At 52.1% G+C, this 57355-nt stretch carries 52 protein-coding genes (2 of these 52 only partly in view); 26 read left to right on the forward strand and 26 right to left on the reverse strand.

What is annotated here, in order from left to right; translation table 11 throughout:
- Positions 1-960, forward strand: partial view of a DNA-binding protein gene (locus ACFFLD_RS00890; protein WP_386040585.1) — the 3' portion only. 81 nt of this gene lie to the left of the window's left edge; 960 of the gene's 1041 nt are visible here — the last part of the coding sequence; the start codon falls outside the window, past its left edge; the stop codon is at positions 958-960.
- A gap of 118 nt (positions 961-1078) precedes the next feature.
- Here ACFFLD_RS00890 and nfuA read toward each other — a convergent pair whose 3' ends face one another.
- Positions 1079-1702: a Fe-S biogenesis protein NfuA gene (nfuA, locus tag ACFFLD_RS00895; protein WP_386040588.1), complete on the reverse strand. Its 624-nt coding sequence runs from the start codon at positions 1700-1702 to the stop codon at positions 1079-1081.
- 368 nt (positions 1703-2070) lie between these two features.
- Here nfuA and metH point away from each other — a divergent pair, with 368 nt between their 5' ends.
- The 4 genes from metH to ACFFLD_RS00915 all read left to right on the forward strand — a co-directional run bounded on the left by metH (position 2071) and on the right by ACFFLD_RS00915 (position 9437).
- Positions 2071-5766: a methionine synthase gene (gene metH, locus ACFFLD_RS00900; RefSeq protein WP_386040590.1), complete on the forward strand. Its 3696-nt coding sequence runs from the start codon at positions 2071-2073 to the stop codon at positions 5764-5766.
- A gap of 3 nt (positions 5767-5769) precedes the next feature.
- Positions 5770-7095 (forward strand): MATE family efflux transporter, encoded by a 1326-nt coding sequence (locus tag ACFFLD_RS00905; RefSeq protein ID WP_386040593.1) that lies wholly within the window; start codon positions 5770-5772, stop codon positions 7093-7095.
- Positions 7096-7246: 151 nt separating this feature from the next.
- Complete coding sequence (locus ACFFLD_RS00910) at positions 7247-8905, forward strand: nitrite/sulfite reductase (RefSeq protein ID WP_386040595.1); 1659 nt, start codon at positions 7247-7249, stop codon at positions 8903-8905.
- Positions 8892-9437 carry a DUF934 domain-containing protein gene (locus tag ACFFLD_RS00915; RefSeq protein ID WP_386040597.1) on the forward strand — a complete coding sequence of 182 codons (546 nt, stop codon included), beginning with the start codon at positions 8892-8894 and terminating at the stop codon, positions 9435-9437. The genes ACFFLD_RS00910 and ACFFLD_RS00915 overlap by 14 nt, the downstream gene beginning before the upstream one ends.
- Before the next feature lie 112 nt (positions 9438-9549).
- On the opposite strand, the gene smrA is transcribed toward ACFFLD_RS00915, so the two are convergent.
- Complete coding sequence (gene smrA, locus ACFFLD_RS00920) at positions 9550-10140, reverse strand: DNA endonuclease SmrA (RefSeq protein WP_386040599.1); 591 nt, start codon at positions 10138-10140, stop codon at positions 9550-9552.
- A 152-nt stretch (positions 10141-10292) separates the two neighbouring features.
- Between smrA and ACFFLD_RS00925 the strand changes: the two genes are divergently transcribed.
- The 3 genes from ACFFLD_RS00925 (at position 10293) to ACFFLD_RS00935 (ending at position 11822) form a co-directional block, all read left to right on the forward strand.
- Positions 10293-10733 carry a gamma-glutamylcyclotransferase family protein gene (locus ACFFLD_RS00925; RefSeq protein ID WP_386040601.1) on the forward strand — a complete coding sequence of 147 codons (441 nt, stop codon included), beginning with the start codon at positions 10293-10295 and terminating at the stop codon, positions 10731-10733.
- 79 nt (positions 10734-10812) lie between these two features.
- Positions 10813-11436, forward strand: coding sequence for an NAD(P)H:quinone oxidoreductase (gene wrbA / locus ACFFLD_RS00930; RefSeq protein WP_386040603.1), 624 nt, complete (start codon positions 10813-10815; stop codon positions 11434-11436).
- A complete protein-coding gene (locus tag ACFFLD_RS00935) occupies positions 11433-11822 on the forward strand; it encodes a DUF2069 domain-containing protein (RefSeq protein WP_386040605.1) in 390 nt (129 codons plus the stop codon). Before wrbA ends, ACFFLD_RS00935 begins: the two co-directional genes overlap by 4 nt.
- On the opposite strand, the gene ACFFLD_RS00940 is transcribed toward ACFFLD_RS00935, so the two are convergent.
- Positions 11816-12520, reverse strand: a complete 705-nt coding sequence (locus ACFFLD_RS00940) for a cytochrome b/b6 domain-containing protein (RefSeq protein ID WP_386040608.1) — start codon at positions 12518-12520, stop codon at positions 11816-11818. The two genes, ACFFLD_RS00935 and ACFFLD_RS00940, sit on opposite strands and share 7 nt — an antisense overlap.
- Positions 12521-12763: 243 nt before the next feature.
- On the opposite strand from ACFFLD_RS00940, the gene pdxH reads away from it, so the two are divergent.
- Positions 12764-13408: a pyridoxamine 5'-phosphate oxidase gene (gene pdxH, locus ACFFLD_RS00945; protein WP_386040610.1), complete on the forward strand. Its 645-nt coding sequence runs from the start codon at positions 12764-12766 to the stop codon at positions 13406-13408.
- 38 nt (positions 13409-13446) lie between these two features.
- Here the strand turns inward: pdxH and ACFFLD_RS00950 are convergent, their stop codons facing one another.
- Positions 13447-16194, reverse strand: coding sequence for a bifunctional acetate--CoA ligase family protein/GNAT family N-acetyltransferase (locus ACFFLD_RS00950; RefSeq protein ID WP_386040612.1), 2748 nt, complete (start codon positions 16192-16194; stop codon positions 13447-13449).
- Positions 16195-16298: 104 nt separating this feature from the next.
- On the opposite strand from ACFFLD_RS00950, the gene ACFFLD_RS00955 reads away from it, so the two are divergent.
- Together ACFFLD_RS00955 and ACFFLD_RS00960 are read left to right on the forward strand one after the other, a co-directional pair.
- Positions 16299-17240, forward strand: a complete 942-nt coding sequence (locus ACFFLD_RS00955) for a histone deacetylase family protein (RefSeq protein ID WP_386040614.1) — start codon at positions 16299-16301, stop codon at positions 17238-17240.
- 100 nt (positions 17241-17340) lie between these two features.
- Positions 17341-17973, forward strand: a complete 633-nt coding sequence (locus tag ACFFLD_RS00960) for a helix-turn-helix domain-containing protein (protein WP_386040616.1) — start codon at positions 17341-17343, stop codon at positions 17971-17973.
- 42 nt (positions 17974-18015) lie between these two features.
- Here the strand turns inward: ACFFLD_RS00960 and ACFFLD_RS00965 are convergent, their stop codons facing one another.
- From ACFFLD_RS00965 to ACFFLD_RS00985, 5 genes are all read right to left on the reverse strand, one after another.
- Positions 18016-18366: a TusE/DsrC/DsvC family sulfur relay protein gene (locus ACFFLD_RS00965; RefSeq protein ID WP_386040618.1), complete on the reverse strand. Its 351-nt coding sequence runs from the start codon at positions 18364-18366 to the stop codon at positions 18016-18018.
- 4 nt (positions 18367-18370) lie between these two features.
- On the reverse strand, positions 18371-18661 hold the full coding sequence (tusB, locus tag ACFFLD_RS00970) for a sulfurtransferase complex subunit TusB (protein WP_386040620.1): 291 nt from the start codon (positions 18659-18661) through the stop codon (positions 18371-18373).
- A gap of 10 nt (positions 18662-18671) precedes the next feature.
- Positions 18672-19037 carry a sulfurtransferase complex subunit TusC gene (gene tusC / locus ACFFLD_RS00975; RefSeq protein ID WP_386040622.1) on the reverse strand — a complete coding sequence of 122 codons (366 nt, stop codon included), beginning with the start codon at positions 19035-19037 and terminating at the stop codon, positions 18672-18674.
- 12 nt (positions 19038-19049) lie between these two features.
- On the reverse strand, positions 19050-19439 hold the full coding sequence (tusD, locus tag ACFFLD_RS00980) for a sulfurtransferase complex subunit TusD (RefSeq protein WP_386040624.1): 390 nt from the start codon (positions 19437-19439) through the stop codon (positions 19050-19052).
- An 84-nt stretch (positions 19440-19523) separates the two neighbouring features.
- The gene (locus tag ACFFLD_RS00985; RefSeq protein WP_386040626.1) at positions 19524-20204 is read right to left on the reverse strand and encodes a Bax inhibitor-1/YccA family protein; all 681 of its coding nucleotides are present in this window, start codon (positions 20202-20204) and stop codon (positions 19524-19526) included.
- A gap of 158 nt (positions 20205-20362) precedes the next feature.
- Here ACFFLD_RS00985 and ACFFLD_RS00990 point away from each other — a divergent pair, with 158 nt between their 5' ends.
- The gene (locus tag ACFFLD_RS00990; RefSeq protein WP_386040628.1) at positions 20363-21121 is read left to right on the forward strand and encodes a dienelactone hydrolase family protein; all 759 of its coding nucleotides are present in this window, start codon (positions 20363-20365) and stop codon (positions 21119-21121) included.
- A gap of 104 nt (positions 21122-21225) precedes the next feature.
- Here ACFFLD_RS00990 and ACFFLD_RS00995 read toward each other — a convergent pair whose 3' ends face one another.
- Positions 21226-21393 (reverse strand): hypothetical protein, encoded by a 168-nt coding sequence (locus ACFFLD_RS00995; RefSeq protein ID WP_386040630.1) that lies wholly within the window; start codon positions 21391-21393, stop codon positions 21226-21228.
- Between the two features lie 232 nt (positions 21394-21625).
- Between ACFFLD_RS00995 and ACFFLD_RS01000 the strand changes: the two genes are divergently transcribed.
- The gene (locus tag ACFFLD_RS01000; protein ID WP_386040632.1) at positions 21626-21814 is read left to right on the forward strand and encodes a hypothetical protein; all 189 of its coding nucleotides are present in this window, start codon (positions 21626-21628) and stop codon (positions 21812-21814) included.
- 80 nt (positions 21815-21894) lie between these two features.
- Here the strand turns inward: ACFFLD_RS01000 and ACFFLD_RS01005 are convergent, their stop codons facing one another.
- Entirely contained in the window at positions 21895-22083 is a 189-nt protein-coding gene (locus tag ACFFLD_RS01005; RefSeq protein WP_386040634.1) for a hypothetical protein, read from the reverse strand.
- 435 nt (positions 22084-22518) lie between these two features.
- Between ACFFLD_RS01005 and ACFFLD_RS01010 the strand changes: the two genes are divergently transcribed.
- Positions 22519-22662 carry a hypothetical protein gene (locus ACFFLD_RS01010; protein ID WP_386040636.1) on the forward strand — a complete coding sequence of 48 codons (144 nt, stop codon included), beginning with the start codon at positions 22519-22521 and terminating at the stop codon, positions 22660-22662.
- 152 nt (positions 22663-22814) lie between these two features.
- The gene (locus tag ACFFLD_RS01015; protein WP_386040638.1) at positions 22815-23876 is read left to right on the forward strand and encodes an ion channel; all 1062 of its coding nucleotides are present in this window, start codon (positions 22815-22817) and stop codon (positions 23874-23876) included.
- A 257-nt stretch (positions 23877-24133) separates the two neighbouring features.
- On the opposite strand, the gene ACFFLD_RS01020 is transcribed toward ACFFLD_RS01015, so the two are convergent.
- From ACFFLD_RS01020 to ACFFLD_RS01030, 3 genes are all read right to left on the reverse strand, one after another.
- A complete protein-coding gene (locus tag ACFFLD_RS01020; protein ID WP_386040640.1) occupies positions 24134-24745 on the reverse strand; it encodes a flavodoxin family protein in 612 nt (203 codons plus the stop codon).
- A gap of 126 nt (positions 24746-24871) precedes the next feature.
- Positions 24872-25708: an MBL fold metallo-hydrolase gene (locus ACFFLD_RS01025; protein WP_386040641.1), complete on the reverse strand. Its 837-nt coding sequence runs from the start codon at positions 25706-25708 to the stop codon at positions 24872-24874.
- Positions 25709-25852: 144 nt separating this feature from the next.
- A complete protein-coding gene (locus ACFFLD_RS01030) occupies positions 25853-26035 on the reverse strand; it encodes a hypothetical protein (RefSeq protein ID WP_386040643.1) in 183 nt (60 codons plus the stop codon).
- A 699-nt stretch (positions 26036-26734) separates the two neighbouring features.
- On the opposite strand from ACFFLD_RS01030, the gene ACFFLD_RS01035 reads away from it, so the two are divergent.
- Positions 26735-27478 (forward strand): Crp/Fnr family transcriptional regulator, encoded by a 744-nt coding sequence (locus tag ACFFLD_RS01035; protein WP_386040645.1) that lies wholly within the window; start codon positions 26735-26737, stop codon positions 27476-27478.
- 88 nt (positions 27479-27566) lie between these two features.
- Here the strand turns inward: ACFFLD_RS01035 and ACFFLD_RS01040 are convergent, their stop codons facing one another.
- The 4 genes from ACFFLD_RS01040 to ACFFLD_RS01055 all read right to left on the reverse strand — a co-directional run bounded on the left by ACFFLD_RS01040 (position 27567) and on the right by ACFFLD_RS01055 (position 30701).
- Complete coding sequence (locus ACFFLD_RS01040; protein WP_386040647.1) at positions 27567-27764, reverse strand: hypothetical protein; 198 nt, start codon at positions 27762-27764, stop codon at positions 27567-27569.
- 55 nt (positions 27765-27819) lie between these two features.
- Entirely contained in the window at positions 27820-28782 is a 963-nt protein-coding gene (locus tag ACFFLD_RS01045; protein WP_386040649.1) for a DMT family transporter, read from the reverse strand.
- Positions 28779-29366 (reverse strand): TetR/AcrR family transcriptional regulator, encoded by a 588-nt coding sequence (locus ACFFLD_RS01050; protein WP_386040651.1) that lies wholly within the window; start codon positions 29364-29366, stop codon positions 28779-28781. The genes ACFFLD_RS01045 and ACFFLD_RS01050 overlap by 4 nt, the downstream gene beginning before the upstream one ends.
- Positions 29367-29585: 219 nt before the next feature.
- Positions 29586-30701 carry a phospholipase D-like domain-containing protein gene (locus ACFFLD_RS01055; RefSeq protein WP_386040653.1) on the reverse strand — a complete coding sequence of 372 codons (1116 nt, stop codon included), beginning with the start codon at positions 30699-30701 and terminating at the stop codon, positions 29586-29588.
- A 472-nt stretch (positions 30702-31173) separates the two neighbouring features.
- Here ACFFLD_RS01055 and ACFFLD_RS01060 point away from each other — a divergent pair, with 472 nt between their 5' ends.
- From ACFFLD_RS01060 to cydC, 5 genes are all read left to right on the forward strand, one after another.
- Positions 31174-31443: a general stress protein gene (locus ACFFLD_RS01060; RefSeq protein WP_446753348.1), complete on the forward strand. Its 270-nt coding sequence runs from the start codon at positions 31174-31176 to the stop codon at positions 31441-31443.
- A gap of 309 nt (positions 31444-31752) precedes the next feature.
- Positions 31753-33162 carry a cytochrome ubiquinol oxidase subunit I gene (locus tag ACFFLD_RS01065; protein ID WP_386040655.1) on the forward strand — a complete coding sequence of 470 codons (1410 nt, stop codon included), beginning with the start codon at positions 31753-31755 and terminating at the stop codon, positions 33160-33162.
- 51 nt (positions 33163-33213) lie between these two features.
- Positions 33214-34212, forward strand: coding sequence for a cytochrome d ubiquinol oxidase subunit II (locus tag ACFFLD_RS01070; protein ID WP_386040657.1), 999 nt, complete (start codon positions 33214-33216; stop codon positions 34210-34212).
- Positions 34209-36104 carry a thiol reductant ABC exporter subunit CydD gene (gene cydD / locus ACFFLD_RS01075; protein WP_386040659.1) on the forward strand — a complete coding sequence of 632 codons (1896 nt, stop codon included), beginning with the start codon at positions 34209-34211 and terminating at the stop codon, positions 36102-36104. The genes ACFFLD_RS01070 and cydD overlap by 4 nt, the downstream gene beginning before the upstream one ends.
- Complete coding sequence (gene cydC, locus ACFFLD_RS01080; protein ID WP_386040661.1) at positions 36097-37866, forward strand: thiol reductant ABC exporter subunit CydC; 1770 nt, start codon at positions 36097-36099, stop codon at positions 37864-37866. The genes cydD and cydC overlap by 8 nt, the downstream gene beginning before the upstream one ends.
- A 119-nt stretch (positions 37867-37985) precedes the next feature.
- Here the strand turns inward: cydC and ACFFLD_RS01085 are convergent, their stop codons facing one another.
- Complete coding sequence (locus ACFFLD_RS01085) at positions 37986-38471, reverse strand: DUF1641 domain-containing protein (protein ID WP_386040663.1); 486 nt, start codon at positions 38469-38471, stop codon at positions 37986-37988.
- A complete protein-coding gene (gene fdhF / locus ACFFLD_RS01090) occupies positions 38471-41446 on the reverse strand; it encodes a formate dehydrogenase subunit alpha (protein ID WP_386040665.1) in 2976 nt (991 codons plus the stop codon). Before fdhF ends, ACFFLD_RS01085 begins: the two co-directional genes overlap by 1 nt.
- Before the next feature lie 680 nt (positions 41447-42126).
- Here fdhF and ACFFLD_RS01095 point away from each other — a divergent pair.
- The 3 genes from ACFFLD_RS01095 to ACFFLD_RS01105 all read left to right on the forward strand — a co-directional run bounded on the left by ACFFLD_RS01095 (position 42127) and on the right by ACFFLD_RS01105 (position 45294).
- Positions 42127-43002, forward strand: coding sequence for a mechanosensitive ion channel family protein (locus ACFFLD_RS01095; protein WP_386040667.1), 876 nt, complete (start codon positions 42127-42129; stop codon positions 43000-43002).
- A 106-nt stretch (positions 43003-43108) separates the two neighbouring features.
- Entirely contained in the window at positions 43109-44050 is a 942-nt protein-coding gene (locus ACFFLD_RS01100) for a cobyrinic acid a,c-diamide synthase (protein WP_386040669.1), read from the forward strand.
- A gap of 32 nt (positions 44051-44082) precedes the next feature.
- Positions 44083-45294, forward strand: coding sequence for a toxic anion resistance protein (locus ACFFLD_RS01105; RefSeq protein WP_386040671.1), 1212 nt, complete (start codon positions 44083-44085; stop codon positions 45292-45294).
- Between the two features lie 49 nt (positions 45295-45343).
- Here ACFFLD_RS01105 and ACFFLD_RS01110 read toward each other — a convergent pair whose 3' ends face one another.
- Positions 45344-46966, reverse strand: coding sequence for a BCCT family transporter (locus ACFFLD_RS01110; protein ID WP_386040877.1), 1623 nt, complete (start codon positions 46964-46966; stop codon positions 45344-45346).
- A gap of 373 nt (positions 46967-47339) precedes the next feature.
- Positions 47340-48470, reverse strand: a complete 1131-nt coding sequence (locus ACFFLD_RS01115; protein WP_386040673.1) for an endonuclease/exonuclease/phosphatase family protein — start codon at positions 48468-48470, stop codon at positions 47340-47342.
- Between the two features lie 117 nt (positions 48471-48587).
- Here ACFFLD_RS01115 and ACFFLD_RS01120 point away from each other — a divergent pair, with 117 nt between their 5' ends.
- Positions 48588-49292 (forward strand): hypothetical protein, encoded by a 705-nt coding sequence (locus tag ACFFLD_RS01120; RefSeq protein WP_386040675.1) that lies wholly within the window; start codon positions 48588-48590, stop codon positions 49290-49292.
- A gap of 131 nt (positions 49293-49423) precedes the next feature.
- Complete coding sequence (locus ACFFLD_RS01125; RefSeq protein WP_386040677.1) at positions 49424-49942, forward strand: peroxiredoxin-like family protein; 519 nt, start codon at positions 49424-49426, stop codon at positions 49940-49942.
- Between the two features lie 303 nt (positions 49943-50245).
- Here ACFFLD_RS01125 and ACFFLD_RS01130 read toward each other — a convergent pair whose 3' ends face one another.
- The 4 genes from ACFFLD_RS01130 to ACFFLD_RS01145 form a co-directional block, all read right to left on the reverse strand.
- Positions 50246-51148 (reverse strand): PRC-barrel domain-containing protein, encoded by a 903-nt coding sequence (locus ACFFLD_RS01130; protein WP_386040679.1) that lies wholly within the window; start codon positions 51146-51148, stop codon positions 50246-50248.
- 202 nt (positions 51149-51350) lie between these two features.
- Positions 51351-52538 carry a hypothetical protein gene (locus ACFFLD_RS01135; RefSeq protein ID WP_386040681.1) on the reverse strand — a complete coding sequence of 396 codons (1188 nt, stop codon included), beginning with the start codon at positions 52536-52538 and terminating at the stop codon, positions 51351-51353.
- 637 nt (positions 52539-53175) lie between these two features.
- Positions 53176-54135 (reverse strand): hypothetical protein, encoded by a 960-nt coding sequence (locus tag ACFFLD_RS01140; protein ID WP_386040683.1) that lies wholly within the window; start codon positions 54133-54135, stop codon positions 53176-53178.
- A 764-nt stretch (positions 54136-54899) separates the two neighbouring features.
- Positions 54900-57355: the 3' portion of a type I restriction endonuclease subunit R gene (locus ACFFLD_RS01145; RefSeq protein WP_386040685.1), read on the reverse strand. It continues 742 nt past the right edge of the window; the window shows 2456 of its 3198 coding nt (coding positions 743-3198); its start codon lies off the right edge, out of view; the stop codon is at positions 54900-54902.

The raw sequence follows: 57355 nt of genomic DNA on the forward strand, positions 1-57355 counted from the left end.
CAGCGCATTCGTGATGTCCTGGGCACGGGTAGCTTCACGACCATTAGCGACCACTTCCGCGTATGGCGAAGCGAACGTGAACAAAATCGTGACGTGCCGCCTCCTAAAGGCGTTCCTGACGTGGTGGTGACGATGGCCAGTGAGTTATGGCGTGAAGCTCAAGAGGTCGCCAATCAGGCATTGGTGCACTATCGCGAGGAGGCTAACCGGCAGGTAGAGGACGCCCAACGATTAGCCGACGATGCTGAACAGCACGCCCTGGATTCCCAGCAGCGTGAAAAAGCGTTGACGGAGCACCTTCGTCATACTGAGGCGCGGCTGGAGACACTTAATCGAGAACTTGCCACCCTGGAGGCCAATCAAGCTCAGCTCATTGAGCAAGCAGAGCGTGCCGAACAGCAGACCCTGGATGCGAAAAAAGCAGGCGCAGCCATAGAGCAGCGTTACCACGCGCTTCAAGAGAGCTCTCAACACGAGCGTCAGGAGTTACAGACTAGTTTCGAGCAACGCTTGAAACAGGAGGAAGCGCGCAATGAAGCTTCCGAGGGTAAGCTGATGGCGCTACTGGATACGCTTCGCCAGGAACGTGCGCAGGAAGAGAAAAGCTACCAAAAAAGGCTTCAGCAAGGAGAGCAGCGCATTGAAGCTTTAAATCGGGAATTAACGACCAAGCAGCAGACCCTGCACCAGTTGCAGCTGGACGCCAACGAGCGGGAGCAACAGTTGAGTGAGTCGCAGCAGCGATGCAGTGCCTTGGAGAAACAGCAGCACGCGTTACATCAGCAGCTAAATGAAGCGCAGTCAGCGTTAAGCCAACAGGCTAGCCAGCACGCCGAGCAAGAAGCCCAGCTGCAACAAGCATGGCAAGAGAAGTTATGGAGCAGAATGGAAGCACTACAACAACAGCTGACCGAACTGCCCGCCTCGCTAGCGGAGAAAGACACCACGCCTAAACGCTAGCGGCTAATTAGCGAGCGGTAGCAAAGCATTTGCACGCATACGGCATGTTCGAAAGCCCATAACGAAAAGTGCCGCTACCTATTACAGGTAGCGGCACGATATCTCAGGCCTGATTAACCTAGCGGTAATAGGCGTTGGTAGTGTCACTATGGTCGGTGACATCACGAATCCCCGCCAGCTCAGGAATACGCTCCATTAAAGTTTTTTCAACGCCATCTTTAAGCGTTAAATCAACCGCAGCACAGCCCTGACACCCGCCACCAAAGGCAAGCACGGCATACTGCTGTTCAGTGAGCTCCACCAGCTTGATTTCACCCCCGTGGGCTGCCAGGCCAGGATTAATCTCGCTGTACAGAACATAATTGATACGATCTTCAAGCGGGCTATCGGCGTTGACCTTTGGCATCTTGGCGTTAGGCGCCTTGATCGTCAGCTGTCCACCCATACGGTCAGCATTAAAGTCGACCACCGCTTCTTCTAAAAAGGCCAAGCTGTTTTTATCGAGAAAAACATTAATTTTTTCGAGTTCCAGCGTGACATCGGTAGGCTCTTCTTCGCCTGGACGACAGTAAGCTAGGCAGGTTTCCGCGTAGGGCGTGCCTGGCTGAGTAATAAAGATGCGTACCGCAATACCTTCAACGTTTTGCTTTTCAAGCAATTCAGCGAGGTAAGTCTGCGCGCTCTCGGTAATATCGATACCTTGGGTATCAACATCGGTGTTTTTTTCGCTAGTCGTGGTCATGAGGGCTGTCTTCCTCCCGTGGTAGTGGCTTGGCCACTTCACATGTCATTTGTGCCTATGGTAAGCAAAACGGCGCGCTGACACAATCCCGAGTATTTTAGTAGGCTATTTGTTCGCACACCTCATTCAAGCTAGGTCATCCAGCTCTTCAAGCTATGGCTTCAAGCTATGGCTTCAAGCAGGCATACAGGGTTAATTAGTCTTGCTCATGCAGTGTATTAGCAATGCTCATCCCTTCTGGCATCGCACTTAGGGGCGTTTTGCTACGCCTTTTGTTATCATTACGCGCCTAATAACCCTGTATACAGCTTTACCGACGACAACAATATTCCCTTTGATGACTGTGACGCTGGAGAACTCCCCCTGCCATGGCTGATAGTGCTTTGACCGCAACCCTCACACAACGCCTTGCTGAACGTATCCTGATTCTGGACGGCGGCATGGGCACCATGCTGCAGAACGCTCAGTTGAGCGAGGAGGATTTTCGGGGCGAACGCTTCAGTGAATGGCCTTCGGATCTTAAAGGCAATAACGATCTGCTCGCGCTCACCTGCCCCGATGTCGTCACGCGGATTCATCGCGCTTACCTTGAAGCCGGCGCAGACATCATTGAGACCAACACCTTTAACAGCACTCAACTGTCACAGTCTGATTACGGCATGGAAGCGCTGGTGGTGGAGCTCAATCGCGAGTCAGCGCGGCTTGCCAGAGAAGTGTGCGATGCCGTCGCCGCGGAAACGGGCGTGCCTCGCTATGTCGCGGGTGTATTAGGGCCAACGTCGCGCACCGCGTCGCTATCACCCGATGTCAACGACCCGGCCAAGCGTAACGTCACCTTTGATGAACTACGCGAAAACTATTATGAAGCGGCCGAGGCGCTCATCGCAGGCGGCGCCGATCTCATCATGATCGAAACTATCTTCGATACGCTTAACGCCAAGGCGGCCATATACGCGTTGGAAGAGCTGTTCGATGACCGCGGCGAGCGTCTGCCGGTAATGATCTCCGGTACCATTACGGATGCCTCGGGGCGAACCTTATCTGGCCAAACCACCGAAGCCTTCTGGAACTCGGTACGCCATGCTCAACCGCTCTCTGTCGGCCTAAACTGCGCCCTGGGCGCCGAAGAGCTGCGCCCCTATCTTGAAGAACTCTCGAGCAAAGCGGACACGTTTGTATCAGCACACCCCAATGCAGGGCTGCCTAACGAGTTTGGCGAGTACGATCAGACCCCTGAAGAGATGTCCGAGATTGTCAGCGAATTTGCGGCAAGCGGCCTGGTCAATATTATTGGCGGCTGCTGTGGCTCAACGCCTGAGCATATTCGTGCCATCGCCGATTCAGTACGCGAGATGACGCCACGAGCGATTCCTGAGCGCAGCCGAGCCTGCCGCCTATCGGGACTCGAGCCTTTCAACATTCAGGCAGACTCACTGTTCGTCAATGTGGGCGAGCGCACCAACGTTACTGGCTCAGCGCGCTTTAAAAGATTGATTGTTGAAGAAGATTTCACGACGGCGCTTGAAGTGGCGCTTGAGCAGGTTGAGAACGGCGCTCAAGTCATCGATATCAACATGGACGAGGGCATGCTGGAGTCCAAGGAAGCCATGGAGCGCTTTCTTAACTTAATCGCCGGTGAGCCCGATATTGCTCGTGTTCCGATCATGATTGACTCCTCCAAATGGGAAATCATCGAAGCGGGTTTAAAGTGTGTGCAGGGCAAAGCCGTCGTCAACTCCATCTCACTGAAAGAAGGTGAAGCCGCCTTCCGCGAACAGGCGACCAAGTGCCGCCGTTATGGCGCGGCGATCGTCGTGATGGCGTTTGATGAAGAGGGCCAGGCCGACACCTTTGCACGCAAAACCGAGATTTGTCAGCGCGCCTATCGCCTGCTGGTCGATGAGATCGGGTTTCCCGCCGAAGATATCATTTTCGACCCCAATATCTTTGCTATCGCTACGGGCATTGAAGAGCACAATAACTACGCCGTCGACTTTATTGAAGCGACCCAGTGGATTCGTGACAACCTGCCCCACGCGATGATTTCCGGCGGCGTTTCGAACGTATCGTTTTCGTTTCGTGGTAATAACCCCGTTCGTGAAGCGATTCACTCGGCGTTTCTTTACCACGCGATACGTGCCGGTCTTAGCATGGGTATCGTCAATGCGGGTCAGCTTGCTGTCTATGACGACCTGCCTGCCGAACTTCGTGACGCGGTGGAGGATGTGGTGCTCAACCGGCGCAGCGACGGTACCGAGCGACTGCTGGATATTGCTGACAAGTATAAAGGCGACGGCAGCGGCGCAGCTAAAAAAGAGGATCTGGAGTGGCGCAGCTGGCCGGTCAATAAGCGTATCGAGCACGCGCTAGTCAAAGGCATCACCGCCTATATAGAAGATGACACCGAACAGGCCCGTGCCGAGGCAGAACGCCCTATCGAGGTGATCGAAGGGCCGCTGATGGACGGCATGAATGTGGTCGGCGATCTGTTTGGCGACGGCAAGATGTTTCTTCCGCAGGTGGTCAAGTCAGCCCGGGTGATGAAGCAAGCCGTGGCCTACTTAATTCCCTATATCGAGGCCGAAAAAAGCGAAGACACCAAGGCCAAGGGCAAGATCGTCATGGCCACGGTAAAAGGTGACGTGCACGACATCGGCAAGAATATCGTGGGCGTGGTGCTTCAATGCAATAACTATGAAGTTATCGATCTTGGCGTCATGGTGCCAGCGGATAAAATTTTGCAGGCCGCCAAAGAGCATAACGCCGATATCATCGGCCTCTCGGGGCTGATCACCCCGTCGCTGGATGAAATGGTCCACGTGGCGAAAGAAATGCAGCGTCGCGGCATGGATCTTCCGCTATTGATCGGCGGTGCGACCACCTCGAAAGCTCACACTGCCGTTAAAATTGAACCACAGTATGAGCACCCGGTGATTTATGTCACCGATGCCTCTCGTGCCGTCGGGGTCGCTGGTCGCCTGCTCGCGCCGAATCAAAAAGCGGCTTATGTGGCAGACATTCGCGAGGAGTATGAAAAAGTACGCGAACGTAACGCGAAGCGCCGTCCTAAAGCAGCCGATCTTGATTACACCCAAGCTCGTAAACGACGGTTTCGCACAGATTGGAGTAGCCAGACACCTGTCGAGCCGGCCGTGTTAGGTCTGCAAACGTTCGATAACTACGACCTTCAAGAGCTGATCGAGCGGATCGACTGGACGCCCTTCTTCATGAGTTGGCAACTGGCCGGTAAGTACCCCAAGATTCTTGATGATAAAGTCGTAGGGGAAGCCGCTCGCAGCCTGTTTGAAGATGCCAAGGTCATGTTGCGTAAGCTGGTTGAAGAGAAACGCGTGTACGCACGCGGAGTCATCGGTCTGTGGCCTGCCAATAGTGTCGATGATGATGTGATTGAGGTTTACGCCGATGAGTCGCGCAGCGTCGTTGTCGAACGGCTGCATCACATTCGCCAGCAAACCACGAAAGGCCGCGACGGTATCTGTTATAGCCTGGCTGACTTCATTGCGCCCAAAGAGAGCGGTAAAGCTGACTGGATTGGCGGCTTCGCGGTCACCACCGGTCATGGCGTTGATGAACTCTCCAAAGCGTATGAGGCGGCCGGCGACGACTATAACGCCATCATGGTGCAGGCACTGACGGACCGTCTCGCTGAAGCCTTTGCCGAGCGTATGCACGAGCGTGTACGCAAGGAGTTCTGGGGCTATGTGCCCGACGAAACGCTGGATAACGATGCCTTGATCGCTGAGAAATACCAGGGTATCCGGCCAGCACCAGGCTACCCCGCCTGCCCCGACCATACTGAAAAAGCCACGCTGTTCCGCTTGCTGAATGCGACCGAGAACACCGGCTTGGCGTTGACTGAAAACTTCGCCATGTGGCCTGCCGCCGCGGTCTCTGGCTGGTACTTTGCCCATCCGCAGTCAAAGTACTTCTCGACCGGCAAGATTACCCGTGATCAGGTAGAAGTCTTGGCTGAACGCAAGCAGATGTCGCTTGAGGAAATGGAGCGCTGGCTCTCGCCGGTACTCTCCTACGACCCGAGCTGATAAATGCTGTTAGCGGGCCGTCATGGCAAGGTGGTACGCCTTGCCTTACCCATCATGCTGGGCATGCTGTCGCAAAGCCTGCTCAACCTGATCGACGCAGCAATAGTCGGCCGTTTAGGTGACGTGGCGCTGGCGGGTGTCGGCATAGGCGGTTATACCATGTTTATGCTGTCCGCCGTGGTGTTCGGACTCTCTTCCAGCGTTCAATCACAAACTGCTCAACGACTGGGCGCTGGCCGTGCAGATGTTGGGCACCCCTTGCACTCGGGGTTGGCGATTGGCATTGCCGTTGCGCTGCCCCTCTCGCTATGGGCGTGGTGGCAAGCACCTCTACTGATCGGCTTGATTACGCAAAATGTGGAGGTAAAAACCGTAGCCGTCAGTTATTTTCGATGGCGGGTTGTCTCGTTGGTCGCCATCGCTTTAACGCTATGTTTTCGCGGCTACTGGAACGGTCGTCAGCAAACGCAACTCTATTTACGCATCATTGTAGCGGTTCATTTACTTAATGTACTGGCAACCATTGGTTTGGTTTACGGCGTAGCTGGCCTCCCCTATATGGGCTCCGATGGTGCTGGCGCGGGAACGACCCTGTCATTGTTCACAGGTCTGCTAGCATGGTGGTGGGTAAGCTATAAAAATGCCGCAATCCCGCTTGCTTTACCCCGGTGGTCGCGTGCGCTCAGTCTGCGAACGACGCTAACCCTCGCCGCACCTCATTCCTTGCAGCAACTTTTGTTTGCGGCGGGCTACGCGGTATTATTTGGCTTATTAAGCCACTTGGGGACTGCCAGCATTGCGGTAGGCCATGTGCTGATTAATTTATCGCTGTTGCTTATTTTGCCGGGCGTCGGTGTGGGTGTTGCCGCGATGAGCCTGGTCGGCGAAGCGCTCGGGCGCGATGATCAACATGAAGCGCATCGCTGTGGATGGGATGCGCTGCGCGTCGCTTGGCTGTTAATGCTGGTGTTAGCGCTGCCCATGCTGCTGCTTCCCGAGCAGGTGCTGGGGGTGTTTTTTAGCAATCATGAACTGGTTGCGCTAGGTTCACGCCCGCTGCAACTGACCGGCGTGATGATTGTTCTGGACGCCGCCGCCTTAGTGCTCGCCCAGGCGTTAATGGGTGCCGGTGCCCAGCGCACGGTGATGCTGTTAACCCTGGGGATGCAGTGGCTACTGTTTCTTCCCCTGGCTTGGTGGGTTGGGATCGGCCTGGGATACGGCTTGTTGGGTATTTGGCTCATACAGCTTGTTTATCGATTGATAAATTCAGCCGGCTTTCTATGGGTATGGCAGCGCCGACGCTGGCAGTTGCCCGCTTTTAACTAGCCGTATAATCGGCTGAACAGGTTTTAAATAGCTTTTAGAAATAAAAAGATAATTATATATTCTTTTGTAGAATATGATGCCCGCGTTAAGGTGACGCTAAATAAACGTCCGTCTCAACGTGACCATTTCGCTTTTTAGCAGGATCGTGCACATGTACCGTTATGATATTCACGACCAAACACTGGTTGATGAGCGTGTCGCTCAGTTCCGCGACCAAATGGAACGCTATCGCGCCGGTCGTTTGGGAGAAGAAGAATTCCGCCCGTTACGGTTGCAGAATGGCCTCTATATTCAGCGTCACGCCCCTATGCTGCGTATTGCCATCCCTTATGGCATGTTGGCTGGCAATCAATTGCGTGCGTTGGCTGAGATCACACGCCGCTATGACCGCGGCTACGGCCACTTTACGACACGTCAGAATTTACAGCTGAACTGGCCTGCCCTTGAAGACGTGCCGGATATCCTGGCGGATCTCTCCAAGGTGCAGATGCATGCCATTCAAACCAGCGGCAACTGCATTCGCAATACCACCAGTGACCAGTTTGCCGGTATCGCCAATGATGAAGTGGAAGATCCGCGCCCCTGGTGCGAATTAATCCGTCAGTGGTCTACCCTGCATCCCGAGTTCGCCTATTTGCCGCGTAAATTCAAGATTGCAGTAAGTGGTGCTGCTCAAGACCGCGCGGCGATTCAGGTGCACGATATCGGCCTGCGTCTTTGGTATAACACTGACGGCGAGCTGCGCATTAAAGTCTTGGCTGGTGGCGGTTTGGGACGTACCCCCATGATTGCCGACGTGGTTCGCGAAGACCTGCCCTGGCAGCATCTGCTGACCTATCTGGAAGCTTGTGTCCGGGTATATAACCAGTTCGGTCGCCGCGACAACAAGTTCAAGGCACGAATTAAAATTCTCGTTAAAGCCCTCGGCATCGAGGAATTCCGCCGTCGTGTCGACGAAGAGTGGGCGCATTTAAAAGATGGTCCGCAAACGCTTAACCAAGCGGCAATCGACGCGGCCAAAGAGCATTTCCCGGAGCCTGACCGTCGTCCGGTAGACGATTCGGCAACCGATGTATTTGATCAACTGCGTGCCGACAATCGCAGCTTTGCCCGCTTTGTGACTAATAATGTGTCGTCTCATAAGGTGCCGGGCTATAAAGCCGTTACGCTGTCGCTTAAACGCCGCGAGCATGCGCCAGGGGATGTTACAGCGGACCAGATGGAGGCCGTGGCGGATTTAGCCGATCGCTATAGCTTTGGGGAAGTACGGGTTACTCACGAGCAGAATCTGGTGCTGTCAGACGTGCCGGTAGATGAGCTTGAAGCGCTATGGAAAGAGCTTGATGCGCTGGGCATGGCGAACCCCACCGTCGGTACGCTCAATGACATTATCTGCTGCCCTGGCGGTGATTACTGCAGCTTGGCTAATGCCGTCTCCATTCCGATTGCCCAAGCGCTTCAGGAACGTTTTGAAGACCTGGACTTCCTGTATGACCTGGGCCCGCTGGATTTGAATATTTCTGGCTGCATGAATGCCTGTGGTCACCACCACGTCGGCCATATCGGCATACTCGGGGTCGATAAAAAAGGCGAAGAGTATTACCAGGTATCGATAGGCGGCAACTCAACCGACGATGCGTCATTAGGTAAAATTCTGGGCCCTTCATTCTTCCGCGAAGACGTGCCCAACGTGGTTGAAAAAGTGCTGGAAGTTTACGTGGCGCAGCGTCACGAAGATGAGCGTTTCCTGGATACTTATCGCCGTATTGGCCTAAAACCCTTTAAGGAGCGTGTGTATGCCGCGCAGTAATGAAACGCAAGCTGAAGCGGTTGATCTGACGCCGGTTCATGCTGATCATTTGATTGTAAATGGTGAGTTAGCGGCAGAGAACGCCTGGTGCGTTTCCTACGATGTCGACAACCTGCCCGATCAACTTCCTGCGTTTGTACCGCTAACGCTGTGGCAGGCCAATCAAGACGATACCGAGCTTGCGCCGCTGCTGACCAGTGATACTGAGCTCACTGCGGCACTGGCTGAAGAGCTTAACAAGTCAGCTGCGCTGGCGATTGATTTTCCGGCCTTTACGGATGGCCGGGGCTACTCTCTCGCCCGCCTTCTGCGTGAACGCTATGGCTACAGCGGCGAACTGCGTGCGGTGGGTGATGTGCTGGTCGACCAGCTTGAGTACATGCGTCGTTGTGGCTTCACGACCATGGCCCTGCGTGATGATCAGGACCCTGAAGATGCCTTGCGCGCGCTAACCTTCTTTAGCGTTCGCTACCAGACCGATGTTGAAGAGCGTCAGGCGCTGTTTGAACGACGTCTTGCTGCTGGCAAGTAACCACGTATTGCAAGCAGACGAGATGTAAAAGGGCAGCTTCGGCGCCCTTTTTTGTGTCCGGTTTTATGTGCCGTTATCGTAGTGAACTCATGTCGTATTAGCGGCGGTTGTATTATCCGCGACGCTTTTGCTGGCGTTCACGATTATTGGCCTTGGCGCGATCACTTTTTCGCAGCATCACCCAAGTAGCGCCCAGCCCACCTTCAGAGGGTTGGGCCGAAACGTAGGCCTGCACCTCGTCAAACTGACTCAGCCACTTGGCAATATATGAACGCAGCACGTTCGCAGGGCTATCGATTTCACGCCCACGACCATGAACGATGAGTACCGAACGCAGATCGTGGGCATAGGCCTCCTGAATAAACGGAAACAGCAAGCGGCGGCACTCACTCAATGGGCGACGCAATAAGTGAAGCTGGGACTGAACGCTATAACCACCATGCTTCAATTTATCGACCACACCTTCCTGAATCCCCTCACGCCGATAGGTCATGGGATCAAAAGGCGGCAGCAGATCGACAAAGTCATCGGTGAGAAAGTTACGCGCCCCGGCCTCTTCTTCCGCCCGCTCGCGGCGAGCCAACTGTGATTCGGAGGGGGCTTTGCGCTGTGCACCTGGGTCGGCCCGGTTACTGGGTGGCAGGGGCTTAACATCACCCACTAGAGCACGAAAATCCATATCATCACGAAGTGGCTGATTCATTACTGGCTCCTCCGACAGGGTCGTCTTACTATCCTAGCAAATCTAGGGATATTGCTTAAACAGATTAAGTAAGTCGATAACATAAGGCTTGTCATCATCAAGTAGGCGCGCCAAGCTAGCTGACTATTTCATAACGGTAATTAAGAGGCTTCATGGTTTGGCTTAAGCGGCTGTTGATCGTCTGTATGGTGGGGGTGCTTGGCGTTGCCGGTTGGCTCTGGTTAATAATGCTTAGTCCCTGGTTTTATGAGCGTCCCGATGATCTAGCTGACATCGAGCAGCGACCACACCAGGTGTTTGTATATGGGACGCTTCGCTACGCCCCCGTCCGCCTAGTGGTGATGGGAGACTTTGGTGATCCCCAACCGGCGATGCTTGAAGGGTTTCAGCGCAACGGGCTCGATCTTACACCCCAGCCAGATCATCATGTGGAAGGCCTGCTACTGCATGTGGAACCCCACGAACTGGCCCGTTTAGACCGCTATGAACGACTGGGTATTCGCTACGAGCGGGAGATGGTAAGCCTTGATGATGGCAGTCAAGCCTGGGTGTATTTACGTCTTCCGGACGTACAAAATGCATTGATCCCGTGAGCGTATTGACCGGCAGCTCTGATAACATAGCGATTAGTCTGTGCCGACGCACGCCAGATGGCCCTATTCAGGAAGGAAAATGAGTGACATGACCCCCTACGTTTTGATTCTCTATTACTCGCGCTCAGGCGCCACTGCCACCATGGCACAGCAAATAGCGGCTGGCGTGGAGAGCGTGCCTGGTATTGAGGCTCGCTTACGCACGGTCGCGCCGGTATCGACGACGTGTGAAGCGGTTGATCCCGAGATTCCCGCTGAGGGAGCCGTCTATGCAGACCTGGACGATTTACGACATTGCAGCGGTTTGGCCTTAGGCAGCCCAACCCGGTTTGGTAATATGGCCGCCCCCCTGAAGTATTTTATCGACTCCACCAGTAGCCTCTGGATGAATGGCGCCCTGATTGACAAACCTGCCAGCGCTTTCACCTCTACCTCCAGTCTTCACGGAGGCCAGGAGAGCACTCTGCTAACCATGCTGGTTCCCCTGCTCCACCACGGTATGGTGTATGCAGGTGTTCCTTACAGCGAAACCACGCTGATAGAAACGCGCACAGGGGGCACCCCCTATGGCTCAAGTCATTTGGCAGGACCTCGCAGCGAACGCTCGGTCGACGAACATGAACGAGCGCTGTGTGTGGCTCAGGGGAAACGCCTGGCACGTCTTACCTTAGCGCTCCACGCAATGCGTCAGGGGGCGTTATGAGGCAGTGGCTGGAAGAAGTAGAAACTCGCCATGGTCTAGATACGCTGACACTTAGAAGCAGACAATTAGTGTTGGCTAGTTTTACCATTTTATTGTTGCTGGTGATTTACCGCGGTTTTTTAGTACAGGGCGATACGTTTAACTGGCGGCCGGTCATCGCCTTTGTCCTTCCCTTAGTGCTGTTCTTGCCCTCTATTATAGGTCAGCGCGCACGCGGTCATGCATGGCTCGCGTTTGTCAGCCTGCTCTATTTCACTCAAGGGGTCATGCTGGCCACCCTGCCTGGGCAAGCATTTAGAGGGGTTTTAGAAGCGGCCATTTCATTGGCGCTATTTACCGGCTGCATGGGCTATGCGCGCTTTCGTAGTCGTCAGCAGCGTCAATAACTATTGCCGAAGTACCACAGCCATAGCGCAATGCCAGCGCCGATGAATAACGCTGCCAGCGCGCGCAAACGTAGCGTAGCCGTGCTTAACGGCTCGCTACGTGCATCGATGGGCGGTTGGCGAAAACGCTTGGTACCCGTCAGCATCGCTGCCAGAAGCGGCTCTCCCTGCAGGCGGTGCACTATCACTCCAACCAGGTGCAGGCCTATTAGAATGATCAAGAGATCGCTATTCAGCTGATGCAATGTTCTAAGTAAACCAGCTACCTCTTCGCTGAATAAACCATAAAGCGGTGCCTGAAAAAAAATGTCATCGCTTAGAAACAGGCCACTGATGGCTTGAAAGCTGAGTGAAAGCAAAAAAACCACCACCATCCAACCGCCTAACGGGTTGTGGCTGGCATAAGCGTGGGGCTGACGCTTAACTAGATTGTTGGCGTAGTTAATGGTGTGAGGCAATGGATACAAAAACGTTTTGAATCTCGCATACACGCTTCCAACCAGCCCCCAACACCAGCGGAAAATGAGCAGACCCAGTATTGCATAGCCTGCTTGTGCGTGAGTCTCGATAGGAAATAGAAAAGGGGCGCCGCTGGTTTTAGTCGTATAAAAGGATACTAATACCGCGATGACTAACCCCCAGTGAAACAGGCGGATCCAACGATCCCATACGTTAATCGCCACACTGGCATTATGCATAACGTCTTTCCTCTCTTAGCATCGTTGGGTCAGCCAGCCGTGGATGGTGTTTTGGATGATGGGATATTTTCGCATTTATTTTGGCTTTCTCATAGAATATGAATCAGTTAAGCGCTACCGTCAGGGGCAAGATCATAAAAATAACAGCGCTGTAGGCGTACCTATCCTATCTATTGATAACGGTCACTTGAGCTTTAAAGTCAGACCAGCGACCATGGATAAAATTCAAGGGAGTAGCATCCGATGACGCGTAACATAGCCGATATCAGGCGTGATTATGAAGGCGGTAGGCTAGACGAATCCCAGGCACCCGATGATCCATTTGTGTTATTTGATGAGTGGTTCACGCTGGCGCTGGAAAAAGAGGGTAAAGACGGTAATGCCATGACGCTAGCCAGCGTTGACAGCCAAGGCCGGCCCCATGCGCGTATCGTGTTGCTGAAGGGGTTCGATGAACGCGGTATGGTGTTTTTTACTAACTACCATAGCCATAAGGGTAGCGAGCTGAGTAACGTACCTTACGCGGCGATGACCTTTTGGTGGCCTTCCCTGTCACGTCAAGTGCGTATCGAAGGCCCTGTCGAGCAAGTGTCTGATACTGAGTCAGATGAGTATTTTGCCAGCCGACCGCGAGGTAGCCAGCTAGGCGCCTGGATTGCGACACAAAGTGTTGTCATCCCTAATCGCAACTGGATTGAAGAGCGTCAAAAGCGCTTTGAGCAAGCGTATAACGACCAGAATATTCCTCGTCCTATTCACTGGGGTGGCTATCGCCTGGCCCCGGAAATGATTGAATTTTGGCAAGGACAGCCGAGTCGGCTACACGATCGGTTGCGTTTTGAGCGGCGCGATGGTGGAGAATGGAGCCACTTCCGACTGGCTCCTTAACCCAATCCGCTTCTGCTCAACGTGAACGACCTGCCGGCTTAGTCCGGCAGGCTCTCGAGGCGATGCCGCTGCCATTCGCTTTCAGGTTCATTAAGTCGCAACACGGCATCAATCACCTGCTCTTCCATGTTGTACCGGGACTTAAAACCCAGATGTTTCATCAAGGCTCGCATGGGGTGATTATCCACCATGATTTTGCCGATCATTTCCAACGTCCCGATGCTAGTGCAGTAAGCGATCATTTTTTTCATTAACAAACTGCCAATCCCTAGCCCCTGTAGATCGTCGCGAATAATCACCGAGAATTCGGTTCGAATGTTATCTGGATCATTCCATACCCTCACGACCCCCAACATCTCTTTGCTACCATCTGGGTTTAAGTACTCGGCGATAAACGCCATCTGCCGATCATAATTAATATGCGACAGAATCGATAAGTCACGCTGCGTTAAGTTAGATTTATTGTGGAAATAACGGAACCGAATGCTTTCTTCTGATAGCTGGCGATGAAAGGTAGTGATCAGATGGGCATCTTCCGCACGAATGGGTCTGACCTCTACCGGCCATCCGTTTTTAAGCGTGACCCACTCTCGTAATTCTTCAGGATACGGCATGATGGCAAAGCGCGACGGCGAGCCCAGATCCATCGCAAAATCCACGGCGACCATGCCATCGCGATTAAGCAGCAATGGATTCACCTCCAGCCCACGTAAATCACCTAAATCTGACGCCATTTGCGATAGTTTTACCAACATTTGGCATAAGTGTTGAATATCACGTTCAGGATCGGCGGAGTGTTCCCGAATTAACGAGGCGGCGTGAGTACGACCGACCATATCAGCGGCCAAGCTCATGTTAAGCGGCGGTAGCGCGACCTGACGGTCAGCCAGCACATTGACCTTGTAGCCGCCAATACCAAACACAATCAGCGGCCCGAATACCGGGTCACGGGTGATACCCGCGCAAATTTGCATCGAGTGTTTGCCGCGCTGCATCGGTTGCAGGCAGTACTCACGTATTGCATATTCAGGAAACTTCTCAGCGACTTTGTCGCCTAGCTGACGTACCCCTTCCGCCACCTGCTCGGGGGTTTCCAGATCCTGCAGCAAGCCTGCGGAAATTTTGTGTGGGTGCTTGCGATAACGGTACGGGCGGCAATTGCCTTCATGTACGACTTTCAGTGCTTTGGTGCCGGTAATTTCATGGGCACGGGCAAGCGCTTCATCCGGATTGGCTAAATACACGCTGGGTGCGGTAGGGATGCCATAAGCCTCAAGTACTTGAGCCGTTTCAGAGTGGGTTAGGGTTTGTCGTCCCTGCTCTTTAGCCTGTTTTATAAGTTCACGACATTGAGCGCGTATCTCGGCACTCGTCGAGAACGGCAGGCTCGGCGGAATCTCCTGCAGCAGCGCTTGAACGCGCTGATAGTTCACCATGTGCATAAACGCCTTGACGGCTTTCTCAGGCGAAATATAGGTGGGGATGCCGGCGACATTACAGGCTTGGCGGGCATTCAGTGCTTCTTTTAAGCCCATCCAACTGGTCAGCAGATTGCGACGAAATTTCTTGCGATTCTCGATCAATGCCTGCGCCGTGATAAGCGATGGCGCCATGCGGGTAGGAGCATGCACCACTAATACCGCATCCACATTGGCATCCGCGGCCACAATCTCCAGTGCCTGAACAAAGCGCTCAGGTGACGCGTTACCGCCGACATCAACCGGATTCTCTCCCGGCTTGCTCATGTCCACTTGGCTTTTGTGTAGCGCGGCCTGCGTTTCAGGACTGAATTCAGCTAACTTGCCGCCGGCACTAATGAGCTTATCAATCGCCAGCATGGCAGGCCCGAGGCCATTGGACACAATCGCTAATCGATCACCTTTCAGCGGTTTCACGCGCGATAGCGTTTCCAGCGCATCGAGTAGCTCATCAGAGTCGTCAACCCTTACCACGCCTGCCCGCGCAAATGCGGCATCAAACACAACGTCACGGTTAGCAATGCCCGGCGTAGGTGCCATACCGGAGATATCTGATTCGGGCGTACGACCACTTTTAATGGCCAGCACTAATCGATTACGCGAAGCATCACGCACGGCCGTCATAAAGTGTTGGGCATCATTGATGCGTTCCAGGTGAAGCAAAATAGCCTGGGCGGGTGAGAACTGATTTACATAATCAATCAGATCCGGCAGTAGTACGTCGACACTGTCGCCGACGGCAATCAGATGAGAAAAGCCGACATCTCGCCCTGCCGCCCAATCGATCATGCCATTAGCGAGCATCCCCGACTGGCCTAAATAAGCGACGCGCCCTGCTTTCACCGGCTGGCTGGCGTAGGACGCATTAAGCTTTTTGCCCGGTACTATCAACCCCATACACTCCGGGCCCAACACACGAATACCCGACGCAAGCGCTGCACTCAGCATCCGCTGGCGGATTGAGCCTTTATTACCCTTGTCACGATCCAGATAAGCCCCGCCAGAAAGCACCAGGGCGGCTTTTACGCCCTGCTGACCAAGCGCTTTGATCAGGCTGGGGACGCCTTCAATAGGCGTACATACCACCGCCAGATCAGGAGTTTCGGGAAGCTCGCTCACGCGACTGACGCAAGGCGCACCAAACACCTGCGAATAGCCTTTTAAATTGACCGCCCAGAGGGGGCCTTTAAAGCCACCATCCTGTATATTTCTGAGTACTAAACCGCCTAACGAGGTAGGCTTTTCAGAAGCGCCCAGCACCGCTACTGTACGAGGTTCGAAAAAGTGGTGTAAAAATCTCGTGCTCACAAATGATTCTCCCCTGACATAAATAGCGGCTGTACGACTTATGGACACTGTCGCCTAGGGCCTTGAGGCGATTATGGTGGCATCAATAATAATGGAGCGTTTGAATGATTACCGCCTACCTTACCCATCCAGACTGCTCATTGCATCATATGGGTCCGGAGCATCCGGAAAGTCCCCTGCGTCTGGAGGCCATTCGCGCACGCCTGTCGTTAGCCGGGCTATTACAACAAACCATGCAGGCCGATGCTAAAGAAGCCTGCGAAGAGGCATTAGCTAGAGTACATCCATTGCGTCATCTGCGCGCGTTGGAAAAAAGCTTGCCCAGTGAAGGGATCGTGTCACTGGATAGCGATACCATGATGAACCCTGACAGCCTGAAAGCCGCGAGGGTAGCCGCAGGTGCGGTAATACGGGGTGTTGATCAGGTATTTAAACGTCAGGCAGACAATGTTTTTTGTGCGGTGAGACCGCCTGGCCACCATGCCGAAGCCAACAACGCGATGGGGTTCTGTTTTTATAATAATATTGCAGTCGGTGCGGCTCATGCCCGGGCTAAATATGGTGCCAAGCGCATCGCCATTATTGATTTTGACGTTCACCAATGTAACGGCACTATCGATATATTTAAAGACGATCCTGAGGTGCTGATCTGCACCAGTTTTCAGTACCCGTTTTACCCCTGGCGCTACCTGCGTAGCGAGTGGCAAAACGTCGTCAATACCCCCTTAGAGGTGGGCACTGACGGGCCAGAGTTTCGACGTATCATCGAAAGACATTGGCTCCCTGCCCTGCACGCCTTCAAGCCTGATTTAGTGATGATATCGGCAGGATTTGACGCTCATCGCGAAGACCCGATGGGCGATATCTGTTTAGAAGATGAAGATTTCTACTGGGTCACCCATCTCGCCATGGAGATCGCGACCTTATACGCCGATAACCGGGTTGTGTCGGTTTTGGAAGGCGGCTATGACCCCAAATCACTGGCCAGGGGCGTTGAAGCGCATCTAAAAGCGCTATTAGGTCTGCCCTTTGCTGACGTGCCTTAGCCCAAATGTCATTCTAGCCGGAGTCATCAGCGGCTGTTTGAGCTGTGGTATCATGGCCTGAACTACTCTCCCAAGCTAAATGCAGCGACTGTGACGATTTATGACCGCTACTTCTGAAGAGCATGCCGCGCTGCGTATCGCATCGGGAAGCAAACCATTTGTCGAACCCCTACGCTTAGGCGAGCGGCTCAAACAGATCCGTCTGGCCAATCAATGGACCTTGGAAGAGGTGAGCCAGCGCACAGGGCTTGCCCGTTCAACGCTTTCAAAAATTGAGAACGACCAGGTCTCTCCCACCTTCAGCGTGGTTCAAAAGCTGACGACCGGACTCAATATTGACCTTCCCCAGTTGCTCACGCCTCCCAAACGCGAGCGTTACACCATGGGGAGGCGCGATCTAACCCGTAAAGGTAAAGGGCAGCTACACCCTACGCCCACTTACGAGCATGAATTGCTCGGTCATCAGCTAGCTCAAAAGCGTATGATCCCCTTCAAGACGATCGTTCGGGCGCGTCACTTTGATGAGTATCACCAGTGGGTGCGACATGATGGCGAAGAGTTTTTGATGGTGCTGCACGGCGACATTACGCTTTATACCGAGTTCTATGCACCGCTGTTGATGGCAGAGGGAGACAGCATTTACTTTGATAGCGATATGGGCCATGCACTTGTTTCAACAAGTCAGGACGATGCGGTGGTGCTTTCAGTCTGTACCCGCGGCGATGTCGCGTAACGAGTCTGACAATAACAATGGCCTGTTACAGACAGATAACTGCTACAGACAATTGGTAGGCTTTGGCAATCCGGCCAAGCGGGCAATCCGTTTCGCCGGGCTGCCGGGAAACAGTTGCATAAGATAAACGGAACGACCTTTCTCATCGCCCAAGGCGTTTTTAGTCGCTTTTACCAGCGGCCGCATCGCTGGGGCCATTTCGTAGCGCTGGTAAAATGCGCGCACTACATTGATGATTTCCCAATGTGCCGGTGTAAGCTGCATCCCCTCTTCTTCTGCCATCAAGGCCGCGACGGATTCTTCCCATTCCGATTGATCAACTAGATAGCCTTCAGGATCTACTCCCCATTTTTTTTGCGAATCAAGATAACGGTATATTTTTGAATCTGACATAGCTCTAGTACCAGGTAACTGATTTTTCATACTGCTCGGTCAATGCTACAAATCCCTCCATCTCCAGCGTAGGCAAATGATAGTGGGCAGCAAGGCTGGCAAGACCACGGGCGGCAAGATCCTCGTACAACAAGAAAATCCGCGACTGATAGCATTGCCACGCCGCCCAGTCTGCTTCATAGGCCGCGTTGACAGCTTCTTCGATTAATATTATGGCGTCCTGCTTGCCTACCGCCTGCTGCATTTGATCGGCTGCATGGCTGTGAGGCGCTTTGGTGAGAATATGCAGTATCAAAATGATCCCATTAAAAGTTGAGTATCGTCGCGTGCTGCTGCATCAATTCGGGTATTTGCTCTTCCTTGATCAAGGTAACCCCTTCTACTAATAAATCGGATGACATCTGCAGACGTTGCAAGGTTTCTTCAGGTACCCAGAGCTGGTCAATATCATACATTTCCAGCATATCAATTGTCGGCAGAGTCGCCTTCTGACCTGGGGCTCCAGTGCCCTGCTCTTTTAGCAGTGCCATCACGCCCGCCCCCATAAACAGCAGATGCACAGACTGGCCAAAGGCACCTGCCACCAAGGCGGCATCCAACCCTTCTCGCAACCAGTTGGAACTGTAAGGCGCATGGCGAATGATGACTAATAGCGCGTCGGGTGCCACCATGGGCTCTCCTTGTTAGGCAAACGTTATCAATCGGTCAGTGCAACGCTGAAGCTCAAGCAATTGGCCAAGCCCCGTCAGCTCAAAAGGAGGGCGTACGTTAAAAGCCTGCTTGCCATGGCGCTGCGCTTCACCCTCACTCATTAAACCTCGTCGCAAGGCCGCTGCAATGCACACATCCAATTTAACTGTATGCTGCTGATGGAGCTCAGCCCACGCCTCGCATAGATTCAGCTCATCCTGAGGAGGCGCCATCAAGGAAGACGCATTATGAACACCGTCATGATAGAAAAAAACACCCGCAATACTATGACCTTGCGCAATGAGGGCGTGTGCAAAGCGTAATGCTGAGTGCGGTGCCGGGCTACTGTATGGTGCGCCCATCACTAGTAAACCGTATTGCATTGGCCTAATACCTGATCACGGCAAACCCAAAAAAAGACAGGCCCTATCAATAGGGCCTGTCATAACCTTACTTACCAACTGAGATCAATCGTTGCTCATGATACCCAGAATTGACAACAGGCTAACAAACAGATTGTAGATCGAAACGTATAGCGTCACGGTGGCAAGGATGTAGTTAGTTTCCCCGGCACGGTGAATAATTTCACTGGTTTGGTAAAGAATGGCTGCTGAAGCAAACAGCACAAAGCCAGCCGATACCATCAATGAAAGTGCTGGAATGTTAAAGAAGAACCCAGCCACCATGGCAAGAATCAACACGATGGCACCGGCCATCAGGAAGTTTGACAAGAAGCTGAAGTCTTTCTTGGTAGTAAGTGCCACCGCTGAAAGGCCCACAAATGTCAGGCCGGTCATGGCCAGCGCATTCATGATCAACGCTCCGCCATTGGGTAGCGTTAGGTAGGCAGACAGGATCGGCCCTAGCGTGAAGCCCATAAAGCCGGTAAAGGCAAAGGTGGCCAATAAGCCAGCAGCAGAGTTCGCTGTTTTATGAACAAGAAACATCAAACCATAGGCGCCAATAAAGAACACAAAGATGTTCATTTGCTGGATGCCAAGGGCCACTGCAGCACCGGCTGTTACTGCTGAGAACAGTAGCGTCATCGCTAGCAGCGCATAGGTGTTACGCAAGACCTTGTTAGTGCTAACACTACTGGCAACGCCGCCTGACTGATGACGTGCTGTACGTGAATCGTTATAAGCCATGTGTTCATGCTCCCAAATGGTATTTCCAACAACGGACAAGCATGCCGTTCCTAAGTTCCAGACGCAAGCTTTTGTCATCCACTGAAGTAGTGTTCAACGTTGAATCAGCGTAGCAAACATTGACTATGCTTATTGAACACCCGTTTGGACACTCTTTAATGAAAAAAATTCTACTTCCGGCCAGCGCACTATCATCTTTATTGATTGCGCTGCCCAGTATTGCGTTTAGCCCAGCAGGAGAAGAGGTTACTTACCGTATAGAGGGGGAAACGTTTGAAGGTTATTTTGTTTCCGGTGGTGATAGCACGCAGGGCAGCGTAATGATCGTTCATGACTGGGATGGGCTAGATGATTACGAGCGCCAGCGGGCCGATATGATCGCCGAGAAAGGCTACGACGTATTTGCCGTGGATCTATATGGTCAAGGCAACCGCCCTCAGTCAGTGGAAGATAAGCGAGCCGCCACTAACCGGTTATACCAGGACAGAGAACGAATGCGCACCCTTACGCTAGGCGGTCTAGACCAGGCAAGGGCGCAAGGCGCGGCAGAACAAACCATCATCATGGGATATTGCTTTGGCGGTGCGGTGGCGCTAGAAATCGCCCGCTCCGGTGAGGCCGACAATATTGCCGCCTACGCAAGCTTTCATGGAGGGCTGGAAACACCCGAAGGCCAGGCTTACTCCAGTGAAACAGCCCCTATTTTCATCGCCCACGGCGGGGCTGATAGCGCAGTGAGCTTAGAGGATGTTGCCACGCTAGCGAAAACGTTGGAAGCCGCTGAGGTGACTTACGAGATCGGCATTTATTCGGGAGCCCCTCACGCCTTCAGTGTGTTTGGCAGCGACGCTTACCACGAACGTGCCGATCAACGCTCATGGCAAGCGTTTAACGTATGGTTAGAGGAGATGCTTTAGTAAAAACGCCCCGAGCGGCTCATTGCGCCGCCAGGGGCGTTTAAAATGTACGAGACAGGCGTAATGTGAGAGACAGGTATAATGTGCGAGACAGGTGTAACGGGTTAGCCGATAACTTGCTCTTCGTCGTTTTCTTTTTTATGCGGCGTGACGGTGGTCAGTGTGGTTTTACGTGCATCTTGTACAGAATTATAAAGACGCATATCAATGACATGCAGAACCGCCAATTGTGCAAATAACACTGCAAAACACATGATCAAACCTTTCAACATGACGGCACACTTCCAAAGGGAGACGAGTTAATCGCATAGTAGCCTACGGCCTGTTAAACACCATCTATTTTTAGTCTCGTTATGCATTCTTTTTTAGCGTTTCAAACAGCGTAAAAAAAACGGCGCTAATGCCGCTAAATAAAAGATCTAACGAGACCTACCCGACCACATGCTTTCGCCCCTACAGTATTGGTCTACAGTGAAAAGGAACTTACCAACCAAGGAGTGGCTAATGTCGACATTTGTTGTCTATCGAGCAGTCAAGGAAGGCGCAGAAATTGATTCACAACCGGAGTGGTGGATCGTCGATACCCGCGAAGAGAGTGCCCGGGATGGAGAGCTTGTCAGGCATCGCTGTGCCACCAAGCCTGAAGCCGATCGAGAAGTACGCCACCTGAATGAGCAGTATGAAGCCGACTGACTTACGTTTAACGTTTTTAAGGGGAGGCCTTGCGGCCTCCCCTTTCTGCTTCTGGCCAAGCCTCTTTTAAGACGAGTCGTTTAAGACGAGTCTTTTACGGAGACTGTACGTAAATCGTCAATGGTCATCCCTTCTGGCAAATCCGACTCATCAGCGGGTAGCCACACAGGTGAAAGATCACTATCTTCTCTACCATCATCAAATTGATGGCCCGGAATGCGGTAAACCACTTGGTTGTGGTGATGATCCCACGCAAATACACGTTCCATATGCTTGTCCTAAAAATGATCACGTGAATATGACCGCTATTTTCCAGCCGATGTTCCGCGTCAGCTACACTACTTATCGGGCTTTTTTCGCTATCGATGGCAGGAGTCGGCCTTGAAAGAACCTCCCCAATAGAAACGCCTTAAAGATGTTCTGCGCGCCAGATTCAAGAGAATCTTACAGGAGCGTAGGGCCTCTGCCCCGCGTCGAAGGATCGGTGCCCGGGCAACGCGCCAGCAGTTTTTAGAAGCGACCCGAAATGTGGGGGTTATAGTCGTTGCCACCTGCTTTACTGCTGGCTGGGTCGTCACTAATCCTGGCTTAAATACTGATAACGTTTGGTTAGGTGTTGGTTTGGGTATATTCTTGATCTTTGTGGGCTCGTTCGGCTATGGTTATGTCGAGCGAGATAAAACCTCAGATGAGGACAGTAAGCCATGAATGAATTCATTCTTGCCGGAATGTTAATGAGCCTTGCGGTGGTGTCCGGTGGCATGGTGTGGAGCCAGCACCGTGAACATAACGGTAAAAAGTCGCTAACCGACAGCGCTGTTTCCTGGATCGCTAAGCGCTTGGCTTGATCAGGGCAGCAAAAAATTAGTAAAGGGTCGCTGATAGCGGCCCTTTTTGTTTATTCAGTTTGCCTGTTTATCCAGCGTGAGCATGCAGCACTTGATTCTCGCCTTTCTGGCAAACTAAAAGATTATGTATATCATCACCCTAAGAGAGCGATATGCCCGTAATTCAGCGACTGCTTCGCGCCCTTAAAGCATCGACTCTGCAAATCTCGTGGACATTTCTTCTACTGGTAGTGCTGGCGCACATGGGCACTACGTGGATTCTGTTTAATTGGGTCGGCGAAGCCATGGCTGAGTCCCTTACCGACTGGATTTATTTTTATGTCGTGGTCTCAAGTACTGTGGGCTTCGGTGATTTTAGCCCCACCACCGACATCGGCAAATGGATAGCCACGTTCTATCTCATTCCAGGTGGTATCTCGCTATTTGCGGCATTGATCGGTAAGGCCACGGTGACCATTTCAACGTTTTGGAGGCTACAAATGCAAGGTAAAGGCGACTTCAGTCATTTATCCGGTCATACCCTTGTCATCGGCTGGCACGGCGAAACTACCGAACGCATTTTGGATATTCTTAAGGCCGATAACAGCCTGCCCGATGAAATAGTGCTCTGTGTGATAAAGGAAATGAGCAACCCTCGCCCCGCCGACTTGAAATTTGTTAAGGGCGAGAGCTTTTCAAATGCCGAGCTTCTGAAGCGAGCGGGTGTGGAGAGCGCCAGCCGTATCATCATTTACGACACTAGCGATGACCGGGTGGCCACCGTTGCGCTGAGCGCCTATAGCCTAAAAAGTAAAGAGGCCCACATCGTCGCACACTGTGCCAACCCTGACACCGCGGCCATGTTACGCCGCACTTTGCCAGGTATTGAATGTACCCAGGCGCTAGCGCTGGAAATGCTGGTACGCTCCGCTTCCGATGCGGGTATTTCTCGAGTGGTTAATGAATTGCTCGCCGTCGATCGCGGTGCTACCCAGTATCAAACCAAATTAAGGACGCCACCTGAAGGCGCTACCTTTGGCGATCTATTTATACGCGCAAAAAATGCTTGTAACGCCACCGTACTGGGTCTCGCCAGTGGCGGAAATGACAGCGACGATAGCATGCTTAATCCCGCTAACGATCGCCCACTAAAAGATGGAGACGTCGTCTACTATATGGCAAATACACGAATTTCCGAGCAGCAATTATCGCAACTGCTCACCGACGCTAGTTAGGCTTTGTCTGAAAAGTCGGAGAGCGAAGATCAGACAAGGCAAAAATTGGCGAAAAGACGGAGTTTACGGGTTGTAAATGAGTACTTTGAGCCGATTTTTAACGCCGTATGATCGAGCACAGCCAGTTTTCAGACAGAGCCTAGCAAGCGACGTAACCCGAGATGAAAAAAGCACATGGCGGACATTAAAAAGCAGGCGTTTTAAGCTTAGAAGCCAAAAAGCCTGCTTGCCGCCAGATAGAGGTATAGCGAGGTATATCAACTTACCTGACTAGGATAAGGATTTTGCTTCAGTAGCTTGGCAAGGTGAACACAATTAAGCGCAACGTTTGCCGTTGTGGTCTGAATGTTCTCGGGCGTCTGCTCTAAATCCTTGAAATCGACATCCTGCATTGCCTCCCCCACCCAGTAGGTAGCCGCATTGGCCGGAATGGTAAACCCAACATCATTCAAGCCCTGGAATAGCTCAGCAATAATGTGGTGAGCGCCATCTTCATTACCCACCGCAACAACTCCCGCTACGCGTCCGAAGGAGACCATCCGGCCTTCGTCGTCCGTCTCATCAAGAAACGCATTAAGCCGCTCCAGCACACGCTGGCAAACGCTTGAATGATGTCCTAACCAGACGGGACTGCCCAGGATGAAAATATCAGCATCAAGGACTTTCTGACGAAGCTGAGGCCAATCGTCGTCTTCGCCCTCATCAGACGTCACGCCGGGCTTGATATTAAAATCAACGGCACGAACCTGTTCACAGGTGACCCCGTGGCGTTCAAGCTCGGTGAGTGTTTCGGTTATAAGCCGCTCGCAAGAAGATTCGTCTGGCGAGGAAGTTAGCGTGCAGTTAATCGCAAAGGCAGTGAGTGCCATATATCACCTCCATGTTAATGACAGTTCCAGTACGGTCGCAGGAATGAACTCCTCCAAACTGTCAATTGAATACCGTTACTACCGCTAGCGCGGGGGCATGTCATAAAGATCAACGAAAATATAATGTTAGTCGACGCTCTTACCATGTGAGGGCCGAGCGACACTGTCAAAGTCACGGGCAAGCGCTTCTAGATCTCGTCGCAGAGCCTCACCCGACATAGGCTGCCCATGGCCGGTTAACGCCACGCTGGGTTTAAGGTCGGCCAGGCGTTGCACCGAGTCACGAGCGGCCTCCCAGTCGGGAGTGAAATAACGGGGTGGTCCGCTAAGCTCCTGATGCTGGGTCAGCACTTGGTAGAGTTTATCCTGGCGAACAGTAACGAAAGCATCACCAACGATCATGGCGCGATCTGAGTCGCGAAATAATGATACGTGTCCTTCGGTATGGCCCGGCGTTGCAATCCAGCGCCACCCCGGCATACCGGGTAAGCTGCCGTCTTCAGGCAAAGGCTTGATATGAGGACGCAGATCGACTGGCGTGTTGGGAAAGAAGCCTGACAGCTTAGCAATGATGCCGCCTTCCACCTTGGTGTCAGGATAGGGATATTTCTTCATCCCCATAAGGTAAGGTAGCTCTAATGAATGAGCATAAACCGGCACGTCCCAATGTTCAGCCAGTTCGACCACCGAGCCAACGTGGTCAAAGTGTCCGTGGGTCAGGATAATGGCCTTGGGACGAGAGTTGCCCCCGAATCGGGACGCCGCGGCGTCAACTATCTCGTCTTTGCTGTTAGGCATGCCAGCATCCACAAGCACCCATTCGTCGCTATTGGGCTGACCAACGAAACAGACATTGACAATCTTTATCGTTACTCCCACGAGGTCAGGCAGCACCTCGACAAGATCCCCGCTATTGATGGAGGTCATGGGCATCGCTTTGTCATGCAACGGATTGTGCGGCATAGAGGTCCCTCCCTATTGACAGCCGACTTTAAAACCACACTTAAACGTGAACTAAACTTTTGTTAACCCGCTTCCTTCGGTCTATTACACAAGCTGCTTACCACGCTTCCTATATAGCGTAGGAGCTGATTAACTTATTGCCAATCAGCTAATAAGGGGGTGGAGGGCCACCAGTGGCACCATGGCAACAATCAATACTGCTGCGGCAAAAGGCTGTGCCCGCCCCACACCAGGGTAGTCATTAAGATCGGTGCGACCGCGCAGATGAGTAGGAAGCCCCACTGCCAGGGTTACCAGCAAAATTAACAATAGACTGAGCAGTGCCATACGAATCCCTCGCTTTACGACCTTTGCCACAACTGCTGATTTAAAACTAGCTACCATTTCACTTGATAACAACCCTGACGCATTACCAATTCTGTGACTTTTTTCAGTGCTCAAGTAATGAAGTTTTTAATTTCATAGCTCGCTAATTTGCCTAATTCTGGCTTTGCAACATGCTGATATTAAAAAACTGTTATTATTTAATATAGTTACTTACTGTCACGCTCATATTTATTACCTATGTTATACGCCTCCTGCTATTTATTAGCACTCCATCTAGAATGGTTAATTAACTCTTTGATTTTTAAAAAGAAAAAATAGGTTTAAAAATTAATCTCCCTCACTCAGCATTAACCATTAATGTAAAACGGCTCAATTAATTGTCTTTGTCGCTTGCCAGCCGACAAAAGGCTCTAAAACGCAAATGGCAATCGAGCTGCGCATGAAAATATCGAAAATTTTGATTAATAGAATTAATTCTCGCGTCACTAAAAAGTGACTACATATATTGCTTTCCATATTACATTGAAGCGTTCATAATCTATGTGATATATGAGTCCGTTGATTGAGATAATACCGAAGCACGTTTGGTTATCCATCAATATATAAAATAGAGTCTGGCTCATAGCTTTTCATTTCGTCGTCAGACGAGCAGAAACAATGTTGCGTTCGGCTTCATTCCTGCGACCGTTGGAGCTAGTTATGAACGCGTTACCTGCTTCTGCGAATCAAATTATGATTCGTAAGCTGGAAAGCATTGTCACGCTCAGCGAAGAGGAGAAACAAGCACTCCTTGCTTTGCCCATAACATTAATGGACGTCAAGTCCAATCACGATATTGTAAGAACCGGCGATCACCCCACCCAATGTTGTTTGATAGTCGAAGGGTTTGCGTGTGTTTATAAACTTACCACTGAAGGTAAGCGTCAAATAATGGCAATTTATGTTCCTGGCGACCTACCCGATTTACAGAGCTTACACTTACAGGTAATAGACGTTGATATCGTGTCCATCAGCCCGTGCAAACTCGGCTTTATTCAACATCAGGATTTACGCGATATCTGCGAGCGCTATCCCAACCTCACCGCTGCCTTCTGGCGGGAGACACTGGTGCAAGCGTCCATCTTTCGAGAGTGGCTATTGAATATTGGCCAGCGTGAGGCCTACACAAGAATCGCCCACCTTATCTGCGAAATTATGCTGCGCCTGCATACGATAGGCTTGGTGAAGGATAATACCTTCGACATGCCGACGACCCAATCAGAACTGGCGGATGCCACGGGCATGACCCAAGTTCACATGAACCGTGTGCTCCAGGCGCTACGCGCCGATGGGTTAATCAGCAGTGCGAAAACCAAGTTGACCATCCCGAGCTGGGAAAAACTAAAACTAGCGGGCGAATTTGACCCCCTCTACCTGCACCTCTCGCCGAGCAGAGCTGTTTAAGAGAGGTGATTAGCAGAGCTGTTTAAGAGTGCTATTTAAGAGTGCAGGGTGAAAACAACGCCCCAGCCTAGCTGCCTAGGCTGGGGCGTTACTTCTTCTTGCGCATAAAGGGAAGCACTTTCGCCATGGTATCCGCCATCACTTGATCAATCGGTTTGTGATCTAAGCTAACGGCAGCGCGGGCGGCGGTATAGGTACTTTTATACTCGTTGGCTATTTCACTATCGGTCATGCTGTCCGGAAGTTGCTCTTTCTCTCGAATAGCATCAATAACGGCCTTGTCCATGTCGCTCTTCCTGTTAGATAACGTGCTTTCAGCGTAGTACAACAGCAAGTGTCGTTCATGGGTTTATATCGCAACTCATACCAGCACGGGGCGCCGCAGCGGCCTCTGGCGCCCTGGCGGTGCGGACGGGCAGACTGATACACACCAAGCACGCCAGAATCAGCACGATACCCGCCCAGCCCAAGGCTGGCAGTCGTTCCCCCACCACCACTACTGCCAGCCCGGCCGCGACAACAGGTTCAAATAGGGTAATCGTAGTAGCGGTACTGGCAGGTAGCCGAGCCAAGCCGTGCCCAAAGCAGAGATACCCTAGCAGCATGGGCACTAGCGCCATGTAGAGACCTACTGATGCATTTGTCCAGGAGTTAAGTAACGGTGCACCGGTTATCAGCAATACCGGCATTAACATAAGCCCACCGATGCCGAACGTAGCCCCCATCGCAACTCTGGAAGCGACTCCTGCCTGCATTAACCGCCGTGCCGTCCAGGAGTAAAGCGCATAACTAAAGCCTGCCACTAACCCCAGCAAGGCGCCGGGAATAATGCCTGAACCCGTTCCTGCAAGCGCATGCCCCCTACCTTCAGCCAGGCAAAGCAACAGCATGCCAATGAGTCCAAGACCCGCCCCCGTCATCCAGCGCTTGGTAAGACGCAGCCCTTCCAGGCGATACTCAATCAACGCCGATAGAAGAGGCGCCGATCCAATCGACACCACAGTGCCGATGGTTACACCAGCCAGACGCATAGAGCCATAAAATGCCAGTGGATAGACCGCCACCGCGATAGCCCCCAACAGCAAGTATCGCCACTGCTCACGAAGTATGCTGGCATGGTTGAGAATTCTTCTGCCGGCGAGCAACGCTTGCATCAGACCACCGCCGCCCATCGCCACGGCACCGATCGCGATAGCACTGACATCAGGGGCGAAGGTGGCTGCGGTGCCGGTGGTTCCCCAAAGAATAGCGGCGACAAAGACCGCGGTTATGCCCAAAAACCGTTCATTAGCTTGCCGGGTCATAGCGCCTCCAGCATGGTAGCCGCGATATGACGTGCTTGGTGTAAACAGTCGCTGTGCCCTTCAAGCCCAGCGCGGGTGATGGCGCCTTCCAGAAGAAAAGCGAGATGCCGTGCCAACTGAGCCGAGCGCGCTTTATTATCTATTAACTCATTCACATAGCCAGCCAGCAGGGCTTCAACCTGTTCTTTATGCTTTCTGACAACGTCCCTGCCAGCATCCCCTACCGGTAGCTCGGCGGCGGCATTTAAAAGACCACAGCCGCGAAAGCCGTATTCATAGGCATATTCGGCGTGATCCTCATACGCCAAAAAGACTGCCATCACCTTACTGTCAGGCGTTGTAGCCTGCGCTAACCGCTGCTCCAACAATGCTAACCATTCGCGGTGACGAGCGTCTAGATAGCACGCTACCAGCGCGGATTTTGAAGCGAAATTATTGTAGAGGCTTTTCTTGGCAACCCCAGCTCGCGTTGTGATGGCGTCAATGCCTGTTGCGGTAATTCCATGGCTGTAAAACAGCACTGCTGCCGCTTCAAGCAGGCGGTCATGGGCATTATTCGCCCTTTGAGTAGGTAAGGTGGTCATCGCAATACGTTACATCTTTATTGGTAGGTAGACCAGTCTACCTACCAATAAGGATTCGTCAATAGTCAACGTCGGTGAACGACTTAAGACAGGTGAAGTGATCGAAGACCCGTTTCTTCATTTTTTGGCAAAACGTTACCCATCTTCTTAAGTCCTAAGAAAATTAAATGAGTAAGCACTTAAAATGAGTAAGCACCTTAAATGGCTAAACATCCAAGATTAGCGTAAACGGGTTAAATAGACTGTTAAAGTTCCCGTCAAGGTTTCTTTTAATCGTTCACGACGAGGTCGACGTGCCCACGTGTCTGGGTCAATCTTCCAGCTCGTGGCAATGTTATGTTCAAAAAGGCAACGAATTTGACCAGCCAGTTTAATGTCGTTGACTTCCTGGTTGGCTTCTAAATTCCAGCGTAAGCTCCAATGGTCAAAATTGCATGAACCAATGGTTATCCAATCATCTACGGCAGCATATTTGGCATGGATGAACCTAGGGCTGTACTCGTAAATTTGCACACCGGCGTTTAGTAAAAATGCGTAGTGACGTCGACCTGCATGGAAGATGGTGGGATGATCATGATCTTTACCCGCGACCAATAATCTTACGTTGACACCACGCTTGGCTGCGGCTGCTAGTTTATTTCTAAGGCTCGGGGTAGGAAGAAAGTAAGGTGTACATAAGCAAATATCATTCTCTGCATGTTCAATCGCTTGTAGCAATGAAAAACGGATTTCCTGCTGGCGACACCCTCTCCCCCAGATTAACCTAGCAGACGAACCTTCAAACCAAGGATCGAGGCTATACGAACTCCCCTTAAAGCTCGGGGCTGCGGCGCTCCCTTTGGTCACCCTCGATTCCCAAACCCCAAGGAACAGCGAAAGCCAATCTTGAACCACTGGCCCCTCAATACGAATAGCCACATCGTACCACTTACCTAGAAATTCATCGGTAACGCAAAAACCACCTGTAAAGGCTAGCTTGCTATCCACTAACAATAATTTTCGGTGGTCCCGGGAAAATACATTCCCATGTCGGAAACTAAACGGAGGATTGTACTCGCGGATCACACCACCCGCTTGCTCAAGCCGTTGCCGATCCTGACGCTCCAGCCCCTTTGCTCCATAACAATCGAGCAAAACGAAAATTTGTACCCCACGCCGAGAGGCTTCACATAAGGCGTTAATCACGCTAGTAGCAAAGCTCCCCGACGATATTAAGTATTGTTCTAACAGTACCGATTCCGTCGCATTATCAATAGCATCGAGGAGAGCCGGTACGTAATAGTTGGCCCCCGGCAATAGCTGGAACCGGTTACCCCCTCTCCAAGTAGGTTCCATATGCCCTCCTTTCCATGGAGCTGATACATTAACGCTTCCCTATAACTGAATAGCCAGCCAGCACCGCCATACGTCAATGCCAGCTAATAACAAATATTACCACTGATTCACTTCAGTTATTCTATAACGTTGGTTAATACCCTTCTGTTTAAATGTATAAAAAACCAGAACCAATGTTATAAAACCACATAACCAATCAAGAAAAAAATATATCTTCTTTAACGCACCAAGTGACTGTTTAAAAATTAAAAAAACAAGGACAAGCATCAATTTTTAAACATACAGAATAAAAAACATTAAAAAGCAATTTCGATCTTGCTTATGCAATCCTTCAAACCTACGTTGTAAATATCAGCATAGGATTGCTGAGTTCACTGGAACAGCCGGTGAAGAATTAGGAACCGTTACGCTCAACAATAATATTGTTGTTAGTGTGCAGATTTCCTCGATAATTTGCTTAAAGGAGAATGTAATGGCTGATAAAATGTCACGCAGTGAAGCGGGTAAAAAAGGCGGTCAGAACAGCAGTGGCAACTTCGCCAATGACCCAGAGAAAGCCGCTGAAGCTGGCCATAAAGGTGGCCAAAACAGCAGCGGCAACTTCGCCAATGATCCTGATAAAGCATCAGAAGCTGGTCAGAAAGGAGGCCACAACAGCGGTGGCAACTTTGCCAACGATCCGGAAAAAGCTTCCGAAGCGGGTAAAAAAGGCGGTCAAAATAGCCACAGCGGCGGCCGCTAAGCGTTGCAATATCTTCCCATGGATGGGAACTACATAAGGAAGTGTAGGCGCCGCCAGTGATTGCCCCTGTCTCTGGCGGCGTTTTTAATGCGCCTCTTTTATTGGGAATAAGATATTTAATCGCCCTACTTAGGGTGTTCTTATTCCAGCAGCATCAAACGCTTGGTTAGCACCCCTGTATCTCATTTCAAAACGTCGCTCGCCGACGCTAACGAATGACGACCTTTACTAGTGCTATAGTTAATTGACAAGAGGCGTGCGTAGGGTCTCTTCAATACTGCTTTATGTTCGGACAAGGAGAGTCCAGCCATGCTGGGGTTAGATACCGTCGACTTGGCCCGTCTTCAGTTTGCCACCACGGTGATGTACCACATTATTTTTCTGGCGCTAAGCATCGGTTTAGCCTCCTATTTAGCGTTTCTAGAAGCGATGTGGCTAAAGACAGGTAATCGCGTCTACTTAGGTATCTATCATTACTGGTTGCCTCATTTCGCCGTTAATTACACGGCAGGTGTTGTGTCAGGGGTCATAATGGCCTTTGAGTTCGGCACCAATTGGAGTGTATTTGCCGCTAAAGCGGGCGGAATCAGTGGCGTTCTGCTGACCTACGAAGTCGTGACGGCATTCTTTCTGGAGGCAGGCTTCTTTGGCATTATGATGTTTGGAGAAGGGCGAGTCAGCCGTAAGGTTCACTTTTTCGCCACCTGCATGGTAGCGCTTGGCGCCTACATATCGACATTTTGGATTTTGGCCTCAAACAGCTGGATGCAAACACCAGCGGGCTACGCTATCGAAAATGGCCAGTTCATCCCCGAGAACTGGTGGAGCGTTATTTTCAACCCCTCCCAACCCTATCGATTTGTGCATATGTCGTTGGCTGCCATTATTGCCACGGCCTTTATGGTCGCTGGCGTTGCCGCTTGGCATTTGTATCGTAACCATCGCGATGCAGTCGCCAGAAAAATGTTCTCAATGGCACTCTGGACGCTGACCTTGATCGTACCACTGCAAATTGTTGCAGGTGATCTACATGGCCTGAATACCCTTGAGCATCAACCCGCCAAGGTGGCTGCCATGGAAGCGTACTGGAAAGCCGAACCAGAGCGCGAAGGGATGCCCATGGTAGTACTTGCCTGGCCTGATCAGGAGCAGGAGAAAAACCTTTTCACGTTGGAAATACCCCGGTTGAGTAGTCTTTACCTGACGCATTCGTTAACAGGCAAAATCCAGGGGCTAGAACAATGGTCAGAGGATGAACGCCCCAACGTACCGCTAGTATTTTATGCCTTCCGGCTAATGGTCTATCTGGGATTTTCGATGCTGGGTCTTGTGGCCCTCTCGCTATGGTTGCGCAAGCGCCAACAGCTTTATGAGTCGCGTTGGTTTTTGATCCTGATGATGGTGGCAACGCCCATGGGCATTATCGCTATTGAAGCGGGGTGGGTTACAACCGAAGCCGGACGCCAACCCTGGATTATTTATGGCTTATTGCGCACCGCGGATGGCGTTTCGCCGTTTAGTGTCTCTACCTTGATCGCCAGTCTGGCAGGACTATGGGGGATCTATACGCTAATTTTCTTCATAGGCATTTATTTTTTCTTCAAGCTGGTGCGCCCTACTCCCGAGAGTATTTTGCCTGACAAGGAAGATTATAACGAAGCTCGTGAGCAAAGCGCGCCAAGGCACCCCTTCAGCAGACGCTCTAACCACAACCCATGAGTTTGCCTGTAGTGATAAACCCACGCATGAGCCAATGAATAGGAAGCTTATATGGATAATGAACTTTTCCCTATTATCTGGTTCGGGCTGATCAGTTTCGCGCTCCTTATTTATATTCTGCTGGATGGTTATAGTCTGGGCATTGGCATTCTGTTTCCCTTTATCAAAGACGCGGAGCAACGCGGCATCATGATAACCACTGCCTCGCCGTTCTGGGACAGTAACCAGACCTGGCTGGTACTCAGTGTTGCCGGGCTTTATGGCGCGTTTCCACTGGTCTATTCCGCTTTGCTGCCCGCCCTGTACTTGCCGTTAATCCTGATGTTGATGTGTCTGTTTTTCCGCGGCATGACGTTTGAGTTTCGCTCCAAGTCGAGCTCCTATCAATGGTTTGATATCGGCTTTGGCATGACCACCACAGCCGTCGCTTTTATTCAGGGTATGGTGGTGGGTAGTGTGGTTGCCGGGCGGGTAACCAGTGACGGTAACTTCGCTGAGAATGTGTTTAGCGGGTTCTCGTGGTTCGGGCTATGCACTGGTCTTGCGCTGGTGATCGGTTATGCGCTACTAGGGGCTGCGTGGCTCATTATCAAAACAGATGGCCGCCTGCAGAGCAGCTTTTACCGCTTAATACGCCCCCTCATGATACTGTTTTTACTCACTATATTCGCAGTTTTCGCCATGACTCCCTTCGTTAACGAGCTGATCGCTGAACGCTGGTTACAGTGGCCCCATCTGCTGGCACCAGTCGTTACTGGGTTGATGATGATAGCGCTAGCGATCCTCACCATACGCAGCGCTGCTCGCCGCGACGAGAAACGGATCATCGTGCAAATTGGCATGATGTTCGTGCTGGGCTTGACCGGTTTGCTGGCTAGTTTTTATCGAGTGATGCTGCCACCTGATATCACCCTTTGGGAGGCTGCTTCGAGCCGTGCCAGCCAGCAGTTTCTGCTGGTGGGTTATATGATGACGGTGCCGATCATCCTTGGTTATACCACTTACACGTATAGGTTGTTTGGGGGCAAGGTACGCGAGAGTGAAGCATGACGCCGGGCAAAACAACGCCACAACGCTGGCTAACCAATCAGGCGCGGCATGGCGGGTATTGGCCCTATATCACCGTGTTAGCTGGCAGCGCTTCAACACTTCTGCTCTTCGTGCAGGCGTGGGCCATCGCCACCATTACTCAGCAGCTAGTAATGGAACAGGCCTCCTTCGGCGATGTGACGACTCCGCTATTGATCTTGCCGCTGGCCTTCTTCGCTCGCGGTGCACTTGCGTGGATTAAGACCGAAGCCGCCACGCATAGCGCCGTGAAAGTCCGCCAAGCCATCCGCAGCGAACTGCTCACTCGCATTGGCGAACTTGGCCCGCTATGGGTGCGGCGCCAACACAGCGCCGCGCTTGGCAATCGCGTCTGGGATCAGGTCGATGCGCTTCATGGTTACTATGCCGACTACCGTCCTCAGCGCCTACTTTGCCTGGTCATCCCCATTTTGATCCTGATCGCTGTATTTCCTCTAAGCTGGGCGGCAGGCCTGATTTTGCTCATCACAGCACCTTTTATCCCACTCAATATGGCCATGGTCGGCATCGGTGCCAAGCATCGTCATCAGGCACAGTTTCAGGAAATGAGTCGCATGAGCCGCCATTTTCTGGAGGCATTGCGTGGCCTGCCCACCCTTAAGCTGTTTGGGGTCAGCCGTGCCCAGGCGGAGGTAGTACAGGAAGTGTCAGAAAACTTTCGTGTCCGCTCCATGCGGGTGTTACGTCTAGCCTTTCTATCGTCTACTTTACTGGAGTTTTTTAGCTCGCTCTCGATCGCGCTGCTGGCCATTTATATTGGCTTTATATACCTGGGCCACTTCGAGTTCGGCGTTTGGGGGCGTGAACTAACACTATTCGCGGGTATGTTTATCCTGGTACTCGCACCTAACTTTTACCAGCACCTGCGCGATCTGGGCACGCATTACCATGCCAAAGCCGAAGCGGAGGCCGCCGCGGAAGAGCTGATGCCGCTACTCGCGCCGCCGATACAGGACGCAACACGAAGCCACGATTGGCAAGTACCCGAGCAATTGGGAGTTACCCTTACTAATGTCACCTGTCGCTATACCGACCAGCACTCGCCTGCCCTCGACAAGATCAGTCTCACCATTCGCCCAGGCGAGACACTAGCGGTCATAGGCCCGAGCGGCGCAGGCAAATCGAGCTTGCTCAACCTGCTGATGGGGTTCTTACCGCCAGAAACAGGCACCCTGACCACGCACGACGGAGTAGATGTCGATTCACTTGCAGCAACCACGTGGCAACGCGCGATTGGCTGGCTGGGACAGCGGCCAACGATACTCACCGGCACCCTGGCCGATAACTTGCGATTGGCCGACGCAGAGGCTGATGATAACTGCCTTCGCCAAGCGCTCCGCGAGGTTGATCTGATCGACTGGGTTGATTCATTGCCCGAAGGATTGGAAACATTAGTGGGTGACGGTGGCCAGCCGGTAGCTGGCGGCCAGGCTAGACGTATTGCCCTAGCCCGCATTTTTTTGCGCCGCTCGCCGTTGCTACTTCTGGATGAACCCACCGCCAGCCTTGACCCTGCTAGCGAAGCACACGTTATCGATGCGCTTGCCAGGCTCAAGCAGGCCCACACCCTGGTGATATTGACGCATCGTCTCAACCTACTGACGTTAGCCGACCGCGTTTTAGTGCTCAACAATGGCCAGGTCCGCGCCATTAATACCCTTGAGGACCTGCACGCCACCCACCCGGAGCTATTTAACGCGCCTTCCCGTTTCGCGGCGGGTCAGGCTGAAAATAGGGCCGGAAATAGCGTCGGAAACGGTACTGGGAACGGTACTGTAAACAGAGCTAGAAACAGTACTGAAAATAGCGCTGGAGACTGGATCGAGGACATAGCGGAGGATAAGTATGTCTAATCGTTCGCAGCCGCCATCTTCTATCAGCCTACTTTGGCCCTACCTAAAACAGATGTTGCCATTCTCTCTCTGGCTGAGCTTTGGCATGGTGTTTAGTCTGGTTACCCTGCTTTCGAGTATCGGCATGATCGCGCTTTCGGGCTGGTTCCTAAGCGCCTCTGCGTTGGCCGGCCTCTCGGCCACCACGGCGGCAACATTTAATTATTTTCTACCTTCGGCGGGCATTCGCCTGTTTGTACTCACTCGTACGGCGGGACGATACGGTGAACGCGTCACCTCCCATGAAGGAACCCTTCGGCTATTGTCGAAACTTCGCAGACAAGTCTACGACGCCATTGAGCCGCTATCGCCCATTGCTCTGCAACGCTACGGCAGTGGTGAACTGCTGAGCCGACTGACAGCCGATGTTGATGCCCTGGATAGCCTGTACTTGCGAGTCGTAGCGCCCTCTGTCGTGGCCCTACTTGCCATTATCGGCTGTGGCGTGGTGATTGGGGTGTTCTCTCTCGGCATTGGCCTGTTTGTCACCATCGCCTTACTGCTTTCCGGCATTCTCGGTCCATGGCTTGCCTGGCGTTTAAGTCACCGTCATACCGCACAATGGCAGGCGCTCAATGGCCAGCTTCGCGCACGGCTAACCGAGCGGTTGGATGGCTTGCCCGAGCTATTGCTTTATGGCCGTTGGCAAGACGAAACAGTAACCCTTACCGACATGCAGCAACAACGCGATGACAAGGAGTACCACACCGCGAGGATATGGGGGTTATCGCAGTGCCTTTCACAAACATTGCTGGGCCTGACGCTAACCATTGCACTGGCCATGGCCATCTGGTTAGCCAGCGAGGGGCTGCTCAACCCCACTCTGGTTGCGCTAATAGGCCTGGCAGTGCTGGCAGCCTTCGACGCGATCGCGCTGCTGCCCCAAGCCTTTCAGAACCTGGGCAAAGTGCAGCATGCTGCTCAACGACTAAACGCCGTCCGTCATCATGTCCCTTCTCTGGTTTATGCATCCAAAGATAAAGCGCATCCTCGTGATAACAGCCTACGTATTAATGAGCTTTATGTGGCGTATGCCGATGGTACGCAGGCACTGACCAGCGTTTCGCTCGCCATTGATGCCGGAGAACACCTCGCCCTATTGGGGGCGTCAGGCAGTGGTAAGACCACACTGCTCAATGCGCTGGTGCGCTTTGTAACGCCGCAAGCGGGTGATCTGTCATTGGGGCATGTCGCGCTACAAGACTTAAGTGAACCAACATTGCGAGACTCTTTCGCCGTCTCACCTCAACACATTCACCTCTTCGTGGCGAATTATCGAGAGAACCTGGCACTAGCCAACCCAGAGGCCAGCGATGACGATATGATCGAGTTGCTAGAGGCATTGGGCCTTGGCCACTGGCTAAGCGAGCAACCCGCCGGACTCGATAGTTACCCGGATGAAGGTGGCCACTCATTGTCAGGTGGTCAGCTTCGTCGCTTTGGGGTTGCCCGCGCCCTGCTTGCGTCAGCGCCGGTAGTGCTGCTGGATGAGCCCACCGAGGGGCTCGATGAAACCACCGCGACCCACGTTCTCAACGAGATACGCAAGCACTGCCAGGGGCGCACCTTGATAATGGCGACTCATCGCCCCATCAGCCTCGACCGGATGGATCGTATCGCCGTGCTAACTACCGGTCGATTACAGGAGTTGGGCACACCCGACGAATTATTAGCCGAGCCCGAGAGCTACTTTTCTGCTCTCAGCCGTCGCTTTGCGCTTTAAGAGGTTATCCTGTCGTTTAAACGCCAACTGCGGGGACAGCGCCTGGACATTGCCCACATGATTCGCTGCGTTTCAGGAAGGCGCCCAGCCACGCTGTGATGTAGCCGTTTTCCCATTGATCACGGCCCACTGGTGGGTTTACCAGTGTAATCCGTTACCGGTTTATCAACGGGTGTATCAAGCCGTTCGGCGAATGCCTTGAGTCCATCGATAATGGGCATGATGGAATGCCATAGCTGTTCATCATGGAGCATTTTGTAGGCTCCCTTCACTCCTGGCGAGCCTTTATCCTCTTCTTCGGGGTGATGTTTGCTGATGGTTTCCAACGCATCACGTAGCGCAAAGGTAACCCGGTAGAAGTCATTGGGCTCAATACGAGACAACATCATCCCCATGATGGAAATGTTTTGAATAGCATTGAGTGTTCCGGGTTTGCCAAGCCCGTTGACCAGCACCTGGGCAACCTCTGTATTGGCGCCTACCACATCGTTGGCAAAGCGCAGTACGCCATGCTCATGCAAGGTCTGTAGCAGTCGCTCCAGTTCTTCATGCGCATCCGGCCCTATGTCAGGAGGCGTCACGTTATGAGATATGCGTTCTGCCATTACATTTTCCTCGGATTGGATAGCTGAGCAGGCGGTAATTCATAATCGCTTCGGTCCCACTTGACCTCAACCTCGACCCCTTTTCTGGGCGTGCGATGGCCGTAACGAAAATTATTGCTTCTCAGCGGTGGCTCGCCCTTCTCGCCCGGCAGCACCTCGAGTTTTACCGCTGTTTCCTTGTAGGCGGGGGTATCTACATCGGGGTCGTGATGCTCGCCCGTTAGCGCATTGACCCCAGGTTTGCCCTGGTGTATCGGCAGAAACAAGGTATGACCTCTGACGCGATCAGTGACCAGCGCCCGGACTTCGATACTGTCACGTCGCGAGGTGACCTTGACCCATGTCCCGTCTTCAATACCATATTCATTGGCCAGTTCGGGGCTGACCTCAACGAACCATCCCGGCGCCTCGTACCAGATACGTGGCCCACGACCGGTCTGGTTCGAGGCCTGGAAATGTTCGAGCATGCGCCCGTTATCCATCGAGAAGGGATACTCTTCGTCGGGCGATTCTGCCGGTTCCTTCCACTCCAGCGGATATAGATTTGCCTTCCCGTCCTCGTTGGCGAACCCATCGGTATAGAGAAGCGGGGTATCGGTACCATCCGCGTTGACCGGCCACTGCAGGGATTTCCAACCAGAGAGACGCTCATAGGTCACGCCAGCAAACATCGGTGAAATGCTGGCGCACTCCGCCATGATCTGTGAGGGGTGCGTGTAACCCCAGTCGTGCCCCATACGGGCCGCCAGGTCGGTGAGGATTCGCCAGTCTGGCCGACAGTCGCCCAGCGGCGGTAACACTTCGTAGAAACGCTGGATTCGCCGTTCGGTATTGACGAACGTGCCCTCCTTCTCGACGCTTGGCGCGCCTGGAAGCACCACGTCGGCGAATTCAGCGGTGCGGCTCATGAAGATGTCCTGCACCACTAGAAAATCCAGATCAGTGAACGCCGAATGCACATTGTGCGAATCGGCATCGGAGAAGGCGGTTTCCTCGCCGATAATAAACATGGCCTTGAGCCTATCCTCAGCAGCCGCTTGAACCATCAAGAAATTACCCTCACCGACCTTGTCGGAGAGCTGCTCCTTGGGAACGCCCCAGCCTTTCGCCCATCGCTCTCGTGCCGAGTCATCCGAGACTTTTTCATACCCCGGATACATATTACGCAGGCAGCCGAAATCGCTGGCGCCCTGAACATTGTTGTGACCACGCATCGGGTAGCCGCCTGTGCCCGGTTTGCCATAATTACCCGTCACCACCAGTAGATTAGATAGCGCCGTACTGGTATCAGACCCGTGGCTATGCTGCGTGATGCCCATCGCCCACAGCAGGCAAACGCTGCCCGCCTTGCCTATCATCTCTGCCGCGTCGACAATTTCTTGCCTGGAGAGGCCGGTTTTTTGCTCGGCAAACTCCAGTGTGAACGGCTCCAACGAGGCCCGGTATTCATCAACGTTGTTGACCCACTTATCGAGAAATTCCTGATCCGCATAGCCTTGCTCGAACATATAACGCGACAATGCTGACGCCAATATCAGGTCGGTGCTGGCATTAGCGCGCAAGAACAGATCGGCACGCTCGGCCATTTCATGTTTGCGCGGATCAATGACGATGACCTTTTGACCGCGTAGTTTCTGTGCCGCCTTGATGCGCGAGGCAATTACCGGATGGTTCTCGGCGGTATTGCTACCGACGATAATCACCACCTCGGCTTTCTCGATATCTTCGATGGAGCCGGCATCGCCGCCATAGCCCACGGTGCGAAACAGACCTTTGGTCGCCGGGTTCTGACAGTAACGTGAAGAGTTGTCGACACTGTTGGTGCCGATGATCAGGCGGGCGATTTTCTGAGTGAGATAGGCTTCCTCGTTACTCGCTTTGCTCGAGCCAATGAAGCCCAGGCTTTCCGCGCCATACGTATCGCGCGTCTCGATCAAACGACGGGCAACCAAATCAAGCGCCTCGTCCCAGCTGGCTTCGCGAAAACGACCGTTTTCACGAATCAGCGGCGTCGTCAGGCGCTTTTCGCTGTTGACGAAATCCCAGGCAAACTTGCCCTTGATGCAGGTCGAAATACCATTGGCCGGTGCATCAATCACGGGCTGCACCTTCAGGATATGCCGATCCCGGGTCCACATCTCGAAGGAACACCCCACACCGCAATAGGTGCATACCGTTTTGGTGCGCTTGATTTCCGGCTGGCGCCAATGCATGTCCATCATGGACAAACCGGTGACCGGCGTAGCGCCGGTGGTCGTTTCGACAGTCTTGATAATGTCGATCAACGGCCTCTTGAGCGATTGCGGCATTGAGGTGAATGGCCCGGCGTCTGGCTGCATGGTTTTTTCCATTAGCGCATTACAGGGGCACACCGTAACGCAGTGGCCACATTGCACACAGCTTGAATCGTCAATCGCCTTGCCGCCATCCCACAGAACCCGGGGGTCTTCCATGGAATAATCGATGCTTAGCGTCTCGTTGACTTCAATGTTCTGGCAGGCTTCAACACAGCGACCACAGAGAATGCATTGGTCAGGGTCGTAGGTATAGAACGGGCTGGAAGTGTCTTTTTCGTAGGGCTTGGGCTTAAACTCATAACGTTGAATGGGGATCTTCATCTCCGCCATCGTGTTATGCAGGGTGCAGTCGCCGGTATTGTTTTCACATACAGTGCAGTAAAGCTCGTGCTTGCTTAGCAGCCGATCCATACCCTCATGGCGGGCTGCCTCGACAAAATCATTCTGGCTGGTAATGGTCAGTCCTTCGTGGGTTTTTAGCGTACACCCCCGTTTTAACTCACCATCGACTTCCACCCAACAGGAATCACAGGTTTCAAGCGGGCCCAACGAAGGGTGATAACACACGTGAGGCAGATCAATACCGTGTGTTTCCAGAAAATCGACCAGCGGCATGTCGGCTCTGCCCGACAAGTTTTTTCCATCAAAAACAATGGTGCAGCTATCATCCTTGAGCATAAGAAACCCTCTATCCCTGTGGGAATCATTAATTTTTAATCGTAGTCCTTAAACAAAGTCCTTCACCAAAGCCCTTAAACAACGTTCTTAACCTACGCTCTTAAACAACGTTCTTAAAAAAAGTTAAAGCAACGTTATTAACCAACGTTCTTAATCATGTTTATCGACATAATTTATAACCATGTCGATAAACCGTATTTTTTAACCCTAGTAAAGGGCTCTAGTCTTGTCGAGATATTAAAATGCGTTTATTAAATAGCCCAGCAGGAAGCACCTTTAATTAACTTAAATTACTAAACTTCGCGCTTACGAGCCCTGAGGAAGATAGCCGTCACCTCGCTGGGCCTGGGCTGATTTATTGGCCATACTGGTAAGTCTCAAAAGCATAGGGAAGGAGTCTTGTATGCTTGACTGGGCATCGTGGCAAGCTTGGGAGAGATGGATCTCACAGCCAGCCTTGCTGAAATTTGTTGTCGTGGTGGGTATCGCTGTTGTCAGCTATGTAGCGCTTCGGGTATTGATGAATTCGGTGCTTGCTCGGGTCCTCAACTGGCAAGCTAGACGCAAAGGACACTGGAGCCAATACAGCGCCGAAGTTTTCAAACACACGAGCCGTTTGCTAATCGCGGCAATGGCCTTACAAATTGGTCTAGCGATTGTAGACCTGGGGCCCGCCTGGGATGCCAGGGTCAGTCATATATGGTTCCTGGTGCTCGCCCCTTCAGTTTGGCCTTTGGGTCGATGCCGCCATCGCTTTTTGGAAAGAGAGCGTTATACAGGATCAAGCGGGGCGAGATAACCAACTGACCGTGACCATGGTCTCGCTGATGTTCCGCATCGTGCTATGGGCCGTTGTGGTGCTCTCGATGCTGGCAAACCTGGGCGTGAATATCACCGCCTTTGTCGCCAGTTTGGGAATTGGTGGTATCGCCATCGCGCTTGCTGTCCAGGCATTGCTCGGCGACTTGTTTGCCTCAGCCTCTATCGGGGTAGATAAACCCTTCAAGACTGGTCACTTTATTGTCTTCAATGACATTGCCGGCACCATTGAATACATCGGTTTAAAGACCACGCGTATTCGTAGCTTGAGTGGAGAGCAAATTATTTGCTCGAACACACAGCTGCTTCAACAAACGATTCATAACTACAGCCGGATGAATGAACGGCGTATCGTGTTCACTCTGGCGATCTCGTTCCGCACCTCTGCAGAACAAGCGCGCGAGATACCGCCGCTTATTCAACAGGCCATCGAGCAGGTAGCCAATACTCGTTTTGATCGTGCTCATTTACTCATGTTTGATGATCACGCGCTGAAATACGAGGTGGTCTACTTCGTGTTGAGCCCCGACTACAATCTTTATATGGATATCCAACAAGCCATCAATTTTACGCTTCTGGAAGAGCTAGGTAAGCGTAATATCAAGTTTGCCATGCCGGTGCGCTCTATTGAGTTTCTGGATGATATCCCTTTAAACGCGCATCAATTTAGCCAAGAGCCTCCACCACCCTCTGCGGAAACAACGCCTCACTCCAATGTAGTGAGACAGCGAGACTAGCCTAACGTGATAAAATCGAGCAAAGCGCACAATTGATCCTTAGCGTCCCCTCTTGGTTACTTTACACTCAGGGTTTGCGTTCAATGAACGAAGGATAATCGTATCGATGTTGGGATTCCTGCAAGGATTTTCCTATGGTCTTTTCATGACCTGTCTGCCCTGGCTGCTGGTTGGTCTCATCAACCCCGCCTTGGCGCACCCGGCGTTGGCTCCCAGCCGCCTGCTGGTGATCCTGCGCTATTGCCTGGTAGTACCCTCGTTGAGTGTGCTGCTTTGGCTGACCTCACTCTGGGGCGGTTTCAGCCCCAGCCTGTTTGGCTGGCTGGCGGGCATTGTCGCGATTCCCGTAGCGCTGCCTTTAGAGCGAACGCTGCGCGGCTGGCTTGAGCGCCGCCGACAGCGGCGTCAGCAAGCGCAAAGTGCCGCCGAGCTGAATAAGCGCCGCGCCAGGGAAGAGCAAAAGGCGTATGAGCCGGGAGTATCGGTGCTTGACCCGGCACGCCCGCCCGTGGGAGCAGATGATCTGGTATTGGCCATGTGTAAAGCCAAGCAGAACCTGCTTGACGTACAACGACCCGATCTGGCGATCCAGGCAGACCGCCTTTATAGCCGCTATCGTCATGTGGTGGATGTGCTGGGCAGTCGTTTCCATACCGGAGAACTTACCTTTGAACGCTCGCGCAGTCTGGTAACGCAGGTCTGTCTTGGCGCGGTGGACACGCTAGGCACGATGGCCTCCCAGGCGCGAGGCGTCATTAGCGTGGACGGAAATTATGTGCGTCGTCGACTGTCTCAGGAGAACAAACGGTTAAACGAGGAAGAACGCGCCGCCCTGGTACGGCGTCTGGATCTTTTGGTGGAGACCGAACAACGGCTGAATAGCCTCTCCGCCCGTATTGAATCAGCGCTGACCGTGCTCGACGATACGTCGGTGGCCATGGCACAGATCGAGACGGCGCGGCCACAGGCCTCGGTAACCACCGAGAAGGCACTGGACGACCTACGCCGCTTTGTTGAAGGCGCTGACCGCTACGCTCGCAAGGATTAACCCACGCTTTTTTATTGCTTCAGGAGATGCCCATGACGCCGCCACCCGATGACAAACATCGCCTCTCCCTACCGCCGGTGAACGACATCGCCGATCAGCTAGGCGCCAGCGGGGTCGATCCTGATAGCCAAGACAGCGACCCAGCGCTTGAGTCGATGGCCGATCGCTTTATTGAAGAGATACTTGCCCAGCATAATGACGAAGCAAAAGCTCAACAGCGCCGTGCAATCGACGAAATGGGGCTTGAACTGCAGCAACAAGCCGCCCATCGCAGTAGCATGCTGGAAACACCACTACGCCAGTTGGCCCACCAGGGTGACGAGGGCGGACCGGTCGCCAAGGCGCTGACCGATTTGCGCGGGCGCATGGAAGGGCTCGATCCTGCACGGCATCGCCTGGCCCCCACCGCACTGGATCGCGTTTTCAGCCTCATCCCCGGCCTCGACAGCCGCCTGCAGCGCTACTTTCGTAAGTTCGAGAATGCCCAGCAAGCACTGGACGCAATCATCGCGGATCTGGAAAGCGGGCGCGACATTCTGCATCGTGACAACCTCACCCTGAACGATGACCAACTAGCCTTGACCAACATTCTTGGCGAATTGAATCGTCAAATTGCCCTGGGCCGCTTGATCGACCGCCGTCTGCAGGACGAAATCGCCAAACGTGACATTGATGATCCGCAGCGATACTTTCTTGAAGAGGAACTGCTCTTTCCCCTCCGTCAACGCATTGTCGATCTTCAGCAGCAGTTGGCGGTAAGTCAGCAAGGCGTGCTTGCACTGGAAGTCATTATCCGCAACAACCGGGAGCTGATGCGCGGTGTTGATAGAGCCATTAACGTGACGGTCTCGGCCCTCACGGTCGCGGTCACCGTGGCGATGGGCATGGCCAACCAACGGTTGGTGCTGGACCGTATCGAAGCACTCAACACGACCACCTCACAGCTGATTGGCGGGACTGCCAAGGCGCTGCGTCAGCAAGGCGTGGACATACAAAAAAAAGCTTCCTCAGCGATGCTCGACATGCACGTGCTTGAGGAAGCCTTCAACGAAGTGATGGGTGCGATCAATGACCTTTCGGCTTATCGCCAAAATGCCCTTCCCCAGTTGGATGAGCAGATCGACCGCCTGGCAGCCTTGGCCAAGCGGGGCAATACATCCATTGAGCGCCTCCAGGAAGGCAGCAAGTCATCGCTTCAATCGCCAACACAGTCCCCATCACCCAAGGACCGTGACGCAAGCTGACGACTCATTACTACCTTTTACTACTCATTGATCGCTTTTAGGCGTTCGATCATTCATCCGGTGATAACTCCTCCGACTTAGGCGGATGACCCACCGTCACTTTGCTGAGATCCTCATGAGAAAGGCCACGGTACAAGGCAAACATCATGATGAACACCAATATAAACATCGGCAGGCCTACGACGGTAATCACCTCTTGCAAGGCAGTAAGCCCGGCATCACCAGCCAGCATGATGAGCATGGCAGCCAGCATGCCCTCTGAGACACCCCAGAATACGCGCTGATGCCAGGGACCAGGGTTCGTACTGCCGGTACACAGCATATCGACTACCAGTGAGGCGGAGTCTGATGACGTGGCAAAGAAGATGGCTACGATAACAATGGCCAAGCCTTGGATTAATGTCGCGCCCGGGAAGTGATCGAAAAAGGCGAACATCGCGAGAGGGATACTTTCGCCTACGGCATCCGATAGAACCCCTGCCTGAGCGCCCATTGCTGCGCGAGTATCGGCCCCAATACCGTCGATTTCCATGGCAGACCAACCAAAAATCGAAAACCAAATCAGGGTAAAGATGGCGGGTGCAAACAGTACCCCCATGACAAACTCACGAATGGTCCGTCCGCGGGAAATCCGTGCTACAAATATCCCGATGAAAGGTGACCAGCTAACGGTCCAGGCCCAATAAAATACTGTCCAATCGCCCTGCCATCCCCAACTACCGTCTTCAGTGGCATAAATCGCGAGCGTGTCATTCCAAAAAGCCATCGGCAACAGGTTCGATATATAAAGCCCCACCGTCTCAACCATGCCGCGTAGCAGAAACACCGTCGACCCGGTAAAAAGCACAAACAGCAACAAGCCGACGGCCATACCAATATTGATATTGGAGAGCAGTTTTATGCCTGAATCCAGACCGGCGATGATCGACCCTACCGCGACGGACGTCAGTACGGCGATGATGATGACTTTGGTAACCACTGAATCCGGGATACCAAATAACTCCGTTAACCCTGCATTGATCTGCTGTGTCCCCAGGCCAAGGGAAACCGCCACCCCAAACAGCGTGCCGAGAATGGCAAAGACATCCAGCGTTTTACCGATAGGACCATATATACGCTCACCTAACAGCGGATAGAAAACCGAGCTAAAACGCATCGGCAGGTCGTAGCGATAAATAAAGTAGGCAAACGCGAGTCCCGGCAGGGTAAAGATCGCCCAGGTATGCAGCCCCAGATGATAGATTGAAAAGCTCATGGCATCCTTGGCGGCTGCCACACTAAAGGGGTCGACCTCCGGTCTGGGGGGCGTTGTAAAGTGAGAAATAGGCTCCGCCACGCCCCAGAACATTAGCACCGTGCCGATACCGCCAGCGAAGAGCATGGTGAACCAGGAAATGTTGTCATAGACAGGCTTGGCGTCATTCCCCCCTAAGCGGATCGCCCCATACCGACTGAGTGCTGCCCACAACAGGAACGCCACCCAACTCGACACCCCGAAAATAAAGAACCAACCAAGGTTAGTAACAATCCATTCACGCCCTGCCCCGAAGGCATCTCCTATTGCCTCTGGTGCGATTAGAAGCACCACTAAGAAAAGGATCATGATCCCGGCAGATGTAAAAAAAATAGTGGGATCAGTCTTAAGGCCCAGCTTTCTTGCTAGTGCTTCCATCATTACAACCTCCTAGTATTTCCAATAACATAGGAGTTATTTATCGATCACGCCATATCATTAGTGAAGACTTATTTTGTTTGCAAGCTCTGCACTGGGTGCTCAGTGAAGGTCACGTTCCAGTAATTGCCGCACTCAAGTATGGCGTGGAGCGTAATTGGCGCATCATTATTAGGAATTGAAAGCGGTCCAGACTGACTGAGCCTGCGTAACAACCCAGCTGCATGACCATTTTCGAACCACTCAGCTGCGCCAATTCGTCAACACTGCCTACCACTAGTCCTTAAGTGGCTGCTCCACTCGATTACGCAGGCAATGTTATGGCCACCCGGATCAACCTATTGGATCAGTTACAGCTATAAGCCTTTGTTTCTCAATCGCTGACATTATGTTCACTAGCGTCTTCAGTACCTTCCTCGACTAGCTCCTGAGCCTTTTGGTGTTCATCCTCAGAGGCCTCGGGCTGCGCTTGATCCTTTCTCGCGGCGGTCAACGTCGTGGTAATAGCGAAGTGGTCTGAGCCCTTAAGTCTAATTCGATCCAGATCGACCAGATGAAAGCCGTCAGAGACAAATAAATGATCAATCGGATAGCGCCAAAATGGCCGCTCAGCGTGATAAGTACTTAGCAGTCGCCTGCCATGGCGTGGATCTTTAAGATCGCTCAGATCGGCGAAAAGCTTGGTAGTATCGGACCAAGCGACGTCATTGAAGTCCCCCGTAACGATCCAGCGATTGTCCGAATCTTGTTGAACATGGCGGGCAACGAGCATCAATTCAGCGTCGCGAACCCGGCTGTCTCGGCGTTCAGTGGTTTCATCATTGTGAGTGATACGGTCTTTTAAGCCCGGCGGGACTGGGTGAGTCCCGACATAGCGTATGGGGCCTATGCCGGGAATATCCAGAGTCACAAAGAGAGATGGCCGACGTTCGGAAACGAGGTACTTGACTTCCTGCTCTAAAAATGGAAACCGTGACCAAAGTACGATACCCAACCCTTCCCCACGCACCTCACCAACGCGATACTCGTAGCGTTCATTCAGTGGGGCCAACCCCTCTTCCCACTCGCTATCGATTTCAATTAACAGCAATAAGTCAGGATCCTCTCGCTGGATCAACTCGACTACTTCGGAGTAGCTGTCATTCTTATAGGTAACATTAGCGGTTAGCACTTTGAAAGTTGACTGGTTCTCGAGTGTTTGAGCGTCGGCGGTTGGCACTTCGTTAGGCCAAACCGCAGTAAACGGTACGATATGAGACAGTTGCCACCCAGCCAACGCAAGTATCAACACTAATAACACCGCATGTTCTTTTCGTGGTCTTTTCAGCCAGGCATGGAAAATCAACAGCAACAACACCACAGCCAACACGAAGGTCAACTGTAGGCGAGGAAATTCCCAAAGCCTGATCCACCACTGACCGCTGGGCATCTCAGGAAGTATGCTAACCACTACCAACAGGAGTATCAGTACACGAATAATCCAGAGCATAAGTTTTAAGAACATGAAGCCTCTCAAACGCGGAATGAATTGCCCCGGGTGTTATTGCCCCCGTTTGGCACTTAAATTAACGCTGCCTGCCGTTGCCCTACCGGCTTGTTTAGCACTTTTTACCAGTGTTACATGCTGCGGCCTAATATGAGAATCAACGTTTTGAAGTATGGTCTCAGGCTCGATCAACTTGGTGGGCATTTTTACACACTGTGCACTGGTCTATCGCTACTAAGGGGAGATAAAGGTGAAGGATCCAACACCGTTGCGCACTTCTCAAAAAAAACCAATGTAAAGTGCGAGACAAAATCTTTAAACAACAAAAAAGCCCCTGCAATGGTGTGCGAACCGTTTGGCACTAAGCGTGTTATCTCGATGCTTCATGCCGTGACAAGGCACCAGCTCCACCTGCACATCACGCACCAGGGTTCCATGTGCGTTTTCATGAACGATTCAGCGTCGGTATCCGTGGGGCTATCCGTTGGCCGCATGTCGGCAGCCGATCGTGAGCATTATGTTACGGGCAAAAGCTCGTTTGAAGATCAGGGACGAAGCAAGATAATAGGAAAAAATCAGGGAATATTGAAAGTTTATGCAGAACGTAACAGCGGCTTGTTTGTAGGCGCAGAAATGTTTGGACCCGCCGCTGAACATTTAGGCCCCCTGCTGGCCTGGGCCGCGCAGCAGCGCAGGACTGTTGCAACCATGTTGACGATGCCTTTTTATCACCCGGTGATTAAGGAAGGTTTGCGGACCGTTCTCAGGGACTTGCACTTAAAGATTATAAAGACCGATACCAACGTTGACCTCTGCATGGAGTGCGGGCCAGGTAGTTAATGTTTCGATGAATAACACGGTACTCACCATACAGTTTGTATAGGAAGCATATTTTTCCTAGGCTTGAGATGTCCACTCACCGGTCCTTTTACAAACAATGTATAAGTGCCGCCCGGAAACGGAGTCAAAGCATGGCTACACACGCTAAAATTGACGCAGCATTCCCGGTCATATCCTTGAACACACTTAGTGGAGAGACGTTGACGCTCGGCCAGCCGCCGCAGGGTCAATGGCAAATGCTGGTTATGTACCGGGGTCTTCATTGCCCTATCTGCAAAAAATATCTTGGCCAAGTCAATGATATGAAAGCAGATTTTGACAAAATGAACGTACAGATCGTTGCCGTCTCTACCGACCCTGAAGAAAAAGCCAAAAAATTCGCCGATGAAGTTGGCTTGGGTTTCGACGTCGCTTATGGCCTGAGTACCGATCAGGCACGAGAGCTAGGGCTGTATATCTCCACCCCCTTGGATAGTGCGGAGACCGATAACCCTTTTGCAGAACCGGGACTGTTTTTCATTCGCCCTGATGGTGGATTGCATTTCGCGGAAATTGCTAGCGCGCCTTTCTGTCGTCCCGATTTGGAAATGATCAAGAAGGGGATCGAAATTATCCAGGATAAGAATTACCCGCCTCGCGGCATTGGCTAGTAAATTTTAATTAGAGAAAACTCTTACCATGCTCATTAACATCGTGCAGTTGCAGTTTTGAATACTGGCGATATTGCTGTCCCTGCTAGTGGGCATAAGCCACATCTATCTCGGTGTTCATAGGCCAACCGATGGGCTGGAGGGCCGGAGCAAACTGGGCGGCGCTTTGCTGGATCGTGATGTCCTGGATGCAACGGCGTGGCAATAATATAGCCTCGGATGTTGCCCTTCATGCCAGCCAAACCGCTCTCAACCTGGAGAAGACTCATCGTAGAGTGTCTCCTCCAGCTATGTGACGATCTCTTACTGAGAATTTCTTAAATCGTTTACCTGCTCGTACTCGATGGCGGAAACGTCAGTGTAATTATCTTCCTTGTAACCAGCGTCCTCCATTTCATCCGTGGTTTTATTTGTTTGCCATACAAGTTGATCACCGGTAAGTTCCAGCTCGCTGAAGGGAATCAGGACCTGACTTTCAAAAAATCCCCATAAGCCCCCCATACTGATGACGACACCCGCATTGCTACCATCTTTGGCCATTACTACCTTTTCAATAGAGCCAAGCTCTTCATTGTCGGTGTTATAAACAGTCTCCTCTTCAAGTTCTGCAACACGCATTTTGTCCAAGGGACTTAGTTCCGGCGGTTCAGGCTGTGATGGCTCTTGGGTAGCGACTTCCTCAGGCTGCTCCTGCTCTACTTGGGCTTCGTCTTGCTGCTCTACTTGGGCTTCGGACGGCTGCTCTACTTGGGCTTCGTCTTGCTGCTCTACTTGGGCTTCGTCTTGCTGCTCTGCTTGGGCCTCGTCTTGCTGCTCTGCTTGGGCTTCGGACGGCTGCTCTTCCTGAGCATCTGCATCCTGTTCAGCTACGCTAGCTTGCGAATCCTCGTCATCGTCCGCGGATTCAGCTTCTATGATTTCTACGCCCGGCTCCGGCATGTTTACATTAACGTTAGGCTCGGATTGTTCAACGACGACTTCGGGATCTTCCTGTTCATCAGTGACTGTCACGTCGGGAGCCGAGTCGTCGACGGTCACCTCAGGCTCGGCTTCTTGAACCGTGACTTGTGGCTCAGAAGATTCAATCGTGACCTTGGCGTTATCGGTGTCCTCCGATTGCGCATTCGCCAATGGCGCTAGCAATAAAGCGCTAGCAGCTCCCATCGTCGCCATTCTAAGTTGTCTTGATAGCTTATGATCCGTCATATTGGCTTCCTTTTATTGTCTCACCCAGCTTGACTGTCGTGTCTTGGATGCAAGGTCGTAAATCGTTAGCAGCTGGCTTGCCCGCACAAATAAAGAACGATTCACTTACTATTTGTTAGCAGCGAGCCGTTAGTAGCAAGCCCCCCAAAGGCTTCTGTTGCAGCACCTTTGAAGGGGGAATACCTTGGCCTATAGCGATGAATTATTGTTGAGCTGTTCTTAACTGACCCAGGGTGTCGACATCCTGTGAAGGAACTTCTACATAATTCTGAGCTTGATAATCTGACATTTGCTCCAGTGTATTATTTGATCCCCAAACAAGCTGGTCGTCATCATTAACTCTGACTTCACTAAGCGGTATTACTACGCGCCTTTCATCAGATTCGATAACGAAGCCAGGGTTGTTTGTGCTACGTTCAACCACGATTAGGGCAACAGAGCCAAGCTCATCACCTTCTTGATTCAAGATCATCGAATCCATGATTGTATCCACTTGCACTTTATCCAGCGCTTGTTGCTGTGCTTGAGTAATACGAACCCGAGCACCGTCAGCGGATTCCACCTCAACATTAGGCTCAGCGTTGTTGGCTACCTGGACATCCGCTTGTGCCTCTTCTACCTGTACCTGGGCTTGTCCTTCATCCTGTACTGATACCTGAGCCTCGCCTTCTTCATCAACCACAACGCGCGGTTTTGCAGGCTGTACGGCCACGTTCGGTTCGGAGCGCTGGACGTCAACCTCAGGCTGCCCTTGGCTCACATTGACACGAGGCTGCTGTAGCTCAACTGAGACATCAGGGCGTCCCGCCTCTACGTCCACATCGGGATCACGTAGAATCACCTCTACTTCCGGCTTGGGTATGTTTACCGTAATCTCAGGACGAGGCTGTCTAACGATGACGGTTGGTCGTTTCTGGTCGACTGTCACGTCTGGACCGGCTGGCTCCACTGTTACCTTTGGCGAGACCTGTTGCACCGAAACCTCTGGCTCTGCGGGGTCTACGTTTACCTTCGGCGGTTCGCTATCCACGGATACCCGAGGTTGCTGAGCCTGAACAAGGACTTCCCCTTCTCCATCACGCTCTTGCTCAGTAATGAAGACCAAAAGCCGCTGATATTCCTCTTGATTCAACGCCTGATCATTATCCTGATCATAGTCACCTAGAATCTCCTCGCGCCCAGCCTGTACTTGGGATTCCTCGAGGCGCGGGCTGAGTTCATTCCAATCCAGCACTTGATCAGCGTTCTGATCTAATTCCTGAAACTCGGCGTCGGCCCTGCTGGCTACATCTGATTGGGCCTGGGCTGCAGAAACGAGAATAAACGTGCTGGCTACGCCAAGACTTGTAAGGCTTATGCTCAGCTTCTTTAACAATTTATAATCCTTCATAAAAACTCCTTGTTTTACAGGTAGCTCATCCAATATCTACGGTATTATTGTGTTTAATAACACAATAATTAACATATGATTATGAATCAAAAGCCAATAGTAAGTAATTGACCAGTAGCTATTGCGTAGCAATTAAGCTCGCAAAAAGAAGTGTAGTGTCCAGGAATAAGGGCAGCAAATTAGCGCTATCATTTTGTTAAATTCGTGCGTAGCAAGGTTGCCTGCGGAACTGGCTACAGGTTGATTCATCAGCGTCAGTTAATGTTTAATTAAAATATAACTATATTTAATAATTTATATTTAAGATTAATATTTATTAACGTACATCACGCTATAAAAAATAAATGCCATACTAAAGGATTAGTAATGAGAGTTATCAGTAAAACATGAACTAGGCGAAAGGTGGACGTCCCCTGCCGCAGGCCGGGCATTTCCAGCACCTTACAACTGGCGCAGCAAGTACGTTAGCCTGATTGTGGATGAAGCGAAGCGCTTCCGGGAGCTCAATGTCGTGGACGCCTTTAGTATAAGGTCTGGAGGTGTTTAGAATATCCGGGGCGATTCAGTCGTGGGTGACATGAAGCGATTGACTGATAACAATATTGTTCTTGAGCCAAGCATGCTGAGCCTGGCCCTGCTAGATGGCCTCACCCATTTTTTTGAGTGGTACAGTCGTGCCCTCTACTGAGTTACCATCTTCCGTGCGAACAATGTGAATTTCTTCCGCTAAACGCCAGTAGGGGCGAACCAACCATTGAACATGTGCACCCAAGTCTAAACTCTGGCCATTCTTGAGTACAACAGCCACCCAATTATACTGATAATGATATTCTAGATGTGAGATCGAGTCGTGATCGATGACTTTTCCATGGAATATGTACGCTTGAAAAGGGGGCAACCTGTTGACAAAAATGTCAAATTCCTCATGCTGGAACATCACACCTGTCGTATTGGGGGCTGGTGGGTACGGCGAGGTTCTCGCTTGGTCCCTGGCCTTTTCGAGTTGCTCCGCCTTCTCCCATTCTTCGAATAACTTCGTATCTATTGCAGCATTTGCCATAGATTGAGGCGGGTTGGCGATCTCATCGGTGCTGGGTTTTGTTGTTCCCACCGCATTATCAGTAGATTTATCTGAGCTATAGAACACCGAGAATAAAAACAGTGCACCTGCTATCACCCCAATGCCGATGATGATTTTATAAAACCTTCCCGCAACGCCACCAACAACCACGGCTGCAATAGCGGTGGCAGCCCAACGGCTTTCGGCATCAAACTGGGTGAATGCCCCAATAGCGCCAACCATCGCCCCCAACACAGCCCACCCGGTGCTCCATACTTTCGGCGAGCTAGTTCCTGAATGGCGCCACTTTGCTTTTTCACGCTTATTTTTCTTTGATTTTCCTGGTGATCTACTTCTTGCACCTTGCTGTCCAGACCCAATGCTCGCCCCTGAGCTTATGGCTTGGCTGAATCTTTCCTCCGTTGCTCGCCTTTGTCTTTCTCGCTCTTCTGCTTCACGTCGCTCGATTTCTGCAGCCGCTTGAGTGCCTGCCTCAGACTTGCTGACGATACGCCCGCCTACGTTACGATCAGCCATGAGTTCCCCTTGGCTCTATGCCACCTGACCCCGAAGCCCTGCCCCCCCCCCCTGAGGGGCCGAAAAATACCAGTGTCCAAAAGAAGTACAACAAAGGAACAGCGCTGTTGGCTCTCACTTATGCACTTTCTAGTTGAAGCAGATCGCATTTCACTTGGCAACCGGACACTGAAAGCCAAGCAGTCATAGCACCCTAGTGGAGTATAGACTAAGTACCTGGCTTTGGATTAAACCCCATCGAGAAGCAGAAAAATCGCTACAGCGGCGCCAGTTGGGCCTCCTCGAACTGGGCCGTTGAGCGGGGCTGGCTCAAACTCGCCATGTATTTTGTAACGTTCGCTAAGCACCCGTTGCGACATGGCCCATTATCCTCAGCAAAACCAGCAACAGCGCCCAAGGGAGACGCCCAGTGTTTCTTCAATTTGGCCTGTAATACAATGTCTTGAAAAATTAGGTATAGGATGCCGCTCACTGCAAATAGCATGATACCGCCGGCTGCTTGCGGATATCCCGAAAGCACGAAATGTCCGAAGATAACAACAATTGGCCCCAATAGGACCATAGGGATAAAGGGCCCTATGATCTTTTTCAGACTGTAATGTGTTGATGATTTTAGTTCCCTGAGGGGGGCGTGAGGTAGCTGACTTTAGCCATTCACCCTGCCCTCCAACCGATTTAACGTAAATCTTGCCCTATTAGTAGGACTGCCAAGTTATTAGTATTGGCGAGATCAGTTGATCAACGCATGGAGCCATTATCATTCGCTAGGATCGGCTATCTGGTTGACGCCCCGCTAGTAGCTTCAAGATCAGCAGAGCAAACTGCCTACCAGTTTCTTCGTTTTCCAGCAGTGGCATACTCAGCTTTTCGTGATCGTTCATCGCATCTAACACGGCGTCAGTAACGCGCTTGGGAAATAGCCCGTGCATCACTTGGATTTCGTCATGGTGGTTGATCTGGGCCATGACAGCATCATCACGTTCAATGCGATCGGCAATGCCATTGGCAAAATGCAGCTTATCGCCATCGCTGATATCTGCGCCGTAGAGATCATTCAGACGCTCGATGATCTCATTAAGGAGCTGAGTTTCGGGGTCATAGGGTTTACCGGAGCCAACATCTGAAATCGGTTTCAGACCGTAATCACCGCTCTCCTCTTCAAGCGAAAGTTGCTGTTCGGCGCGTTTGGTCAGCCGGTAGCTGTCCAGCTCAAGCTCACTTACATCGATAGGGTCGCCAATTAATAAGCGGTCGATACGGAGTAGGGGGTACAGGTGCTTGGCGTAAACGCACAATTGCTCTAATTCAGCATCATCGAAGAGAATAATCTGGCTCAGAAATTCATAGGTGCGCACAAAGCTCTGTAGGTTTTTACGAAACAGGTCAAGCTCATCGCGGGTTTTACCGGCGTCTTTCAGCTCCTGCTCGGCACGCTTTATGCCTTTATCGTCGCCCTGCTGCTCCGCTTGTTGGCGGGCTTCCTTCCAGGTCTGCTGTTGCTCGACGGTGACTTCGTAGCGCTTCTTAAAGCGATCTTGAGCGGGCTGGCAATGATAACTCAGACGCGAGGCGGGTGCTTTGGGATCAAAGAAAGCAGTAGCAAACGCTTCCACCTCGGGCCAGTGATAAATGCCGTTAGCATCCAGCGTGCGTTTTAGGTCATACACTACCTGCGGGTCGGAAACGTCAGCCAAGGTTGCCTTGCGGTAATACGGCGCAAACGCCTCTAAGATTTCTTGTGGTTCATTGAAGAAATCGAGTATAAACGTTTGTTTGCCGGGAAACAGGCGGTTCAGCCGCGAGAGCGTCTGAACACAGTCCACGCCCTGCAGCTTCTTGTCCACGTACATGGCGCATAGCTTGGGCTGGTCAAAGCCAGTCTGGTACTTGTTAGCAGCGATCATCACGTTGAAATCGTCGGTATCTAACGCCGCCGCTAAATCACGCCCACGCACCCCGGGATTGAGCAGCTTGCTGGTTTCGCTGACTTCTTCAGGAATGACCTCATCGGCCGGTACGCTGCCCGAAAAGGCCACCAAGGGATGAACATCACTATAGCCTTGAGCTTCCACATACTGCCGCATAGCTAGCTGGTAGCGCACCGCCTCTTGGCGGCTACCGGTGACCACCATCGCCTTGGCTTGGCCATCTAGCAAGTGGCGTACTTTGGCGCGGAAGTGCTCAACAATAACTTCTACTCGCTGGGCGATGTTGTAAGGGTGCAAGCGTACCCACTTGGCCAGCGCACGGGAGGCCTTTTTGGCGTCTACTTCCTGATCTTCATCCTCCAAATGGGCCAGCTTCCAGGCGGTGCTGTAGGTCACGTAGTTGCGCAGCACATCAAGAATAAAGCCCTCCTCAATAGCTTGCCGCATCGAGTAGAGATGAAATGGCTCAGGCTTGTTGTCCGCACTTGGCGGCAAGCTTGGGTCTGGCACACGGCCAAACAGTTCAAGTGTTTTGGCTTTGGGTGTGGCGGTAAATGCGTAGTAGCTGATGCGCTCATTAGGGCGACGAGTGGACACGGCCGCATCCAGCATTACTTCTGCACTGATTTCCTCGTCATCTTCTGTGCCCTCACCAGCGGCGGCTAACAGCGCCTTGAGCTTGCGCGCAGAATCGCCCGCCTGTGAAGAGTGAGCTTCGTCAGCAATCACTGCATAGCGGCCTTCGGCAAGTGTTGGCCGTTTATCCAATGCATCGAACAGCGCAGGAAAGGTCTGGATGGTGACGATGATGATGCGGGTATTGCTCGCCAGCGCCTCAGCCAGCTGTTCAGATTTACTCTGGTTGCCTACATCGCGGGTAATCGGGCACACCACGCCGTGCGCATGCTCAAACTGGTAAATGGTGTTTTGCAGCTGACTATCCAGCACGGTGCGGTCAGTAACCACAATTACAGAGTTGAATCGCTTCTGCTGGCCGCTTTCATCGTAGAGGTTGGCGAGTTGGTGAGCCAGCCAGGCAATAGAATTAGACTTACCCGAGCCAGCACTGTGTTGCACTAGATAGCGCTGCCCGCCATCTTCGGCTTGGGTGGTTTCAATCAGTTGATTAACGACTTCCCATTGATGGTAGCGCGGGAAAATCAGTGTTTCTTTCGTTTTGCGCCGCCCGTGAAAGTCCTCAGTAGTTTTCTGCTCCAAGTGCAAAAAGCGTCCGAGAATCTTCAGCCAAGCATCCGGCAAGAGCACGCGCTCCCACAAATAGCTTGTGGCGT

Origin of the sequence: Vreelandella sulfidaeris (genome assembly GCF_042429665.1) — a bacterium.
Taxonomy (GTDB): Bacteria; Pseudomonadota; Gammaproteobacteria; order Pseudomonadales; family Halomonadaceae; genus Vreelandella.

What these genes read in the sequence shown, in the direction of transcription:
- ACFFLD_RS01115 (WP_386040673.1), bottom strand. Translation starts at nt 48,470, where the DNA reads ATGTTCTTAAAACTTATGCTCTGGATTATTCGTGTACTGATACTCCTG.
- fdhF (WP_386040665.1), bottom strand. Translation starts at nt 41,446, where the DNA reads ATGCTCAAGGATGATAGCTGCACCATTGTTTTTGATGGAAAAAACTTG.
- ACFFLD_RS00915 (WP_386040597.1), top strand. Translation starts at nt 8,892, where the DNA reads ATGCCGCGCAGTAATGAAACGCAAGCTGAAGCGGTTGATCTGACGCCG.
- tusC (WP_386040622.1), bottom strand. Translation starts at nt 19,037, where the DNA reads ATGGTGGCACCCGACGCGCTATTAGTCATCATTCGCCATGCGCCTTAC.
- ACFFLD_RS01035 (WP_386040645.1), top strand. Translation starts at nt 26,735, where the DNA reads ATGAACGCGTTACCTGCTTCTGCGAATCAAATTATGATTCGTAAGCTG.
- ACFFLD_RS01030 (WP_386040643.1), bottom strand. Translation starts at nt 26,035, where the DNA reads ATGGCACTGCTCAGTCTATTGTTAATTTTGCTGGTAACCCTGGCAGTG.
- ACFFLD_RS01015 (WP_386040638.1), top strand. Translation starts at nt 22,815, where the DNA reads ATGCCCGTAATTCAGCGACTGCTTCGCGCCCTTAAAGCATCGACTCTG.
- ACFFLD_RS00985 (WP_386040626.1), bottom strand. Translation starts at nt 20,204, where the DNA reads ATGGCTTATAACGATTCACGTACAGCACGTCATCAGTCAGGCGGCGTT.
- cydD (WP_386040659.1), top strand. Translation starts at nt 34,209, where the DNA reads ATGACGCCGGGCAAAACAACGCCACAACGCTGGCTAACCAATCAGGCG.
- ACFFLD_RS01100 (WP_386040669.1), top strand. Translation starts at nt 43,109, where the DNA reads ATGTTGGGATTCCTGCAAGGATTTTCCTATGGTCTTTTCATGACCTGT.
- pdxH (WP_386040610.1), top strand. Translation starts at nt 12,764, where the DNA reads ATGACGCGTAACATAGCCGATATCAGGCGTGATTATGAAGGCGGTAGG.
- ACFFLD_RS00960 (WP_386040616.1), top strand. Translation starts at nt 17,341, where the DNA reads ATGACCGCTACTTCTGAAGAGCATGCCGCGCTGCGTATCGCATCGGGA.
- ACFFLD_RS01060 (WP_446753348.1), top strand. Translation starts at nt 31,174, where the DNA reads ATGGCTGATAAAATGTCACGCAGTGAAGCGGGTAAAAAAGGCGGTCAG.
- ACFFLD_RS01000 (WP_386040632.1), top strand. Translation starts at nt 21,626, where the DNA reads ATGTCGACATTTGTTGTCTATCGAGCAGTCAAGGAAGGCGCAGAAATT.
- ACFFLD_RS01125 (WP_386040677.1), top strand. Translation starts at nt 49,424, where the DNA reads ATGGCTACACACGCTAAAATTGACGCAGCATTCCCGGTCATATCCTTG.
- ACFFLD_RS01085 (WP_386040663.1), bottom strand. Translation starts at nt 38,471, where the DNA reads ATGGCAGAACGCATATCTCATAACGTGACGCCTCCTGACATAGGGCCG.
- ACFFLD_RS01135 (WP_386040681.1), bottom strand. Translation starts at nt 52,538, where the DNA reads ATGAAGGATTATAAATTGTTAAAGAAGCTGAGCATAAGCCTTACAAGT.
- ACFFLD_RS01025 (WP_386040641.1), bottom strand. Translation starts at nt 25,708, where the DNA reads ATGCCGCACAATCCGTTGCATGACAAAGCGATGCCCATGACCTCCATC.
- ACFFLD_RS00940 (WP_386040608.1), bottom strand. Translation starts at nt 12,520, where the DNA reads ATGCATAATGCCAGTGTGGCGATTAACGTATGGGATCGTTGGATCCGC.
- ACFFLD_RS00925 (WP_386040601.1), top strand. Translation starts at nt 10,293, where the DNA reads ATGGTTTGGCTTAAGCGGCTGTTGATCGTCTGTATGGTGGGGGTGCTT.
- ACFFLD_RS00910 (WP_386040595.1), top strand. Translation starts at nt 7,247, where the DNA reads ATGTACCGTTATGATATTCACGACCAAACACTGGTTGATGAGCGTGTC.
- ACFFLD_RS01140 (WP_386040683.1), bottom strand. Translation starts at nt 54,135, where the DNA reads ATGGCTGATCGTAACGTAGGCGGGCGTATCGTCAGCAAGTCTGAGGCA.
- ACFFLD_RS00965 (WP_386040618.1), bottom strand. Translation starts at nt 18,366, where the DNA reads ATGTCAGATTCAAAAATATACCGTTATCTTGATTCGCAAAAAAAATGG.
- ACFFLD_RS01055 (WP_386040653.1), bottom strand. Translation starts at nt 30,701, where the DNA reads ATGGAACCTACTTGGAGAGGGGGTAACCGGTTCCAGCTATTGCCGGGG.
- smrA (WP_386040599.1), bottom strand. Translation starts at nt 10,140, where the DNA reads ATGAATCAGCCACTTCGTGATGATATGGATTTTCGTGCTCTAGTGGGT.
- ACFFLD_RS01095 (WP_386040667.1), top strand. Translation starts at nt 42,127, where the DNA reads ATGCCAGGGTCAGTCATATATGGTTCCTGGTGCTCGCCCCTTCAGTTT.
- ACFFLD_RS01040 (WP_386040647.1), bottom strand. Translation starts at nt 27,764, where the DNA reads ATGGACAAGGCCGTTATTGATGCTATTCGAGAGAAAGAGCAACTTCCG.
- ACFFLD_RS01120 (WP_386040675.1), top strand. Translation starts at nt 48,588, where the DNA reads ATGCTGCGGCCTAATATGAGAATCAACGTTTTGAAGTATGGTCTCAGG.
- tusD (WP_386040624.1), bottom strand. Translation starts at nt 19,439, where the DNA reads ATGCAATACGGTTTACTAGTGATGGGCGCACCATACAGTAGCCCGGCA.
- ACFFLD_RS01045 (WP_386040649.1), bottom strand. Translation starts at nt 28,782, where the DNA reads ATGACCCGGCAAGCTAATGAACGGTTTTTGGGCATAACCGCGGTCTTT.
- ACFFLD_RS00995 (WP_386040630.1), bottom strand. Translation starts at nt 21,393, where the DNA reads ATGTTGAAAGGTTTGATCATGTGTTTTGCAGTGTTATTTGCACAATTG.
- ACFFLD_RS01005 (WP_386040634.1), bottom strand. Translation starts at nt 22,083, where the DNA reads ATGGAACGTGTATTTGCGTGGGATCATCACCACAACCAAGTGGTTTAC.
- ACFFLD_RS01070 (WP_386040657.1), top strand. Translation starts at nt 33,214, where the DNA reads ATGGATAATGAACTTTTCCCTATTATCTGGTTCGGGCTGATCAGTTTC.
- ACFFLD_RS01130 (WP_386040679.1), bottom strand. Translation starts at nt 51,148, where the DNA reads ATGACGGATCATAAGCTATCAAGACAACTTAGAATGGCGACGATGGGA.
- ACFFLD_RS01050 (WP_386040651.1), bottom strand. Translation starts at nt 29,366, where the DNA reads ATGACCACCTTACCTACTCAAAGGGCGAATAATGCCCATGACCGCCTG.
- ACFFLD_RS01065 (WP_386040655.1), top strand. Translation starts at nt 31,753, where the DNA reads ATGCTGGGGTTAGATACCGTCGACTTGGCCCGTCTTCAGTTTGCCACC.
- ACFFLD_RS00935 (WP_386040605.1), top strand. Translation starts at nt 11,433, where the DNA reads ATGAGGCAGTGGCTGGAAGAAGTAGAAACTCGCCATGGTCTAGATACG.
- ACFFLD_RS00905 (WP_386040593.1), top strand. Translation starts at nt 5,770, where the DNA reads ATGCTGTTAGCGGGCCGTCATGGCAAGGTGGTACGCCTTGCCTTACCC.
- nfuA (WP_386040588.1), bottom strand. Translation starts at nt 1,702, where the DNA reads ATGACCACGACTAGCGAAAAAAACACCGATGTTGATACCCAAGGTATC.
- wrbA (WP_386040603.1), top strand. Translation starts at nt 10,813, where the DNA reads ATGAGTGACATGACCCCCTACGTTTTGATTCTCTATTACTCGCGCTCA.
- metH (WP_386040590.1), top strand. Translation starts at nt 2,071, where the DNA reads ATGGCTGATAGTGCTTTGACCGCAACCCTCACACAACGCCTTGCTGAA.
- ACFFLD_RS01105 (WP_386040671.1), top strand. Translation starts at nt 44,083, where the DNA reads ATGACGCCGCCACCCGATGACAAACATCGCCTCTCCCTACCGCCGGTG.
- ACFFLD_RS01010 (WP_386040636.1), top strand. Translation starts at nt 22,519, where the DNA reads ATGAATGAATTCATTCTTGCCGGAATGTTAATGAGCCTTGCGGTGGTG.
- cydC (WP_386040661.1), top strand. Translation starts at nt 36,097, where the DNA reads ATGTCTAATCGTTCGCAGCCGCCATCTTCTATCAGCCTACTTTGGCCC.
- ACFFLD_RS00955 (WP_386040614.1), top strand. Translation starts at nt 16,299, where the DNA reads ATGATTACCGCCTACCTTACCCATCCAGACTGCTCATTGCATCATATG.
- ACFFLD_RS00990 (WP_386040628.1), top strand. Translation starts at nt 20,363, where the DNA reads ATGAAAAAAATTCTACTTCCGGCCAGCGCACTATCATCTTTATTGATT.
- ACFFLD_RS01110 (WP_386040877.1), bottom strand. Translation starts at nt 46,966, where the DNA reads ATGGAAGCACTAGCAAGAAAGCTGGGCCTTAAGACTGATCCCACTATT.
- ACFFLD_RS01020 (WP_386040640.1), bottom strand. Translation starts at nt 24,745, where the DNA reads ATGGCACTCACTGCCTTTGCGATTAACTGCACGCTAACTTCCTCGCCA.